The sequence below is a fragment of the Ruegeria sp. CF4 genome, from assembly GCF_056537345.1.
Map to the genome: position 1 here is coordinate 1 of NZ_JBQFRJ010000002.1, position 54,834 is coordinate 54,834.

Here is a 54,834-nt window from a genome sequence, read left to right on the forward strand (position 1 = left end):
CACTCACACACACACACACACACACACACACACACACACACACACACACACACACACACACACACATCCGCAAGGGGTATCGGCTTTGCCGATAGCACGTAGCGGGCGCGGGAGCGCGCCCATCTTCGTAGACCCTAGACCTGGCGAACAGCACCTTTCGCCGCGCTGGTGGTTAGCTTGGCATAGGCCTTCAGCGCCGTAGACACCTTGCGTTTGCGCGGTGCTGCGGGATGCCAGCCTTTTTCATCCTGTTCTTCGCGCCGGGCGGCCAGATCTTCATCGGACACCGCAAGATGGATGCTGCGGTTCGGGATGTCGATTTCGATGGTGTCGCCGGTTTGCACCAGCCCGATTTCACCACCCTCTGCCGCCTCGGGCGAGACATGGCCGATTGATAGACCCGAGGTGCCGCCCGAGAAGCGGCCATCGGTCAGCAAAGCGCAGGCTTTGCCCAGACCTTTGGATTTCAGGTATGAGGTCGGGTAGAGCATCTCTTGCATGCCCGGCCCGCCGCGCGGGCCTTCGTAGCGGATCACGACCACGTCGCCTTCTTTGACCTTTCCGGTCAGGATGTCGTTCACCGCCTGGTCCTGGCTTTCGCAGACATAGGCTGAGCCGGTGAATTTCAGGATGTTCTCGTCAACACCTGCAGTTTTCACAATGCAGCCGTCGCGGGCAATGTTTCCGAACAGTACCGCAAGACCGCCATCCTGGCTAAAGGCATATTCTTTCGAGCGGATCACGCCGCCTTGGCGGTCGGTATCCAGCTCCTTGTACCGGTTCGACTGGCTGAAGGCCTGAGTGGTGCGCACTCCGCCTGGTGCAGCCTTGAACAGTTCCTGCGCTTTGGGATTGTTGGCGATCTTGATGTCCCAATTGGCAATCGCTTCGCCCATCGTAGCCGAATGAACGGTTGCGCAATCTTCGTGCAGCAATCCCGCACGGCTCAGTTCGCCAAGGATTGAGAAGATGCCACCGGCGCGGTGCACGTCTTCCATATGCACATTCTCGGTATTGGGTGCGACCTTACACAAACAAGGCACTTCGCGGCTGAGGTGGTCCATATCGGACATGGTGAAATGCACCTCGCCCTCATGCGCAATGGCCAGCAAGTGCAGTACCGTGTTGGTCGAACCGCCCATAGCGATGTCGAGGCTCATGGCGTTCTCAAAGGCCTCGAACGTAGCGATCTCGCGTGGCAGGAAGCCTTTTTCGTCCAGATCATAGTGCCGCTTGGTGATCTCGACGATCCGGCGACCGGCCTCAAGGAACAGCTCTTTGCGGTCCGCGTGTGTGGCAAGGGTCGAGCCGTTGCCCGGCAGTGCCAGACCCAGCGCCTCGGCCAGACAGTTCATCGAGTTGGCAGTGAACATGCCCGAACACGAGCCGCAGGTGGGGCAGGCGTTTTCCTCGATATGCTGAACCTGTTCGTCGGTGAAGCGGTCGTCAGCAGCGGCTACCATCGCATCCACAAGGTCGATTTTCTTGGCGTCCAGATCGGCGATATCGATCTTGCCCGCTTCCATCGGACCACCCGAGACGAAGATGGCCGGGATGTTCAGGCGCATGGCCGCCATCAACATGCCGGGGGTGATCTTGTCGCAGTTCGAGATACAGACCATCGCGTCGGCGCAATGCGCGTTGACCATGTATTCCACCGAATCCGCGATCACCTCACGCGAGGGCAGCGAATACAGCATCCCGTCATGGCCCATGGCGATGCCATCATCGACCGCGATGGTGTTGAACTCTTTCGCGACACCGCCGGCTGCCTCGACCTCGCGCGCGACCATCTGGCCGAGGTCCTTCAAGTGGACGTGACCGGGCACAAACTGGGTGAACGAGTTTACGATAGCGATGATCGGTTTGCCGAAATCATCGTCGCCCATACCGGTGGCGCGCCACAAACCGCGGGCACCGGCCATGTTGCGGCCATGGGTAGAGGTTCTGGATCGGTACAATGGCATGATGCTGTTTCCCTTTTGCCTCGGGTTGCATGTCTTGGGGTTCGTACGTTATAGCGCACGTATCACATGTGCGCTATAACGTACAAGAGGATTCGGAAGTTGATGATATGGCACCGGACGACATAACGCTGAAATTACGGGACGTGCGGACGGCGTCCGGGCTGAGCCTGTCGAAGGTGGCTGAAATGACCGGGGTCAGCAAAGCCATGCTGGGCCAGATAGAGCGCGGCGAATCCAGCCCCACCATCGCGACCTTGTGGAAAATCGCCAAAGGCTTCCAGCTACCACTCAGCGCGCTGATCGATACGGCGCTGGGCGACCCGTCTGTTTTCCAGACCGTGACCTTCCCCGGGACCATAGAGGTCAAGATCGTCTTTCCCTTCGACCCCGCCCTAGGGGCCGAGACATTTCACGTCAGCTTGCATCCGAACCAAAGCCACGAATCCCCCGCCCATGCCGCTGGTGTGACCGAGGAGGTGTTTGTTCTTTCAGGTACGCTCGAGATTCTACGCGATCGGGAATGGGTATCTTTGCAGGCCGGACAGGGCTTGCGCTTTGCCGCTGATATCCCCCATGGATACCGCGCGGGTGCAGAGGGTGCCGCATTCCTGAACATGCACCACTACGCCCAGCACAACGAGTATTCTGAAAACGGCAAGGCCCATTCATGACTGCAGTTCTCGACAGCCTCACCATCGTCGACGCTATTGGCTCGTTTGGGGCTTTGATCGTGGTCGCGGCCTATTTTGCGACACAGATGCGGATGATGAACTCTGACGATCTCGCGTTTCCGGTGGTGAACCTCTTGGGGTCGGTTCTGATCGTCTATTCGCTGCTCGAGAATTTCAATCTGGCGTCGATGCTGATCGAGGGGTTCTGGATTCTGATCAGCATGATCGGGATCATTCAGCATTTCAGGTTGCGCCGCGCAAAGTAGTGCGCGGCGCGGGATGTTTAGGCTGCGCTGAGAAGACGTGGCGTGAACAGGCCGAGCTTGTTCAGACCCTTCATGGATTTCGCAGCCGCAAGAACGGCAAGATCGGCCAGGGGCTCAATCAGGATAACCATCATGTAAGCTCCGCCAAAGCTGGCCACGGCGGCGATGTTTTCGGCACCGAAACCCTGACCGTAGAACGCCCAGAAGGCCACCCATAGTACGACACCACCCTGATAGGCGGTCGACAGCGCAAGTGCCTGAGAATACTTGAGGTCAACATAGGCCGTATTCGGCGCAATGACGCGGTTTGCCAACGCCTGCAGGGCAAACAGAGGCACCAGCAACGTCGTCATGTTCATTCCGAACTGGGGCAGATCGAAGGGTGCCAAGAAAAACCCTTGAACAAAGAGGCCCAGGATCAGACCAATCGCAGCCGGGGCGGCACCGAACAAAAGAAACAGTGTCGAGCCCAGAATAAAGTGCACCTCTGACACTCCCACCGGGAAATGAGGCAGAACTTCAAAGAATGTGAAAACAAGGCCGGTTGTCAGGGCAGACCGCACTGCAAGGCTTGCAACACCACTGTTTTTGACGCTCTCCCACGCCAGCTTCAGACTATAAAGCCCTGCCCCGGCCGCGGTGGCATAGCTCAGGACAAGTTTGGCGCCGTTAACGACGCCCGGTTCGATATGCATAGTTTGTTCTCCTTACCGTCACACCCGACGGTAGAAACGTGTTGAAATTGGGCGGATGCCCGGTTTGTGCATGGCAGGTCTCCTGACTCGCGGATTAGGATCGATCCCGGCCTTCCCAACCGATCATTTCGGTCAGTGGCCCTGATGGGGCGATACTCCGCTTACAGTTGCGGGGGCAGTTCCGGAATTGACAGGATTTGTCGCACCGGATTCCCTTTTCATCCCTCTGGGGAAACCCCATTGGGAACCATGTCGCACAGATTTCTGCCACAGAATGCTGCCTGTCAAGCACGCCAAGCATGTGGTTGGAAAAAAACGTTCCCCGCGCGGGTTCTGAGCTGCGGCGTGACTTGAACGTTTGGCCGTGCCCATATAGGGAAAATCCAAGCTCGCTCAGGGGAGGCTTTGATGCAGGACGATCCGAAAACTCTCGTATCCACAGACTGGCTGGCCGCGCATCTCAAGGACCCGGATCTGCGGATTTTGGACGGGTCCTGGTATCTGCCCGCGCAGAACCGCGATGCGAAGGCCGAGTATGATGCAGGCCATATCCCCGGTGCGCGGTTCTTTGACATTGATGACATTGCCGATCACCGTTCGGACCTGCCGCATATGGCACCTCCGGTCGAGAAATTCATGTCCCGCCTGCGGGCGATGGGGGTGGGCGACGGCCATCAGGTCGTGGTCTATGACGGGGCTGGGCTGATGTCTGCCGCACGCGTCTGGTGGCTGTTCCGTTTGATGGGTCAGGACAATATTGCCGTTCTGGATGGGGGGCTGCCGAAATGGCAGGCCGAAGGTCGCGAGATCGAGGACCTGCCGCCCGTCGTTCGCGATCGCCATATGACCGTTCGCGTACAAAACCATCTGGTGCGTGACGTGACGCAGGTTTCAGCTGCGGCCAAGCTGAACGATCATGAGATCATCGATGCGCGCTCAACTGACCGCTTTGCCGGAACAGCGCCAGAACCACGCGAAGGTTTGCGCTCGGGTCATATTCCGGGCTCTCACAATGTGCCCTTTGGTACGCTGCTGAATGCAAATGGCACCATGAAGTCGCCCGAAGAGTGCCGCGCCATATTCGAGGCCGCAGGCGTAGATCTGTCGAAACCCGCAATCACATCCTGCGGCTCGGGCGTCACGGCTGCGATCCTCAGCCTTGCGCTTGAGCGCATGGGTAAAAAAGATCATTCGCTTTATGACGGCTCCTGGGCTGAATGGGGTGCCTTCCCAACCCTGCCCGTCGCAACCGGAGAGAACTGATGTTCGAGAACCTCAAGCCACAGCCAGCCGACAAGATTCTGGCGCTGATGCAGATATATCGCGATGACCCGCGCGATCAGAAAATTGACCTGGGGGTTGGCGTTTATAAAAACGCTGAGGGCATCACCCCGGTCATGCGCGCCGTGAAAGCGGCTGAAAAGCGCATTCTGGAAGAGCAGGAGACCAAGGCCTATACCGGTTTGGCCGGTGACCCAGCCTATGCCGATGCCATGATCGGTCTGATTTTGGGTACATCGGTCCCGCGCGCCAACATCGCCGCCGTGGCGACGCCGGGCGGCACCGGTGCTTGCCGTCAGGCGTTTGAGATGATCCGCATGGCCAATCCGTCGGCCCGTGTTTTTGTGTCTAACCCGACTTGGCCGAACCATCTGTCGATCCTGAATTATCTGGGAATCGAGACGGTCCAGTATCGTTATTTCGACGGTGAAACCCGCGGCGTCGATTTCGACGGCATGATCGAGGACCTGAAAACCGCCAATGCGGGCGATGTGGTTCTGCTGCACGGCTGCTGTCACAACCCGACCGGAGCCAACCTGAACATGGTGCAGTGGCAGGAGGTCGTGAACCTGATCAACGAGCGAGGCCTCGTAGCGATGATCGATATCGCCTATCAGGGCTTCGGCGACGGCCTTGAAGAGGATGCGCAGGCGACCCGTCTGGTTGCCTCATCGGTCAAGCGTTGCCTGATCGCGGCGTCCTGCTCGAAGAACTTCGGCGTCTACCGCGAACGGACCGGTCTGCTGATGGCGATCAGCGACGATGCGGCGCAAACGGCTCTGAACCAATCGACACTGGCTTTCCTGAACCGTCAGAACTACTCGTTTCCGCCAGATCATGGTGCGCGCGTGGTAACGACGATCCTGAATGATGACGCGCTGCGCGCCGACTGGGCCGCCGAGCTGGAAGAGGTCCGCTTGTCCATGCTGGGTCTGCGTCAGCAACTGGCTGACGAATTGCAACGTCTCAGCGGGTCGGATCGTTTCGGTTTTGTCGCACAGCACCGCGGCATGTTCTCGCGCCTTGGTGCGGCACCTGAACTGGTCGAGCAACTGCGCAACGATCACGGGATCTACATGGTTGGCGACAGCCGCCTGAACATCGCCGGTCTGAACGCGACCACCGTGCCAATTCTGGCGCAGGCGATTGTAGACGTCGGGGTCTGATTCCAACGAAAATGGTTTGCTGAACGCTGCGCAAACTAGCGCAGCGTTCAGTGAGATTTGTATTGGGTTTTCTCAAAGTCATCTTACCCGCTCGGCTATGACCATATTTCTTTGTTACCAGCGATGGCGGAGACAACTGCCTTTGCACGTTGCTCAACTCCTGGCATATAGGAAAGGCCCATATGCTCAACCTCAATGTATATCAAATAGTTGGCAACATCAGTTTGGGTGCTACCGTTGCGCAGTTGGCCAGCTACTGACATAAGATACGTATCGTACTCATCCGCGAAGGGTTCGGATTGCTCATCTTGCCAGCAATCTCCGGGGGCTAGTAACCCAATAGGATCCCAAAGTGACCATCCTATGTCGCGTAGCCGGGGTAAATTAATTCGAGGATTGCGAGAAGAGTGCATTGCTGTCGCCATTCAATTGTTCCCCCCAGACGGTTTCATAGGGGCACCATTTTGAAAAGCGGCACTTCGACGAAATACAATTCTCGGGGATAAATAAAAAAACCGGGCGCGGACGCCCGGTTTTGATTGTGCTTTGATGGGGAAGTTTAGCCCTTCGAAAACTCCGGATAGGCTTCCATACCCAGTTCCGCCATGTCGAGGCCGTTGATCTCGTCCTCTTCGCTGACGCGGATGCCAAGAGTGGATTTCAGGATCACCCACAGGATCAGCGCGCTGACAAAGGTGAACACACCGTAGGCGACAATGCCGGTCAGCTGAGTGATCAGGCTTGCTTCACCGTAGAAGATCACGGCAATGGTGCCCCAGATACCGGCGAACAAGTGAACCGGGATGGCACCCACGACATCGTCGATCTTGAACTTGTCCAGCATCGGAACTGCGAAGACCACGATGATACCGCCGACGGCACCGATCCAGAGCGAACCGAACAGGGTCGGGGCCAGCGGCTCCGCCGTGATCGAGACCAGACCGGCCAGCGCGCCGTTCAGAACCATGGTGAGGTCGGGCTTTTTGTACATGACCTGTGTCATGATCAAAGCGGCGACGGCGCCAGAGGCTGCGGCCATGTTGGTGTTGGCAAAGATGCGCGACACGTCGGACACGTCCCCAACAGTACCCATTGCCAGCTGTGAGCCTCCGTTGAAGCCGAACCAGCCCAGCCACAGGATGAATGTACCCAAAGTGGCCAGCGCCAGGTTTGAACCGGGCATCGGATGTACCTTGCCATCTTTATACTTGCCGATACGCGGGCCAAGGATGATGGCGCCTGCCAGAGCGGCCCAGCCACCAACCGAGTGTACAACGGTCGAGCCGGCAAAGTCCGAGAAACCGGCTTCGGACAGCCAGCCGCCACCCCACTGCCAGGACCCTGAGATCGGGTACAGAACACCAGTCAGAACGATGACGAAGATCAGGAAGGGCCACAGCTTGATCCGCTCTGCCACCGCACCTGAGACGATCGAGGCGGTTGCAGCCACAAACACCAACTGGAAGAAGAAATCCGAGCCAATCGATGCGTAGTCGAGCGCTGCATCAGCGGGCGCAACGCCAACGGCGTCAAGCTGCGTGGTCGAGAAGAAGGGCCCCAGCCAGCCAGCGATGGTCCAGCCGTCGCCGGGATACATCAGGTTAAAGCCGATCAGCCAGTACATGATCGCTGCAAAGGAAAACAGCGCAACGTTCTTGATCATCTGCATGGCGACGTTTTTCGAACGCACCAGACCGCCTTCCAGCATGGCAAAGCCAGCGGCCATGAAGAAGACCAGAAAGCCCGCCATCAGGAACAGCAGTGTGGTGAAGATATATTGGGTATGCAGCGCAGCCTCGCCTTCGGCAGCCTCTTGCGCCAGCCCCATCTGCGGCAGCACAACAAGTGCGGCGGCAGGAATGATGAATTTCATCAGGTTCATTGTCAGTCCTCGAATGTTTTGGAAGCGGGGCGCTTAAAGCGCGTCCTCGTTGGTTTCCCCGGTCCGCACGCGCAGGGCCTGCTCGACATCGAGGACGAATATCTTGCCGTCACCGATCTTGCCGGTTTTGGCTGTTGTGGTGATGGTCTCGACGATCTGGTCGGCCATGGTGGCGGGCACCACGATCTCGAGTTTGATTTTGGGCACGAAGTTCACAGCATATTCCGCGCCCCGATAAATTTCCGTATGGCCGGATTGCGAGCCAAAGCCCTTGATCTCGGTCACCATCATGCCGCGCACGCCCGCGTTGGTCAGTGCCTCGCGCACCTCCTCGAGCTTGAACGGCTTGATTGTCGCAATGATCAGTTTCACGTCTTTCCCCTCTATCGTCCCGGACAGACCGGTATTTTGCACCTGCAGAAAAAGAGCGTGACATCGCGCGTTAGGAAACGATTCCAGAGGGGTGACGCTGGGAAAAAGAGCGAAAAGTTGCACAATTTTTGCACAAACTGCGTGACGAGATGAAAAAATAGGCAGTTTAGCGAGGGGAAATGCCGGAAATTCACACCTCTACATGGCTGCTTTGCCAAGGTATGGTGACGCAAAAGCATAAACGGGCAGAGTTTGAGCATGACTGAGTCCAAGCGCCGCAAGCCGACATTGGTCGCGGACAAAAGATACCCCTCGAAGGGTCGCAAGCCTGCGGCAACCAAGCGGTCTGCCAAACCGGCGGGCAAGAAAGCGGCTGCGCGCAAAACCGCCACACGCAAGACGGCGCGCCGGAAACCGCGCCGCAGTTCGGGCGGCAAGGGGGGCGGTATCTTCCGCCGTCTGTTCCGTTGGATTTGGCGCCTGTTCTGGGGAATCACGTGGCGGGTGGGTGCCGTCGCGGGCCTGCTGCTGGCGCTGGCGGTCGGCGTCGTCTACTCTTCTTTGCCCGACGTCGATGCCCTGCTGGACGGGCGCGCAAAGGGTTCGGTGACGTTGCTGGACCGCGATGGCAAGGTGTTTGCCTGGCGCGGGGATCAGTTCGGCGGAGTAATCACGGCGGATACGGTCTCGCCTCATCTCAAGAACGCGGTGATCGCGACCGAGGACAAGCGGTTCTATCGCCATTTCGGCGTCAGTCCGCGTGGTGTCGCCAGTGCGGTGCGGATCAACCTCAGCGAAGGGCGCGGGCCGTTATCGGGCCATGGCGGCTCGACCATCACGCAGCAGACGGCGAAGTTGCTGTGTCTGGGCGTTCCATACAATCCAGCTGATTGGGAGTCTGAGGCGGCCTATGAGTCGGATTGTCGGCAGGGGTCGCTGTGGCGCAAGGCGAAAGAGGCCGTTTATGCCATCGCGATGGAGGTGAAATACTCTAAAGACGAAATTCTGACCATCTATCTGAATCGCGCATTCCTTGGGGCGGGCGCACGCGGATTCGAAGCGGCCAGTCAGCGCTATTTCGGTATCTCCGCAGCCGAGGTCAGCCCGGCAGAGGCCGCCATGCTGGCTGGTTTGTTGGTGGCACCCACGCGCTATGCGCCGACGAATAACCTGCAGCGTTCACAGGATCGGGCGCGGTTGGTGGTCGGTCTGATGGAAGATCAGGGCTATCTGAGCCAGGCGCAGGCTAGCGAGGCCCGCAGCCGTCCGGCAGAACTGTCCGAGGCGGCGGCAGCGCGTGCCGGTGGGTATTTTGCGGATTGGGTCATGGCAAGCGGACCAGAATTCTTTACCCGCAACACCACCGAAGATGTTGTGATCCGTACCACGTTGGATCAACGCATTCAGCAGTCGGCGGAAGAGGCGTTGCAATTCATCTTTCAGGAGAAGGTGCGCGAAGGATCAAAGGCACAGGCCGCCATTGTCGTGATGTCGGCGGATGGTGCGGTGCGTGCCATGGTGGGCGGGCGCAAGACCCGCGTGTCAGGGGCGTTCAATCGGGCTACGCAAGCGCTGCGACAGACCGGGTCGTCGTTTAAGCCCTTCGTTTACGCCACCGCGCTGGAACTGGGTTATTCGCCGTTGGATACGGTGATGGACGAGCCCTATTGCGTCGACATCCCCGGGTCGGGTCAGTGGTGCCCCAAGAACTACACCAACAAGTTCTATGGCCGGGTGACGTTGGCAGATGCCCTGAAGAACTCGCTGAACATCCCCGCCGTTAAGGTGGCCGAGATATCGGGGCTGGAAAATGTCCGAACCGTGGCCAGCGGTTTTGGCATCACGAGCGATCTGGCGCAGGGTCCGGCGCTGGCGCTGGGCGCATCAGAAAGCACGTTGATCGAGATGACGGGCGCTTATGCGGGTATCCTGAATGGCGGTTCGTCGGTCGAGCCGTATGGCCTGACCGAGCTGAAGTTGTTAGGCGAAACCGAACCGGTGATGGTAACGACCACCGGGATCGGTGAGCGCGTGATCAATGACAAGGCTGCGAAACAACTGACCTGGATGATGGAGCGCGTCGTTTCGGAAGGCACTGGAGGGCGTGCGAAACTGCCCGGCTGGCAGGTGGCGGGCAAGACCGGCACAACGCAGGCCGCCAGGGATGCGTGGTTTATCGGCTTCACTGCCGACTATGTGGCGGGTGTTTGGATGGGATATGATGACAACACGCCCTTGGCGGGTGTCACAGGCGGTGGGTTACCTGCAGAGATCTGGAAAGAGACCATGGCCCGCGTCACCGAAGGGATGACGCCCACACCATTGCCGATGCTGGCGCCTGATCCGCCCGTGCGTACGGCACAACCCAGACAGCAGCGCCGCAAGAACAATGGTTTTGAAAATGCGATCAACAACCTGCTGAATAACATTTTCGGAAACTGACGAAGCAAAGAAAAAAGGCGGTGCATATGACACCGCCTTTGACGTTTCAGGCGCTCGCGTCCAGCGCAGCGACAATCGCGTCGCCCATTTCCGAGGTCGAAACTGGCTGAACGCCTTCCTCGGCCAGCAGATCTGCAGTGCGGACACCATCGGCCAGAACCTTCTCGATGGCGGCTTCCAGACGATCCGCCTCGGCACCCTGGTCAAAGCTGTAGCGCAGCGCCATGGCAAAGCTCAGGATACAGGCGATCGGGTTGGCTTTGCCTTCACCCGCGATATCCGGCGCTGAACCGTGGACCGGCTCGTACATCGCCTTGGGGCGACCATTCGCCATCGGAGCACCGAGCGATGCAGATGGCAGCATACCCAGTGAGCCGGTCAGCATCGCGGCGCAGTCGGACAGCAGATCGCCAAACAGGTTGTCGGTGACGATGACATCGAATTGCTTCGGTGCCCGCACCAATTGCATGGCACCGTTATCCGCGTACATGTGGGTCACTTCGACTTCGGGATATTCCTCGGCCACGCGGTTCACGACTTCGCGCCACAGGATGCCCGATTCCATGACGTTGGCCTTTTCCATCGAGCACAGCTTTTTGTTCCGACGCATTGCCAGTTCAAAGGCCGAGCGCGCGGCGCGTTCGATTTCGGATTCGGTGTAGCGTTGGGTGTTGATGCCCACACGCTCATTGCCTTCCTCAAAAATGCCGCGCGGTTCGCCGAAATACACACCCGAGGTCAGCTCGCGCACGATCATGATATCCAGACCGGCCACGATGTCCTTCTTCAGCGACGAGAAATCGGCCAGCGCGTCAAAACACTGTGCCGGGCGCAGGTTCGAGAATAGATCCATTTCCTTGCGCAGGCGCAGCAGGCCGCGCTCGGGCTTAACCGAGAAGTCCAGGTCGTCGTATTTCGGGCCACCCACGGCACCCAGCAGCACCGCGTCAACCTCTTGCGCTTTTGCCATGGTCTCATCCGACAAAGGCTTGCCGTGCGCGTCATAGGCCGCGCCGCCCACAAGGTCCTCGCTCACGTCAAAGTGAAGGCCGCGATTGGTGCCGAACCAATCGATGACTTTGCGCACTTCGGCCATGACTTCGGGGCCAATTCCGTCTCCGGGCAGGATGAGGAGCGAGGGGTTGGACATGAAGGATCTCCTTGCGTTTCGTTGCACAGGCCCTAGCGTTTGCGGCGCATCGGGTCAATGAGACGAACCCGCCAAAACACGAGGAACAGACATGCTGACACCCGGAAAACCCGCCCCATCGCTGAAAATCGAAACCGTGAGCCACGGCACCTTTGATCTTGAGCGTGACACAGGTGAAAACGGGACGCTGGTGATTCAGTATCGCGGTCTGCATTGCCCGATCTGTATTCGCCAGATGGGCGAGGTCGAAGCAGCGCTGGATGACTTCGCCGAACTGGGTATCGAGGTGATCATGATCACCACGGATACAGGCGAACGCGCGGCTGAAACGGTCGAGAAAGCCGGGGTCTCAAAACTGCGCGTGGGGTATGGTTTGTCGATGGTCGATGCGCGTGACACCTGGGGGCTGAATATCTCGGTCGCACGCGAAGGCAGCGCTGAGCCTGCGCTGTTTGCTGAGCCGGGGCATTTCTATATCAAACCGGATCAAACCCTGTACTACGTCTGGCAGCAGACGACGCCATTCGCCCGGCCTCCGATGTCGGATATTGTCGGAGGGTTGAAATTCACCCTCGCCAATGACTATCCAGCGCGCGGCACCTATACTGGCGCGCTGTAGGAGGCATCACAATCTGGCCTTCAACCCCTCAGCCAGCAGATTCCAGACCCTGCGGATGCGTGGGGTCTGACGCATGGCTTGCGGGGCGGCCAGCCAGACCGGCAGAACGGGTATCTCGGCTTCGATATCCAGCACCTCAACCGCCGGATCCGCCTGTGCGATGCTGAGTTGGCTGAAGCCGACACCGCAGCCTGCGCGGATCAGCTCCCAATAGGCGGTCTGGTTGTCGCAGCGGGTGGCAAAGCTGTCACGGCTGGCAGGCCAGCCTTTGTTGCGCATGGCGGTGATGATGTCCTGATTAGCGTCGAACCCTACCAGATCATGCTGCATCAATTCCTCGGGGGTCGTTGGACGCCCGGCGCGTTCCAGATAGGATCGCGCAGCACAAAAGCAGAGCGGAAGCTCTCCGATATGTTTGGCCACGATGTCGACCTGCTCGGGGCGATACATGCGCACGGCGATGTCGGCCTCTCGATACAATAGGTTCTCGCTGGCATCCGAGGCGACCAGATCAAGCTGTATGGCCGGCTCCTCCTGGCGGATCGCGGCCAGGATGGGAGGCAGCAGGTGGTGCGAGACAAAGACCGAGGCGGTGATCCGGACCGAACCCTCAAGCTGTTGCGCCTGCCCCGCCGCCGTCAGCCCAAGCGCGTTAACCGCGCCGTGCATCTGCTGAGCCATCGGCAACACCTGTTGCCCAACTTCGCTGAGTGTCAGGCCGCGCGCATGTCGGTCGAACAGGGGCACGCCCAGTTCTTCCTCAAGGGCATGCACTTGCCGCCCCAGTGTCGGTTGACTGCGCCCCAACCGCCGCGCAGCAGCTGAAAGCGAGCCGGTTTCAGCCACGGCCAGAAAGCTTTGGATCAGAGACCAGTCGGAAAGCTGCAGAGGGTTTGCCATTCAAAAACGAATACATGATCTGCGATTATTGGCAATTCATCAATGCATGCGAATGAGTAAATTGAGAGCATCAGGAGGAATACATGCAACAAACAGCACTTATTCTTGGTGCCTCAGGACGTTTTGGCCGCAACGCAGCTGCAGCGTTTTCTCATGCGGGCTGGTCCGTGCGCCGTTTCAACCGTGCCTCGGATGATCTGAAAGCTGCGGCCTGCGATGTGGATGTCATTGTGAATGCGTGGAACCCGCCCTATCCGGACTGGGCGCGTGATGTGCCGAGGTTGCATCGCAGAGTGATCGCGGCTGCTGAAAGCAGCGGGGCCACCGTTTTCTTGCCCGGCAATGTCTATGTCTTTGGCGCGGACGCTCGTGCCCCTTGGTCGTCCGAGACGCCACATTTGGCCACCAATCCGCTCGGTCGTATTCGCATTGAGATGGAGGCTGCCTATTGCGATTCATCCGTGCAGACCATTTTGCTGCGGGCCGGAGACTTCATCGATACCGCTGCATCGGGGAACTGGTTTGATCAGGTGCTGATCAAGCATCTGCGTCGTGGTCGCTTCGTCTATCCGGGTAATCCCGACATCCCGCATGCCTGGGCATATCTGCCTGATCTGACCCGTGCCGCTGTCCGCTTGGCCGAGATGCGCGCCGACCTGCCACGATACAACGATATTCCGTTTGCAGGTTATACGCTATCCGGCAACGACCTTGCGCGGGCGTTGTCGCGGGTGATTGAGCGCGAGGTTGAACTGCGGAAGATGGCTTGGTGGCCGTTGCAATTGGCCCGTCCGTTCTGGCGTATGGCGCCTCATCTGCTTGAAATGCGGTACCTGTGGGACACGCCGCATCGTTTGGATGGTGCGCGGTTTGAAGCGCTGCTGCCTGATTTTGTGCAGACTGATCTTTCTGCAGCGTTGACAGCTGCAGTTCCGGGTTTTGCCGTACAACCGCGCGGACAATCGGGCGGTGCCCCTCTTTGGTCATAACGCGCATTACTGTTCTCTTATGCTGAACGTCGCTTCATGGGAGGTATCCCAAGCGCGTTAGCATCACCGATCACTGATCGAGCAGATCGACCCAGACCAGTCGATGACGGCTGGCAGTCTCGGCGTTGTCACGATCCGGTTGAGGTGGCCAATACGCACCTGCATCCTGTATCTGCCAATCGGCCGAGGGCAGGACATAATCGACCCGCATCTCGCCCACGCCCTTCCAGAGAACCGTCGCGGTGGAACCTTCCGCATTCGTGGGCTTAGGGTCCTGCAGCAAAGGGTGGGCAAGCAGGTCCCGGATGGCGTCCTTGCGACCTTCACCGCGATCCGGGTCGAGATTTGCATCCCCCGCTATTATGAACCGGCTTGATGGAGCAGGGCCAACCTCTTTTTCCATGAGCACTGACCAGAACCTTATCTCATCTCTGTTTCGCAGACCGTTGCGGTCCTCTGGCCCGTCAAACACCGGTGGGCTGGCATGGAAGGTCATCAGCTCAAGGCGACCCCCGGGCGCATCGATCGGAATGACCCAATGGGCCGTTGAAGAGAGCCGTTGAATGGCTTGCGCTTGGGGCGACGGAAATGGGGCATCCTTAGCGACGGGCAGCGTAGCACCCGGAAGATCCTGCCATAGCATCGTGGAGTAGACCTGCACCTGATCTTCCGCGATGGGATATCGCGATAGTACGGCCAAACCGCCTTGCCCTGTGAACCGGCCCCAGCCCTGAGCATCGCCCGGCCCGCCGGTTTTGCCGTCTCCGTCCAGATCTATTGGGGTTTCGAGCCCTGAATTGGGTTGTGCCGAAAAGCTGTGAGGATAAGTCAGACCCGCTTCGTCCAGCTTCGTCTGAAGGGCGGTCAGGGTCAACCCGTCCAGATCCCAGTCGATCCCCTGCAGTGCCACGATGTCGGGACGTGTCTCCGTCAGCACTTCGATCACCGCACTCACTTGTGGATCGCCCCGTCTGATATCCCGCAGCAAGAGCCCCGGCCCCTCGCGGCTGAGTTCGGTGTTATAAGTAGCGACTCGCAATATGTCTGCCTGCGCCGAAAGAGGCAGCAGCAGTACGATAAGGGCTCGGATCATGCGATCTGAGTGGCCTCGGAGGTTGAGTAGGCGCGGCGTTTTTCGACAATCAGTCCCGCGATGCGCAAGGTCGCCATGCCCCGCATGATCATGCTGGCAGGCAGGAAAGCCCAGGCGCACAATGTCCAGATCAGGGTTTGAGGATTGCTGAGGGCAATTGGAGCCGCAAAGGCAGCCATCAGTTTCACCACGGCTGGAATCAGGAATGGCAGCAGCACCCCGATGGCGATGTTCAAACGGCCATCCCGTTGCAGCCGGGTCACCACATCACCACCCTTAGTGGGGTCGAACAAGGGCAGATTGGTCCAGACATTGAAGGCTCCGTTGCCCATGGGCCAGCCCCGCAGCTTGACCGCGTAGGCAAAGCTACCAATCGTGGCCAACGCGGCGACATAAGCGATGCTTGCTGAGATGCGTACCAGTTCAATCAAAGGTTGGCTGGCGTTGTCAGGCAGCATCAGTACAACCAGACGCACGGGCGAATAAGGGAAATCTGCCACATTCGAAACCGCCAGCCCGGTCGCATAGAACAGGCTGGTCATATGCGTCGGCGCATAAACGTTTTTGCAGATCATCGTCAGGAAGATGACCATCGATACAAGCCCGACAAAACGCAGACGGTTCACCGGTGCGGCATCACGAAATTCGATAAAGCTGGGAAAGGCGGAGTTATATTCGGAGAACGTCAACAGGAACGCCAGGATGGCGAGAAAAACAACGATCTCTGTCCCATTAGACGTCGAAGCTGGCAGGTACAACGCGGGAGTGAGCACCATAAGCGCCACCAATATTCCACGTATCGCCGCTCCTGTTGTGCGTGCAATCAAAATCCGAACCCTTTTTTCCAAACCGGAGTGGCCGATTCTATGTCGACTTCACTTCCAACTTGTGCGGACCGTTCGTTTAGTGACGGTTACCTCAGTATCGCCAAGATTGACGATAAGCGGTATTTCGCTCAAGCCGGAGTGCAGAAAACACGCACTTTCGGGCAAAATGATGGCGCAACTGGTGCGGGATTGCATCATTTTCGACGCAAATTCGACGTGTATCTCAATATGATACCTAGATGTAGTGGTTTGCGGACTTTTAGCCCCAAGAATGCGAACGGGGCCGCGCTTGCGACCCCGTAAGGTTGAGTATCAACAGATTCGTCCCCAGAATCATACCCAAGGGCGGGACTGGCTTGCGTGATCCTCGAATTTGTCGATGTGATGGTCTTTTTCCATGGTCAGACCAATGTCATCCAGACCGTTCAGCAGGCAGTGTTTGCGGTGCGGGTCGATGTCGAATTCAATTTCAACACCATCCGATGTGGTGATCTTCTGATCTTCCAGATGCACAGTCATGCGGGCGTTTTCGCCTTTGTGTGCGTCGTCCATCAGAATCGCGTGGTGCTCTTCTTCGACCACGATCGGCAGGATGCCGTTCTTGAAGCAGTTGTTAAAAAAGATGTCGGCGAAGCTGGTCGAGATCACGACCTTGATGCCGAAATCCTTGATCGCCCAAGGCGCATGTTCGCGCGATGAGCCGCAGCCGAAATTGTCGCCAGCAACCAGAATCTCGGTCTGTCGATAGGCGGGTTTGTTCAGAACGAACTCTTCATTCTCCTGCCCGTCATCGTGATAGCGCATCTCGTCAAACAGAACGACGCCCAGACCGGACCGCTTGATGGTTTTCAGATGCACTTTGGGGATGATCATATCGGTGTCGATGTTGATCAGTGGCATTGGGGCGGCCACCCCGTGGACTTTTTCGAACTTTTCCATCTCTACACTCCTGCAGGAGAGGGCCGCGCCCTGTATCCTGCGTTTAAGCCTCTTTGGCTTTTGTTGTTTCGTCCTTGGGTGCGTTCTTGACGAAGAACGCCATGAAGACCAATCCAAACCCGTTGAACAGCATCTCGATGCCCAGCAGGATACCCAGCAAGCTCAGCAGGGCCGCGGGTTCCGCCGCCGCATAAGACCAGATGATACCGGCCAGAACGATCGACAAGATGCCCGAGATCAGCGTGGGCCAGAAAAACTGCGTTCCCTTCATCTGGAACGACAGGATGACCCGCGCGATGCCACCTGCCATGAACAGGATCAGCATCACGGTCGCCAGCGTCAGCGTGCCCTGCAGCGGGTGATCCAGGAAGGACCAGCCCAGAAACAGCATGACCGCACCCATGATGAGCGACAGGATCTTGTTGCCAGCGCCTTCAACGGTGAAGCCGCCGACCAGCTGCAATGCGCCTGCAATCAGCAGCAGCACACCGGTTACGACCGTTACAGCCACGGATGCCACCACCGGTGCGCCCAGCACAAAGACGCCAAACGCGATGGACAGCAGTCCAAGCAAAAGCCATTTGATCCAGTCACTCATGTCTTCAATCCCTCAAATATCTAGATATGAGGGCACCTTACATCAGTTCGCGGACGTCTGTCAGCCGTCCTGTGATTGCCGCTGCGGCAGCCATTGCCGGGCTCAGCAGATGGGTACGTCCACCTCGACCCTGACGACCTTCGAAGTTGCGGTTCGAAGTCGCAGCGCAGCGCTCGCCCGGTTGCAGCTGGTCGGGGTTCATCGCCAGACACATCGAGCATCCGGCCAGACGCCATTCGAATCCGGCCTCTTTGAAGATGTCCGCCAGACCTTCTTCTTCGGCCTGAGCACGCACCAGACCCGAACCGGGCACGACCATGGCGCGCATCCCGTCCTTGATCTTCTTACCTTTCAGGATCTCAGCCGCGGCGCGCAGGTCCTCGATGCGGCCGTTGGTGCATGAGCCGATGAAAACGGTATCGATTTCGACATCGCTCAGCTTCTGACCGGCTTCCAGACCCATGTACTCGATCGAACGGCGGGCCGCGTCGACTTTACCGCCTTCGAAATCTTCGGGGTGCGGTACGGATGCGGTGATCGGCAGTACATCCTCGGGGCTGGTGCCCCATGTGACGACCGGAGCAATGTCTTCGCCGCGCAGGGTGATGACCTTGTCAAAATGCGCACCTTCGTCGGTATAGAGGGTTTTCCACCAGTCCATCGCGGCTTCCCACTGGGCACCTTTCGGGGCATGAGGGCGACCTTTGACATATTCGAACGTGGTCTCGTCTGGTGCAATAAGACCCGCGCGTGCGCCACCTTCGATGGCCATATTGCAGACGGTCATGCGGCCTTCCATCGATAGATCGCGGATCGCTTCGCCGCTATATTCGATGACATAGCCGGTACCGCCCGCGGTGCCGGTTTCCCCGATCACGGCCAGAGTGATGTCCTTGGCGGTCACGCCCGGCTGCAGTTTGCCGGTGATCTCGACCTTCATGTTCTTGGATTTCTTTTGGATCAGGGTCTGCGTGGCCAGTACGTGTTCAACCTCGGACGTGCCGATACCATGCGCCAGCGCGCCGAATGCACCGTGAGTGGCGGTGTGGCTGTCGCCACAGACAACGGTCATGCCGGGCAGGGTCCAGCCTTGCTCGGGGCCGACGATGTGTACGATACCCTGACGAATATCATTCACTGGATAATAGTGGATGCCGAAATCCTTGGCGTTCTTATCCAAAGCTTCGACTTGAATACGCGATTCGGGGTTTTCGATCCCGTTCACCCGATCCGGCGTGGTTGGGACGTTGTGATCCGGCACAGCGATGGTTTTCTCTGGTGCGCGTACTGGTCGACCGGCCATGCGCAGACCTTCAAAGGCCTGCGGACTAGTGACTTCGTGCACCAAGTGGCGATCGATATAAAGCAGGCAGGTGCCATCATCGGCTTCATGCGCGACATGGGCATCCCAGATCTTGTCATAGAGTGTTTTGGGGGACATCGGTCCTCTCCCGTATGTAATGAGAAATAGCTGGCGAGTTGGCTCAGGCCGCCGATAGGCAGGCCAAGACCGTGCGGGCAGCCCCAAAGAACCGTTCACGCAGGCGCGCGCGGTCTTCCAGATTCTGTTCTTGGGCCACATTGAGTCTCATGCGCACCAGATATAACGGGGTTTGTCGTCAATCAAGGTTCAATCCGGCTGTGGGCTTGCATCGCGCATCAACGCTGTCCAAGCTGGGGACATGAATAAGGATTTGCTACCGGAAACGCTGTCCGAGCTTTATGCCAACATGACGGCGGCCTTTTCAGAACAGTTGGAAAACCTGATCGAGCTGATCGTAACGCCGGGCTGGCGGCAATACCAACTGGTTATCATCCTGTTCCTCTGGGGGCTGGCGTTTCTGCTGAAGCTGTTGACCCAGACCCGATGGGAGACTTGGGCCCGTGCCCGCACGGGTTGGCCGAAATGGCGTTTGCGTATTTTGATCCAGCTGATGCGCCGTCTTACTCTGGTCTATTTCGTGGTGCTCTCGTGGGGCCTGTATTGGATCATGCAGCAGGCAACATGGCCCTCGCGCAGCTATATCATTGGCGTTTTTGCGACACTGGCTGCAGCTTGGCTTGCGATTGCGCTGGTCTCGCGGCTGGTGCGCAATCGGACGTTGCAGCAGATATTCAAGTGGTCCATGTGGGTCTATGCAACGCTGATTGCGCTGAACCTGACGGATGACGTCGCAGGGTTTCTCGACGGCGTGGCGCTGTCTATCGGTGATCTGCACATCTCGGCTTTGGGGATCATCAAAGCGGTTCTGCTGATCGGCGTGCTGTTGACGCTTGCTCGGCTCGGAACTCGGGCAGCGGAGCGTGGCCTTAAGAGCAACGATGACATCACGCCGTCGATGCAGGTCCTGCTGGCCAAGGGCATTCAGGTGCTGCTGTATGGCGCGGTTTTCATGGCGGCGATCCGCACGTTGGGCTTCGATCTGACGGGGATAGCTCTGTTATCTGGCGCAATCGGTGTGGGGATCGGTTTCGGATTGCAAAAGGTGGTCTCGAACCTGATTTCGGGCATCATCATCCTGATGGACCGGTCGATCAAACCCGGTGACGTGATCTCGCTCGGCGACACGTTTGGTTGGATCAACGCGCTTGGCGCACGTTATGTTTCGGTGGTGACGCGGGACGGACGGGAGTACCTGATCCCGAATGAAGACCTGATCACCAATCAGGTTGTGAACTGGTCGCATTCCGACAAGTTCGTTCGGCTGGATCTTGAGTTTGGCACCAGCTATGGCGATGACCCGCACAAGGTGCGTGCCACGGCGATCCGGGCCGTGAAAACCGTCGGTCGGGTACTGAGCGGTGGGTCACATGAGCCTGTCTGCCACATCACCGGTTTTGGCGACAGCAGCGTGGACTATGTGCTGCGGTTCTGGATCAGCGATCCGACCAAGGGGCTGACCAATATCCGGGGCAATGTCTATCTTGCGCTGTGGGACGCATTTCAGGCCGAAGAGATCTCGCTGCCTTTCCCGCAGCGCGAAGTGCGCCTGCTGTCCGACGACGCCGAGGCGCAACAGCTCGCCAAAGAGTGAGCGGATGTCACGGACTGAAACAGCGCGTTTATTGAAATGTTGCAATCCCCTTGTTACCTTATTAGTACCCCAGCGCCGGGGATTTGGCGGCGCGTTGCAAAGGAGGACTATGTCCTGTCTCTACATACACAGGCGGGTTTGCCCGCCGAAGATGGGGCCAGCATGATGGCCCGCTCTCAGTCAATCAGCGATAAGCTGCTTGAACGTATCCTTTCCTCACTTTCCGATGACAAGGCCGAAGACGTCGTGCAGATCAACCTGCAAGGTAAGTCTTCTGTTGCGGATCACATGGTGATTGCCTCGGGTCGGTCGACCCGTCAGGTTTCGGCCATGGCGGAAAAGCTGATGGATCGTATCAAGCAGGAGTTCGGTTTCACCTCGAAGGTCGAAGGCAAGGATGCCGGCGACTGGGTGTTGATCGATACGGGCGACGTGATCGTCCATATCTTCCGCCCCGAAGTGCGTGAATTCTATCAGCTGGAAAAGATGTGGCTGCCTCAGGGCGGCAGCGCCTCGGCGAACTGAGGCGCCATCCCGGCCTGTATTGAAGGGCCGGAGGCGAGAGAGATATGCGTATCAGCATAGTTGCGGTTGGGCGATTGCGCGCCGGACCGGAGAAATCCCTGCTTGACGACTACCTGACCCGTTTTGACCGGACCGGCCGTGCGCTGGGCCTTGGTCCCGCACGGGTGATTGAGGTTGAAGACAAGAAAAACGCGGGCATGGGGGCCGAGGCCGCCCTGCTGCGCAAGGCACTACCCAAAGGCGCTGTGATCTGCACACTGGACGAACGCGGGCGGGTGATGTCGTCGCCGGATTTTGCGCAGAAGCTGGGCGGCTGGCGCGATGCCGGGCGGCAGGATCTGGCGCTGATCATCGGTGGAGCGGACGGAATAGATCCTAACCTGCGGGCTGAAGCAGATTTTTCCATCTCATTCGGATCGATGGTCTGGCCTCATATGCTGGTCCGTGTGATGCTGGCCGAGCAACTCTATCGGGCCGCAACCATCTTGTCGGGCGGTCCCTATCACCGGGTTTGACATGGCGCAGCTTCTGATCGTTTACCATTCGCGCACCGGCGGTGCCCGGCAAATGGCCGAAGCCGCAGCCGAAGCGGCACGGGACGAGGCGGAGGTCGTGCTGAAATTCGCCGATCAAGCCGGGCCCAACGACCTGCTGGCCGCTGATGGTTACATCTTTTGCGCACCCGAGAATCTGGCGGCGATTTCGGGCCTCATGAAAGAGTTCTTCGACCGTAGCTACTATCCTGTGCTGGGCAAGATCGAAGGCCGCCCCTATGCCCAGATGATCTGCGCCGGGTCCGACGGGGAAAACGCCGCCCGCCAGATCGCCCGTATTGCCACCGGCTGGCGGCTGAAAGAGGTGCAGCCACCGCTGATCCTCTGCACCCACGCGCAAACGTCTGAGGCCATTCTGGCCGAAAAGACCATTCCACAGGATCAACTGAAGCAATGCCGCGAAATCGGCGCGGCGCTGGGCGCGGGTCTGACGTTGGGCGTGTTTTAGTTAAGGGGAACCACAAAGGTATCTTTTGCCCAACCATCCACATTGGTGCGGGCCTGAACTTGTACCTGAGCAGTACCGACCGGGATAGCGACGCCACTCAATGACCGGGTAAAGGGCTGTTCGTTCTCATGCGGGTGATGCAGTACGCGCATCCCAAGCTCTGTCCCGTCCATATCCAGCACGCGCCAACCGTCGGCATAATCATCCCAGCCGGTTTCAGGATGTGAGACGGTGACGTCGAATCGCCACGTATCGCCGCTTTGCTTGGCGGTGACGTTTTCGATGACAGGATCATCGGCAAGGGCGGGGCTGGCCAGAAGGGCCGCAAGAATCACATATCGCATGGTGTGAATGTACGGAGTTGGTGCCGCAAATGGGATCACGTCTTTGTGTTAGCCGTCTGTTTCATCAGGATGGACCGGGATTGCGACGCAAACTCCCGCCGGTAGAGCACGCCAAAGGTGATTACCGCGCCGACCATCAGGGCCACGGGGCCGAGGATCCACGCCAATGACGCCAGTGCAAAATAAGTCGCCCGCAAAGCACGGTTAAAGCTGCGTGCAGCGGTGACGCAAATCTCGGCTGCTTGCGCTGCGCGTGGATATGCGGCGGAGTCTTCGGGCTCGTTGGGCACCGCGGCCATCAGAATCGCGCAATAGCCAAACAGGCGATGAGCCCAGACATATTTCAGGAAGGCGTTGGCGAGAAAAAGGATCACGATCAGTATCTTGATCTCCCACACAACGGCGGGCGCGCTGCCAATAGCCAAATCATTGGCGACACCGGCCAGACGCTCGGTATTGCCCAGCAGTGCCAGGCCGCCACCAATTGCGATCATCGTGGTCGATGCAAAAAACGTACTGCCCTGCCGCATCGCTGCCACGACCTGTGCGTCGAACATGCGAGGTTGCCGGGTGACCATTTCCCGCATCCAACCGCGACGAAAGTCATCCATCATCATTGCCACGGATTGTTTTTTGGGTGAGGGGTTTTCGATGCGCCAGCCGATGCCCAGCCAAGCACCAAGCAGCAGCGTGATGGCGATGTAGTCCAACGACGAAAACAGAGCGGCGCGATCAATCCAGGTCATGCTGCGACAGTAGGACCGCAGGTGCGAACTTGCCAGATGGATAAATTGGTAATATTATTTTACCAAATGGAGGTCAACCATGGAAATGCCCACGCCAAGCCCCGCGGTCCTCAGCCGCAAATCCCGAGTCGTCGCGCGATTGTCGCAGGTTCTGCCTGAAGATGCGATCATTCACGATCCTGCTGAGACCCGCGCCTATGAATGTGATGCGCTGACGGCTTACCGATGCCCACCGATGCTTGCCGTTCTGCCGTCGAACACGCAGGAGGTTTCGGACATTCTGCGCATTTGCCATGACGAGGGCGTGCCGGTGGTGCCGCGCGGGTCGGGTACCTCGCTGGCCGGAGGTGCTTTGCCCACAGCGGATTGCGTCATTCTGGGTGTGGCGCGGATGAATAATGTGCTGGAGGTCGACTATGACAACCGTTTCATCAGAGTTCAGTCGGGCCGCACCAATTTGAGCGTCACCGGCGCGGTCGAGGAAGAAGATTTCTTTTACGCGCCCGATCCGTCATCTCAATTGGCCTGCGCGATTGCGGGCAATATCGCGATGAACTCCGGTGGTGCGCATTGTCTGAAATACGGTGTGACCACGAATAACCTGATGGGCGTGACCATGGTGATGATGGACGGCACCGTGGTCGAAATCGGAGGCGCGTATCTGGACGCGGGTGGGCTGGACTTGCTGGGCGTTATCTGCGGCTCCGAAGGGCAGCTGGGCGTGGTGACTGAGGCCACGTTGCGCATTCTGCGCAAGCCAGAGGGCGCCCGGCCTGTGTTGATGGGGTTTGATGACAACGAGATCGCTGGTCAATGTGTCTCTGACATTATCAAATCGGGCATCCTACCAGTCGCGATCGAGTTCATGGACCGTTTGTGTATTCAGGCCTGTGAGAATTTCGCCAAGGCTGGATATCCCGATTGCGAAGCGTTGTTGATTGTCGAGGTTGAGGGCTCGGAGGCCGAGATCGACTATCAATTGTCGAAGATTGTTGAGATCGCCAAACGGCACAACCCGGTCGAATTGCGTGAGAGTCAGTCGGCGGAGGAAAGCGCCAAGATCTGGCTGGGTCGAAAATCGGCCTTTGGGGCGATGGGGCAGATGAACGATTATATGTGCCTTGATGGAACAATACCTGTTTCTGCACTGCCTGCCGTGTTGCGCCGGATCGGCGAGTTGAGCGTCGAATACGGCCTGCCCGTCGGCAATGTCTTTCATGCGGGGGATGGGAATATGCACCCTCTGATCCTGTTTGATGCCAACAAGCCTGGCGATCTTGAGAAATGCGAGGCTTTCGGGGCCGAGATCCTAAAGCTCTGCGTTGATGAGGGCGGCTGCCTGACCGGCGAGCATGGCGTGGGGATCGAAAAGCGCGATCTGATGCATCATCAATACGCATCCGCTGATCTTGAGGCGCAGATGGCGGTCAAGGATGTGTTCGATCCAGCGTGGTTGTTGAACCCGGCAAAGGTGTTCCCTCTGGACGCGTCTGAGGGGCGTCGGATGGCAGCAGAATAGCGGGCCAGATCTGTGCCTTACGTGGTGCAAGGCTACTGATTATTTTTGAACAGAAGAAGTGATATGGGACCAGAGACAGAAGCGGAACTGGCCGAGATGGTGGCGGGGCTGAATGGTCCCGTGCGGATTGCCGGTGGCGGAACGCGCGGGGTGACCGGGGCGGAACCTGTGCTGAGCACAGCAGGGTTGAGCGGTATTGCACTTTATGAGCCCGGAGCGTTGACCCTTGTGGTACAGGCGGGGACGCCATTGGCTGAGATTGAAGCGACGCTGGATGCGGAAGGGCAGCAACTGGCTTTTGAGCCGATGGATCATCGCGGGTTGCTGGGGATCGAAGGCACACCGACCATTGGTGGGGTTGTCGCGGCTAATATATCGGGCCCTCGGCGCATTCAGGCGGGGGCTTGTCGGGATTTTCTGTTGGGCGTGCGTTACGTCGATGGTCTTGGCCAAGTGGTTAAGAATGGTGGCCGGGTAATGAAAAACGTCACTGGCTATGATCTGGTCAAGCTGATGGGCGGGTCATGGGGCACTTTGGGTGTGTTGACAGAAGTCTCGCTGAAAGTGTTACCCAAACCGGAACAGGTCGCGACCTTAACGATTGCGGTACCAAATGTCGAAACGGCGGTGCAAGCGCTGTCGGCGGCGTTGAAATCTCCGTTTGAGGTCACCGGCGCGGCGTATGATCCAGGTGCACAAAAAGCCTTTGTTAGGGTCGAAGGTTTTGCAGATTCAGTTGCGTATCGGGTTGATAGACTGACATCGGTGTTAGGGCAGTTAGGTTCTGTGTCAGAAGAGGTTGACCCTGCGTCGATCTGGACGGCCATTCGCGATGTTCATGCGTTTAAGGGCAAGCAAGGGGACGTCTGGCGTTTGTCTGTCAAACCCGGCGATGCATCAGAGATCGTCGCTCGCGCCAAGGCCGACCAGTTGCTGCTTGACTGGGGCGGCGGGTTAATCTGGGTATGCGTCCCGGCTGGAACGAATCTCAGAACCCGGTTGGGTGCATTTGCTGGCCATGCGACTCTGGTGCGTGCGGATCATGAGACCTTCGCAAAACTTGGGAGATTTCAACCAGAGGATGCGGCTATTTCGGCTCTAACGCGAGGAATTCAGGCTAAATTTGACCCACGCGGTATCTTCAATCCGGGGCTAATGGGGTAGGCGATGCAGACGACCTTTAGTGAAAAGCAACTGCAGGACCCGGCGATCCAGCGCTCGAACGAGATTCTGCGGAGCTGTGTGCATTGCGGGTTTTGCACAGCGACTTGCCCCACCTATCAGGTACTGGGCGATGAGTTGGACAGCCCGCGCGGCCGTATCTATCTGATCAAGGACATGCTGGAGAATGAGCGTGTTCCGGATGAGAAAACGGTCAAACATATTGACCGGTGCCTCTCATGCCTGGCGTGCATGACGACCTGTCCTTCGGGCGTGCACTATATGCATCTAGTTGATCACGCACGGGAATATATCGAGGCAAATTACAAGCGGCCTCTGACAGATCGTATGCTGCGCTGGGTTCTGTCGCGGATATTGCCCTATCCGATGCGATTTCGCTGGGCGCTGATCGGGGCCAAGCTGGGTAGGCCGTTCAGGTTCCTGATGCCAGATGCCAGATTACGGGCGATGCTCGACATGGCGCCGAAACATATTCCCCCGGTCAGCCGCAATGACGATCCGCAGAGTTTCACACCCAAAGGCACGCCGATAAAGCGGGTTGCATTGATGACGGGCTGCGCACAGAAGGCACTCAATACGGAAATCAATGACGCCACGATCCGCCTGTTGACGCGTTTGGGATGTGAGGTGGTCGTGGCCGAAGGTGCAGGTTGCTGCGGTGCGTTGACCCATCACATGGGAAAGACTGCCGAAAGTCACCGTGCCGCCGCGGCCAATATTCGTGCCTGGGCGCGTGAGATGGATACGGATGGGCTGGACGCCATCGTCATAAACACATCCGGTTGTGGTACGACGGTGAAAGACTATGGTCATATGTTCCGCAACGATCCGTTGGCGCAGGATGCCGCGCGAGTCTCAGAGATTGCCATGGATATCAGCGAGCTGCTTGTGCAACTCGATCTGCCGGAAATGATGGGTCAGGATTTGGTTGTTGCTTATCACGCGGCATGCTCGCTCCAACATGGCCAGCAGATCAAATCGCATCCGAAAGATCTGTTAAAGCGGGCCGGATTTACCGTGTTAGAGCCTGTTGACAGCCATCTGTGTTGTGGCAGTGCCGGGACGTATAACCTGATGCAGCCCGAGATTTCAGCCAAGCTGAAGCAGCGCAAAGTGCGCACGCTTGAGGCAAAGAAACCGGATGTGATCGCGGCAGGAAATATCGGCTGCATGATGCAGATCGGTTCTGGCACCAAGACGCCCGTGGTGCATACGGTGGAGCTATTGGATTGGGCAACCGGAGGCCCACGTCCGCGCGCCATGTGCGCAGAATCGTCAGAGATTCCAATCCTGCGCTGATCCCATTGGAGCAACACGGCATTGTTGGGAGTCAAAGCCCTGTGGCGGTGCTGCCCTAATTTTGCCGCACCTCGCGCGTACGACTCGGGGCCGGACCCAATGACCGGAGACCCACGTGCGCAACTGGATCACGGCCTTTGCACTCAGCCTGCTCCCCATGGCCACGCAGGCACAGGATACCGGGCTGGAACGCCTTGAGACCTCGCATGCTGGACGCGCGTGGATGGCTGTGGGGCGTCTGGATATCGACGGAACCGGATTTTGCACCGGGGCGTTGATCTCGCCCACGTTGGTGCTGACGGCAGCGCATTGTCTGTTCGACAAGGTTACAAAGCAACCGATTGATCCGGCACGGATCGAGTTTCTGGCTGGCTGGCGGTTGGGTCACGCGTTGGCCTATCGGGCAGCACAGCGCACTGTCGTACATCCCCAGTACGAATATGATGGCGGGTCCTCGGCTACGCGGGTGCGTCACGATATTGCATTGATCGAGCTGCGGCAGCCGATCCGGAATACCGCTGTCATGCCGTTTGAAACGGGAGATCGCCCGTCAAACGGCGAGGACGTAGGTGTAGTATCTTATGCCCATGACCGGGCCGAGGCGCCGTCACTGCAAGAGGTCTGCTCGGTCATGGCGCGTCAGGCCGGTATTCTGGTGATGTCCTGCGATGTCGATTTTGGGTCTTCTGGGGCACCAATCTTCTCATTCGATGGTGAGCGTCCGCGCATTGTTTCTGTCGTGGCCGCCAAGGCCGAGATGCACGGCAAAAGCGTGGCGCTGGGCACAGCATTGGATCAGTCGCTTGAGCTGCTGCAAGCCGAGTTGTCGCAAGGGCGCGGCCTGAACGCATCACGGGTCAACGGTTCCAAGAATCTAGGAGCGAAATTTCTGAAACCATGACCCGATCCTTTCTTATTTTTTCATTGATCTTTTCCGTTCTTTTCACTTCCGCGAACGCTCAGAACAGTGGCAAGCGACGTCTGACTGATCGCGATGACCTGTACGGTTGGGAGGCCGTCGGTCGGCTCGATATCGGCAGCAGTGGCTTCTGCACCGGCACCCTGATTGCGAAGGACATGGTGTTGACGGCTGCGCATTGCGCATTGAACAAAGCAACCGGTAAACCTTATGCCCCCGGAGAGGTGACCTTTCGCGCGGGGTTAAGTGATGGTGAAGCTCTTGCAGAGCGCAAGGTTATCCAGATCGCCGCGCATCCAGATTTCATCGCCAACGCACCGGTTTCCGTGCCTAGAATCCGCGTTGATGTGGCTCTAATGCGCTTGGAAGAACCCATTCCTTATGCCATCGCCGATCCGTTCGCCTTGTTCAGTGGGAGAGTCACCGACAGCGAGATCAGCGTCGCCTCATACGGGCGCGGTCGGGCCGAGGCGATCACGCGTCAGCGATCGTGCCAGATTTTGCAGCGCGGGCAGGGGTTGATCAGTTTTGATTGCGACATCACATTCGGATCGTCCGGTTCCGCGATCCTGGCCAAGAACGGGCCACGCTGGCAGATTCTCTCGGTTGTATCTGCGGGTGCGTCTGACGGCCGTCGCAAGATCGGCTACGGCATGGAGCTTTCAGGCATCGTCTCGGAACTGAAGGCTATGATGCGCCGCGATGCGCCGCGTCCGACTGCGACAATCCGCAGGCTGCAGCCGGGGACTGACAAATCAAGTTCTGGCGCCAAGTTTATCAGCGCAGGCGGGTCTTGAACCGCGCCAATTCTCTTCCCATCTGAGCTGTATCGGGTCGCCTGAACAGGGGCCCGTGCAATCACCGCCCGTCCAAAACGGAGGGCACATTCGCAAATCGCTCAATGAAGAGGATATGACACATGCGTACATTTGATTTTGCACCGCTGCACCGCGCAACCATCGGTTTTGACCGCGTTGCAGATATGATGGACCGGGTTTTGACCAACGACGTGGCTCAGCCCAGCTATCCACCGTACAATATCGAGAAAACCGACGTCGACACCTACCGGATTTCTGTTGCTGTCGCCGGCTTCTCGGAAAACGATCTGTCGGTCGAAGTGAAAGAGAACTCGCTGGTCGTCTCTGGCAAGAAAGCCGCTGAAGACAAAGAGCGCAGCTATCTGCACCGTGGCATCGCCACCCGCGCATTCGAGCGCCGTTTCGCTCTGGCCGACCACGTGCGCGTCACCGGCGCGAGCCACGAAAACGGCATGCTGAACATCGACCTCAAGCGCGAGGTGCCTGAGGCCCTGAAACCGCGCAAGATTGAGATCTCTTCGGCCAAGGCCATCGAAAAGGACGTAGTTGACGCCAAGGCCGTGAACTGAGGCATTTGATCACCTTGCGGTAATCTCTTCCTCTCTGGATTATCGCAACACACGCCCCGCGTTCCTCCAGGCGCGGGGCGAAGTTGTATCCAACGTGACCCCGGACATGGCGGGCAGCACGTTCTCACTAAGATCTGGCAATAGTTTAGGTCGTCAGGCTAGTCTCTTCTGGAACACTTCAATGAACTGAATTTTGTTCACTGCCTTCAGAGGGAGACGAAATAGATGCGAATGAAATCCGTTTTTGCCGCTATAGTCTGTGCCGTTGTTGCATCGACCACACTGACCGCGACACCAACCCGTGCCAACGATACCGGAGCGCTTATCGCTGGGGTCGCGTTGGGTGTGCTGGGAGCGTCGATCGCCAAACACCATCACAAGCACGGATCAAAATACCAGAAGCACCCGCATATTTCGCCCGAGGAGAATGCGATCGGGCTTTGTATGCATCGGACCCACACCGCCATGAGCAATCAAGGCTACTATGCCGTCGATTTTGAGCGGACGCTTTCCTATACGACGAATTCTGATGGCATCGATCTGATTGATTTGGAGGTCGCGCGCTCGAAGGACAGCAATGATGCGCGGAGCCACATAAAAGCCCATTGCGCTATTCAAGATGATTCTGTGGTTAATTTCCGGTATTCGAACTACTGAGCTTGCCCATCGGCAGCTTCAACTTAAGAAAACCAAGCGCTTCTATTTTCCCTTCTGAAAACCAGCAGGCAATGTGTCTCGGCCTTGTCTCTGCGTCTATCTTTTTGGCGTCGAGTTTGTCACAGTCTTGGTGATTTGGAGACCCAAGGGGATGTAAATTGCCATAACATTCTCTATGTCATTGGATGATAAGAAGAATAGGGATAGCAGATGTCGAACCAGCAATTCGAAGCATTGATTCAAGAGACGCAACAGAAAGTCCGCGAAAGCCAATCGCAGATTGAAGGCTTGACCTCACGGATCGAAGCAGCTCGTGCCAAGATCGGAACCGCCGAGGCGGATATCGACATTGAAAATGCCACTTTGGAAGATGTGCACGCCCAAACCGAGGTGATGAACGCCAACATCGCCGAGCTGATCATGGGGCTCGACGACGTGACCAACGCGTTTTCCAAGGATTTCGACGAAATGCGTTCGAAAACCGGGTGGGAGTCGTTCGTCGGCATCTTCGCCAAGGCCAAATCCGAGTCCATGCGGCAGGAACGCATGCGCACCGCCAATATTGATGACAAGCTGCAGGACCTGATCGCCAAGTCCGATGTGATCGTAAAGTTGCTGGAAGGGCAGTTGTCGGTACTGGAGGAACAGCGCGTCAAGGTCGAAGACAACCTAACTGTCACGCTGGATGACCGTGAGGCGACGGTGGCCGAGTTGGAAGCACTGCGCGCCGAGATTCAGGGTATGGACCCGACAATCATCACGCTGGAAAACAAAATCAGCGTCGAACAGGACGCCGCTGCGCGGACCCAGCTGGAAACTGAACTGGCCGAGTTGAACAAGCAGTACAACGCCAAGGTTCAGGAAGAGCAGGTCAAGCTGGCCAAGTCTCAGACGCTGGAGCGCTATATCGAAAAGGGCAAAACCTGGGTCGATTCACTCCAAAATCAGGCGGCGACGCAGATGGTGCTGATCAACAAGCTGCAGACAGACACGCAACAACGCGTGGTGCTGTATGACGCCCTGACCAAATCGCTGAAAACTGCACAGCAGCAGGACGTGGCCCACCGCATCAACGAGATCGGTGTGCAAACCGACCAAGAGGCGCAAACCGCCATGGCCGCTATCGGCACCGCGACCAACCAGAAAATGGCCGACATGCTCGAGGCGCATGAGGACCACATGGTCTTTGCCCGCGACGTGCTGGAGAAAAAGGCCAAGGCGGATGAACGCTTTGCCCGCCGGTTCGCCTCGATTGTCGAGAAGCATGATAAGAATTTGTATGGCGGGTGAGGCGCTTCAGTGACGTTCCGTTCCAAAGGCAAGCCAAAGGGTATACGCGACAGGTTCAGAATAGGGATTCTCTTTGTTGTCTTTGGCGGGTTCCTAACTTTGCTTCTTCTGACAGCTAATTTAATGCCAGACCATTTGGTGACTAAACTTGTGCTGATAGCGGGTGTTCTTTTGGTGACATTCTGCCTCTGCGTTCTGTTCGCCAACGGTCTCATCAAGCTTGAACAGCTTGATGAGAAGTTGTTCGGTCGCCGACAAAGAAAAGAGCGCGTGGATAATGACTGACCCCACCCAAGACCATGTCGGTCTGACCGACACCTTTGCCTCGCGCCGCTATTTCCGCAAATTCGAGGTGATCACCGTCCACCTCCTGCGCGTGGCCGCGACGATGGAGGCCGAAGGCGCGATCTCGAAACAAGAGGTGCGAATCGTATCGCGCTACCTCTCAGGGCTGCTCTACACCTTCCGAGCGCTCAGCATGAAGTACCTGCTGGTCGGGCGCGATACCGGGCGGTTCTTTGGCAGCCTCGCCATGGACAAGCGCGACAGCGGGTTTCCGGTGGCGGCCGAGCTGCTGACGATGGCCAATGATGCGCAACAGGCGCAGGTGCATCTGGCGAATATGCCCTCGGAAGACGACCTGAAAACCGACATGGTGCGGACGATCATTGGCGATCAGGAAATCCCGACCAAACTGCAATTCGCGCTGTCCCAAAGGCTCTATTACGAGGAATTGCTGAAAGGTCAGCTGTTCTGGGCCCGCAACGATCCCGAATGCCACTGGATCGGGAATGAGGGCGAACGGCGCAAGTTCATGATCCATTGGGCGGTCTATGACAGTCAGATCAACCTGCCGGTCATCTATCTGATGCAGCTGGAGGATAGCGGCAAAACCGCCCTTCCCAAAGACCAACGCCGCTGGCCCGAAGTGCAGGCGCATCTGATGGCGCAGTCTCTGGGCGGGTTGAAACTGGTGACCATAGCCAAAGGGTTCGATCAGGATTTCGACGACCTGCACCCCAAACACATGCGCCGCATCCATGTGGGGCCGATGTATTCCTCGGCCTATACCGAGCAATCCGGCCCTCTGCGGCAAGTGCTGGAGGACGCGCAGTCTCCGCAAGGTCAGGACTGGGCACTGGCCTGGACCACTGAAGAACTGGAAAGCGAAGAGGTGATTGAAGAACGCGCCGGGTGGTTCTCGACCGTCGAGCGCGAAGTCTTTGCGCTGGACCCGTTCGGCGGGCAGGGGGCCGAGACCGGGGCCACGCGCACCCAACGCTCGATCATCCTGCCCCAGCGACCGTTTCAGGTGCTGGCCGAACGCAACCCGCCGGGTTTTGTCGACGTACGCAAGTTCGTCGTCAGCAAGGCCGGGCAGGTCTTGAGATATTGAAGACAGTGAAAGCGATTTTGAAATGAGTTTGACGTCAGATCAAATGGAATTGCGCGAAGACGATATTCGCAAGCATTATCCCGCAGCGACCGCCTTGCTGAACGGTTTCGAGCACGCTCCGCGGATTGCAAAGGCAGTTGAGACCGCTGTTGAACGGTCTCCGGGCGTGACCACGGGTCGAAGGTTTCGGTCGACAACGCCGGGGCTGGTAACACGGAGCACCGTGCGGAAGGACGGAGTGCATCTGGTCGAACGGATCGAAGCCTCGGATGATGGCGATACACTGGTGTCTCCGCCGCAGGCGACCACGCAACAGGCCATCCGTCGTGCTATTGCCATCGCACTGGCCGTAGCCGAGGCGTACGCCGAGCAGACCCCCCTGGCTGACCTGAAACGTGCGAACCTAGCGGGCGATTTGCCAGCCGCCCGAAAGACAGAGTTCTCAGAATTGCTGACGGCTGAGGCGCTGATCACTTTACACACCTTCGGCAACGCATTGGCCTATCTGATATCCTCGCATCTTGGCGAAACCACTGTTGATCTTGGCGAAATCGAAGAGGTCTTGACTGACAACGGCCAACTCGCCCTGCACGGCGCGCTTTGGGAGCTGGACCAAGTCCTCGCCAAATACGCGCCCGACGACGCGCACCTGATCGCTGCCACCAGCGCTTATGCCGAACAGCTGATGGAAAAAGCCGCCTTGCGCGCCCAATCCGCAGGCCATCTGGCCCCGTTCCAGAACGCCGCCTGGCATATCGAGGCGGATGATCTGACGATCCGGGGGTTCGAACCGGCCTCCAAAGCCAAATCCACCACTCTGACCATGACGTTCAAGAAGCCGAACGAGGTGGTCGGCAACCACATCGCCAAGTATCAGGCGATGAAGCTGGCCAAGATGGTCATGGCCTATGACTTCGACCGCCGACTGAACCCGTTTGCTGAACTGGGTGGGTTCATCTTTACCTTCATGGGCGATGGCAAACCGGGCACCGGCAAGACCACGCTGATCCAGATGATGGCCGGGCTGATCAATGACTATTGCCAGAACGCGGGCTACCCGTTCCGCTACCAGAACCTGAGCACCGACAATATCGACAGCTATCAGGGCAAATCCGGCCAGAACGCCAAGGCGTTTATCAACACGATCATCGACCCCTCGGTCATCGGCTTCGGCACCATCGACGATATCGACCAGCTTGCAGGCAAACGCGGCGACCGGCAGTCGTCAGCCGGGCAGCTGGAAATCACCGCTGTACTGATGGAGAGCTTTGCGGGCGCCAACACCGTTGTGCGCGGCAATTGCACCTTTGGCATGTTCTCGAACTACCCCGAGAATGTGGATGACGCCCTGCGCCAACGGGCGGGTGCGCGGTTTCTGGTGGACGGCCCGCAGACGCGCGAGGATTACATCGACATCCTGCACCTGCTGATGGGCCGCAACCACGACATCCCGCTGGGCGAACACGAGGCTTATGCCGCGCAGGAAATCAAAAAGGCCGTCGCCGCCAGTTTCGAAAGCCATTCCCACCCGCATGAGGACGCTTTACTGCAAGTCTATGACCGGGTGTCCGGCGAGATCGGCCAGTTGGACACGATCGCCAAGCTGGGCACCTATCTCAAGGCGATCCAAGCCGCGGATGAACGTTTCACCGGCCGCGCGATCAAGAACATCACCGATGCGGTCAAGGTTCGCGCGATGGATTTCGAACTGCCCGACGAATGGATGGAAAACCCCGACCTGTTCCTGTCCCGCGACTATGACACCAAGAAGGCCATGATCGAGGACCTGCGCCAGCCGATCACGGTCGAGATGGTGATGCAAGAGATCAACCGCTACGCCGACAGCGAATTCCGCTATGCCGACAAGAGCGACGAGGTCGCCATCGAGAACGCCGTCCGTGAGATGGGCAGGATGGAAGAAGCCAAGCGGCGTTATCTGGAGGTAAGAGCGGATGACTAACCGCATAGCTCATCCTGTAACTTGGGGTGTCGTTGCTACTTTGGGAATCGTTTCCTTCGGCCTTTGGGTGGGGTCTCTTGAAAGCTGTGGTGTTATGGGAGGTTGTAAAACGAAGTTTGACGCTTTTCTGACTGGCAGCCCCAATGAAATTGGAGATACGTTAGCGGGCTTCGCAGGTGCTCTTGCTTTTATTTGGATCATCGTGACCGTCTGGCTCCAGAGCCAAGAGTTAGCTGAGCAGCGCGAAGAGTTACGTTTGACGCGACTTGAGATGAAAGAGCAACGCGAAGCAACGCAAGATATGGCACGCTCTATGTCGGCGCAGGCAAAAATCTTTGAGGATGAAGCTCGACAGCGAGATGAGACTCGGGCAAGGGAGCTATTTGAGGAGTTGATCAAAGAAATTTGTAAGTATCTATCGGAAAATGATAGCCCGGAGTGGAAGTATCTTCGCGAAAGACAGGACGGCACTAGAACGGCAGGTCGGCAGTCGTTCAATTTTTTCTTCGGCAAAGGATTGAAGCCCGAAAGAAAATTCGAGTTATGGACCGCTCACTGCATCGAAACTGTGGAAGGCATTATCTCTGACTATAACAAGCAGAGAATCGAAGTTTTTCCGTGTCACACAGGGTACGTTGCTGGTCTGCTTCGAATTCTCGGTAGGATGTTAAATGTTAGGGAGCGTCTTTCGGAAGCTCAACAAGTCAGGTTTGATGCGTTGTCGGTAGAGGACGTATTTGAAGCGCTGAACTCAATATTATATGAGCACTATTGGGGCGCAAAGGAATGATCCGCCTCATCGAAAAAGGCCTGTTGTTCGGCAACCTCGTCCACATCTCCAGCCCGGCTCTGGTCGAGCGGTATAACCGCGCGTTGCAGCATCTGGCGGGCAAGACCACGGCGCTGACGGATTTCCATGTCGATATCTCGGGCTACTCGCCGGAGGTGGGGATTGAGCTGGAGGACGAGCTTTACCTCAACCCCAACGGGGTCAACCGGCAGTTCATCCTGCTGACGACCGAGCAGAAACGCGCGCCTTTGCTGAACGTCAAATTCTCGACCTCGCGCGATATCCTGCGCGAATTCATAGAAATGAACGAGGCGCAGCTGTTTGCTCTGACCGCGACCGATGCGGTGGCCGGAGAACTGGTGAACTCGGTCATCGAACTCACCACGCCGGGCGATTTGCTCAATATCAAAAAGATCGAGATTGAGGCCGACACTGCAGGCGGCACCCTGCGCAAGGCTGAGCAACTGGCGGGCATGGTCGAACAGTTTAAAACCGAAGAGGACGCCTGGTTCGATGATGTGCTGATCGCCAAGATGATCGAAACGGCCAAGGAAACCGGCGATGTCACTCGCAACCCCGTCCGCCTGCGCCACATCGTGTTCGAGCAGCGGAATTTCTGGACTGCGCATTTCGGCGGGCTCTATCTGTTTCCTGATCTCGATCACCCGGCGGCGATTTGCATGGGCGAAACGCCGGACGATCTGCCTTTGAAGCATGTGTTTCAAAAGACGCAGCACAATCAGATCGCCAAGTTCCTTGGATTGAATAAACTGGTGGAAACGATCATCGAGGCGCGGGGCGTAAACTCGGCAGCGATCCTTCGGCAAAAGATGGATTTTCTGACCATTTCCGCCGCTGCGGATGCGGATGTCGATTTGACCGGGTTGGATCGCAGCGATATGCGCCGTCTGGCGCGAAACCACGCGGATCGCCTGCCCGAGGCGTATCACGGGCTTGCTCAACTTCTGCGCTGGGCAACCGATGGGGGGCCATGGCCGCGCATCGCCTCGGATCATCCAGCCTATTTCTACACGCTGCGCGCAACCGATACACCGCATCGCGATCTGGTCAACATGCTCCTTTCCGAACTGGCCCCGCTGGATCCTCGGCAGCTGTTCATTTGCCACAAAGAGCTGTTCTACAACACCTACAAATCCTGGCCCGAGAGCAAGAAAGCCTATGTTGCCGACTTCCTCGCGCGCGAGTATCAGGTGGACAAATCAGGCGCCCGCGCCGCACTGTTCGGGCATGAGCCGGACATGAGCGGCAATGATCGTGCCAGTGATGCAGTCATTGCTCGGGTTGGTCCTTGGGGCGCGATAAGGAAGGGTTGAGATGTTCGGAGCGATGCGCCTGATAGTGATCCTGCTGATCCTCCAGACGATAGCTTATGTCGCTTTGTCCTTGTATTCGCGCGGTGTGCGTCGCCGCAAGCTTGAGGACTGGTGGGATGCAAAGGGTAAGACCGGCGACAAGGATGCCTTTGTCGCGCGGGGGCTGCATGTCTATGATAACTCGTTCCGGCGCAAGCTGATCCTGGGCATCTATATCGTGCCTTGGGTGGCGATCGGCGCGCTGATCTATATAGTGAATTACATGTGAGAGGTACGGCATGGCCTATGTGAAATGGGCATTCATTATCATCTTTTGGGTCACCGTTGGCGCGATCCTGCAATACTCGCTGCCGCAGCATGACATCGTGCGGATCGTGAATACCTATGAAGAACGACAGGATCTGAATGATTGGACCCGGATTTTCTGGTCCGAGCCCGAGGATCAATCGACCAGTCTGTCCAATCGCGACGTGCAGTTCATTCAGGCCGTCCGCGCCAATGGCAAACCAATCGTCTATCGCAACGAGGATACCGGCTGGGGTTGGCCGCCCTACTTCAAGTTCGATACCGCGAACCTGTATACTGAGGCGAACGATGCCAAATCCACCAAAGACAATCCGGATTGGGTGGTTGTAACCCACTATGGCTGGCGCAATGAATTCATGTCGATCTTTCCCAACGCTGTATTCATCCGGCATGTTGATGGGCCGGATGTGCGGATCATCCCTTGGTTCAACATTATCTTCCTGACCGTGCTCGCAGCCGTTCTCTGGGCGATCTGGGTCCGGTGGCGCCGGTTTCGGCAGAAACGGATTGATCCTGTATTGGAGAACATGGAAGACGGTATCTATGCCGCAGGCGATGCGATCGGCGAAAAGCGCAGAGGTTTCCGTCGCTGGATTGACAGTTGGAAATCAAAGTAGCGCGTGTGTGACGCGGCCCGAGGCCGCCCGCTCATCTGACGATGAACTCGGCGTGCAGGGCACCTGCGGCTTTGATCGTTTTCAGGACGTCGATCATGTCACGTGGCGAAACCCCCAATGCGTTCAGGCCTGCAACCACCTCGGAGAGTGTGGTTGCCTCGGGGATTTCGGCCAGGCCGGTGCCTTCTTCTTCTTCGATTCCGGCGAAAGTACGGGGGACGACAACCGTTTCACCTCGGGCAAACGGGTTGGGTTGCACTGCAATGGGGGCTTCTTCGACTGTCAGCGTCAGGTTCCCTTGCGACACAGCAACACGCGAAATCCTGACGTCCTGACCCATTACAATAGTCCCTGACCTCTGATCCACGACCACACGCGCTTTGCTCTCGGGTTCGACAAGGATGTTTTCGATCCGGCCAATCGCGTGTGCCGTTGAGACCGCCTGTGTCGCGGTGATGCTCAACTCGACCGTTCCGGAATCCCGCATCAGCGCCACTGCGCGATTGAATTCAGCATTGATGGCGGCTTCGATGCGACCCGCTGTTGTGAAATCCGGTTCCCGCAAGGCCAGTCTGAGCTGCGTTAATTCGGACAGCTCAAAATCAATCTCGCGCTCAACCCGAGCGCCAGAGGGAATGACTCCCGAGGTCGGCACGCCGCGCGTAACGGTGGCCGCTTCACCTTCGGCAACCGCGCCGCCCGCCAGCACAGTGCCCTGTGCTACTGCGTAAATCTGACCATCCGCTGCGTTGAGGGGCGTCATCACCAGCGTTCCGCCCAACAAGCTCTTGGAATCTCCGATGGCGGAGACCGTGATATCAATCTGCCCTCCGACGCGCGCGAAAGGAGGCAGGCTGGCGGTAACCAGTACGGCGGCCACGTTTTTTGGGCGAAAATCCTCACCATTCACGTTGACGCCCAGCCGTTCGAGGATGTTGGACATGATTTCTTCAGTGAAGGGCGAATTGCGCAACCCATCGCCTGTTCCGTTCAATCCGACAACCAGGCCGTAACCCACCAGATCGTTGCCACGCACGCCGTCAAAATCCACCAGGTCCTTGAGGCGGATCGCCCCGGCGGTGACGATGCCGGGCAGCAAACATAGTATCAGGGCAAGAACCTTCATCTCAGGAAATTCACCAGCGACAGGTTTGCGTTGCGGACGGTGACGGAATAGAGGCTTTCCAGCTGAAACTGTACGGTTTGCAGCCGGGCTGCAGTCTCGTAGGGGTCAGCAGAAATCAGGTTGTTTCTTGCACCTTCGGCGCTGGTTGTTGCCGCAGCGTTGCGAATCGCGGCCTGCTCTATGCGCGCCTCGGCCGCACCAACTTCGGCGCGTATCTTGATCGTGGCGTCTTGTGCGTTGGCAAGATCAACGCCCATTTGGGTAAACAATGCTGTACGCAGCGTGGGGGACCAGTTCAATGCATCCTCGGACGCGAGCGCGGCGACTGCGACATCGCGAACTGCGGCCTTCAAAGCGGGATCAGTTGCCGTGATCGGCAGATCAATCCGTTCGTTTTCGGAGATTTGCATTGACGAAAGCGGTGTCGCGCTGCCCCGGTAGATCACCGCATCAAACCCGGCGGGGTCATTGAACCAATCCTCGGCAGCTTGTCGGATATCGCTTGCCGTGGTCAGCCCGCTCAGCTCTGTCTGCAACGCGTTCAACAGCACATCGGCTGATGGCAGGGGCGAAACATCGGTTGAGGTACCGGAAAACAGGCTTCGCCCTCCTGCACGGCTGTTTAGGGCCGACATCATCGTGTCCAACTCGTTTCGTGCCTGAACGGAGGCCTGTTCATGAGTCACCGTCTGATTGGCGGTCCCGAACGACAGCAGCGACGCAGAGACTTCAGACATGGACTCACCGAAGGTTTTCAGGCTCAGTTGCATCGCATCGGTGAACAATCCAGCTTCGGCAGTGGCGACCGAAAAGGCCTGCAACCGTTCGAGGTTGCGTTCCAGAGCCAGCAGATGCGAATAGTCGCCCGCCAGTCGGCCCGAGATATCCTGCACTTTGCCCGATGACATTTCATAAGAAAGGGTTTCGATCTGCGATTTGATCTCAGTGCTGCGGGTTCGCAGGGTCAGGCCGCGTGCCAGATCGCCAATAGAATTCAATGTCATGTTCAGAGCCTCAGCAAGATGTCCATCAGTTCATCGACCACCGACACGATGCGGGCATTCGCGGCGTAGGCCTGTTCGATCTGCATCAGGTTTTGTAACTCGGTGTCGCTGTCGACGCCTTGTTCGGCTACTAGTTGCTCCATTCTTTGCTGAGCGTTTGTGGCAAAGGTGTTGCGTGTATCAGCAGCATGTGCGCTGGCCCCGGCCTGCGAAATGAGGGCTGCAGCTAAATCGGTGGCGCGCATGTTGCCTGTGCCAAGACCTGTCGCTATTGGTCGCGCTTCGGTCAGAATTGTACTGAACGCTTGCAGCTGACGGGCTTCACCCGGTGCGCCCGGTGTAACGGCACCCAGACCAGCGCGCAGCCTCCAGCTGTCGCCTCCCGAGTCGGGATCAACGATCGTGTTCAGCGCAATACGCGAGGCAAGACCTGTCTGCGTGGCAGGATCAAACCGGTTGCCTGCATCGGTAAAAAGGCCGGGATCGGTCGCCGTCGTGGTTGGATCAAGGCCCGCAGTCTCGAACCGTTCGATCAGATCTCGGGCAACAGTATCCAGGTCGGTCTGCGCCTCGATTGCCAGGCTATCGCGGATCTCGAACTGCGCCATCAGCGCCCCGCCCCTTATCTGCGCGAAATCTCCGGTGATGCGAACGGGCTGACCGTTGACTTCAAGCCCAGACAACAACCCGTTGCCGACTGTCATATGAGGCATGGTATCGCCAGTTGTCGAAAACGAGAATGTGGCGGCGGTCCCTTCCAACAGAATCAAACCACCGTCGGCATAGAGAGAGACCTGTTCGTTGTCGCGGGCGACCACATGCACGGGCACCAGTTCATTGATCTGGTCAACCAGCACCTGACGTTGATCCAACAGCGCGCCAATATCTCCGCCAGAATTCCGGATGGCGGGTATGCGCGCGTTCAGTTGTTCGATGTCCTGCAATGTCTGGTTGAGAGTGCCGACCTGTTCGCCAATTGTCCGATCTGCATCGGATCGCATCTTCCGAACCCCTTCAGATGCCTGATTGAGCGCGGTGCTCAACGCGCGCCCGGCGCGGGCCACCTGATCCAGGCGCTGGGTCGAACCGGGGAGGCTGGCAGCCGTGGTCAAGCTGTTTTCGAAATCCGTCAATCTGGCCGCGATCGATATGGCATCGTCGGCAGTGCCTACCAGATTTTCGAAGCCTGAATGGAACGCCGACAGCGGTCTGGTAGAGGCAAGTTCCGCATCGGTCGTGCGGCGGTTGGCCAGCAGAACCGGATCCTGATGCCGTGTAATCCCCGCAACGCGTACACCGTTGCCTGAGATTGCGCTGGTTGTCAGTTCCAGCGACCTTCGGGAATAGCCCGGTGTCAGCGCATTTGCGATGTTTCCCGAGATTACCGCCGCTCCGCGGCTCGCCGCGCTCAGCCCACCAAGGGCGTTGTTCAGTGCTGTCGACATGTTCATCGGACGACTCCCTTTGGTCGGCTAGATGTTGGTTCAGCGTTTGATGTTGGTGGTTTCCTGCAGCATCTCATCCACGGTCTGAATGACCTTCGCGCTTGAGGAATAGGCCCGTTGGGTCTGGATCATCGAGGTCAGCTCGGTTGCGACGTCGGTGGTCGATTCCTCGCGCGCGAAAGACACAAGATCGCCAGTTGGGCCTTCTCCGGCGTTCCACAAGAAGAACGTTCCACTGTCGCGCGAAAGCGCGTAGGTTTGGCTATCCAACGCTGTAAGACCATTCGGATTTGGCACATCAGCCAGTGGGATCTGGAACATGCGGCGGCTGACGCCGGTGTCGTAGAACGCGTAGACATATCCGTTCTCATCGACCTGAACACTGGTCATTGTACCTACGGCCGAACCATCGCGTGTGATGGACACCGGGGCAAACGTATCCGACAACTGGGTAATCCCGTCTGCATCACCGATCTCGCCGATATTGATCTCCATCGGGCCGCCTGCCACGTTGACAACGAAGCTGCCGGTTGCCGGGTCATAAGCCCCGCCAGACACTGCTGTGACACTGGCCAGGGTTCCTCCGGCTGTGCGGCTGTCGGTGAAAGTCAGTGTGTATTCCCCGATCACAGCGCCGCCAGATGCTGAATCACGCAGCGTTAGAGTCCATTCATTGCTGGACCCTGTTGCTGGGACGGTGGGTATCAGTTCGATATCGACGCTTTCGGATTTGCCCAGATTATCGAAATACTCGACCGAAAGGGGTTGCGTATCAGCCGGAGCGCCAGCATCGGTCGCGGTAGCAGGCAAATTCATGCGCAGATTCATCGATGTGGTCGGCGCACCTGACAGCTGATTGACGCTCAATTGGATGGGTTCCAATGCGGCGGGTGTGTCCCGTGGAACGCTGGGAATCGAACCATCCGCCGCGGCACGCCAGCCCAGCATCACAAGGCCGGATTCGGTGACCAGATATCCTTCGTCATTGGTGCGGAATGAACCGGTCGTGGTTAACAACATCTCGTTCGAACCCGACGCGATCTGAGAGCTGGGTCGCACCGGCAACATGCCACGCCCACGCACGGCCAGATCGGTCGAGTTGTTGGTTGTCACCAGCGAACCACGCTGATCGATCATCCGCTGGCTGGTGGTCCGGACGCCACCCGCCGAATAGCTGCCGCCCTGACCCGATGTGACCATGGAATGAAAATCGGTCTCGACCCGCTTGTAACCAAATGTCGAGGAGTTGGCGATGTTGTCCGAGATGGTGGCCAGCCTGTTGGCGTTGGCCTTTAACGCCGCCACACCGGCATTCAGCGAAGAGGAAATGGTCATCGGCACGCCCTTTTGTTGCATCGGTCCGTAATGCAACACGTACCGTACCGGCCCTTAACAGCGCGCTAACAGCTAAAATGCGTACTTTCCTTTCAAGATCGGGGAGAGCGCAGAAAGATGATCTCGATCCTATTGTTGCGCACCGACATCGGGTTTTCGGCCGCCAGATGCCGATCTGCATGACCTGTCACCCGATCCAGGCGCAATGGCCTGACACCCTTGTCCTGCAGTAACTGGCGGGTGATCTGCGCCCTTGCAGTCGAGAGATCCCAGACAGGGTTCTCGGCCAGAACGATGGGTGAGGATCGGACATGCCCCTCGACGGCGATGGGGTTCGTGACCAGATCCGATGAGCGTGCCACCAACAGCGCCAGAGCCCGCATCATTTGTGTCGGCTTGTCCGTGCCTGATTCGAACAGAGGCTGTTCATCAGTCGCGAACAATTCCACCACCAGCCCTTCATCCGTGACGCGGGTCACAATGTGTTTGAGTATCTCGTCCGAAATCAGGCTTTCTCCGCTCCGACCCAGAAGCTGCGCTTCGAGTGACGAGAAATCGTCGAACGCACCCTTACCGCCACCCTTCGCATCAACCCCGGTCGATCCGCGCGCCTGTTTCGACTGGGTCGGGTTGCGATTGCTGGCACCCGAACCGTCCATGACCAGTGTTTTTTCCGAGAACATGTTATCGCCGCCAAAGGCTCCGTCGCCGCCGCCAGAGACTGGATTGACGGGGATCGTCGGCGAAAAGTAATCCGCCAGACCCTTGCGTTGTTTCTCGGTCGTTGCGTTCAGCAGCCACATCAACATGAAGAAGGCCATCATGGCCGTCACGAAGTCCGCATACGCGACCTTCCACGCGCCGCCGTGGTGGCCATCGCCACCCGACACACGTTTCTTCTTGATGATGATTGGCGCCGCATTGGTTTGCGCACCCATCTCCACCACCTTTGTATCACCCGTCTATCGGCGTAGCAGGGCAGGTCTTAAGGCGGGCTTAACACTTAAAACTGTCTCGAAATCCCTAGCGCGGCAGGTTGGTCCCAGCGCGACGCAGGATTAACTGCAGGCGGTCGAAGCTGTTGGAAATGCTGTCAGCCTCAGATTTGCCGAAAAACGCATCAAGCTCTTCATGCACGCGAACGGCCTGATCCAGCAACGGATCAGAGCCTTCGGCATAGAGCCCTGCTTTGATCATGACTTCGGATTGTTCATAGCTGCCGACGAGTTTGCGGGTTTCGGCGATCAACTGATTTTCCCTTTCGCTTGCCGCGCGGGGCAGGCTGCGTGAAACTGAGCGGCTAAGATCAATGGCGGGAAAGCGCCCGCGCTCGGCGATTTCGCGGCTCAGCACGATATGGCCGTCAAGCACGCCGCGCAGGATATCTGCAACCGGCTCATCCATGTCAGAACCTGCGACCAACACGCTGAACACGGCGGTGATGTCGCCTTGGTCGGCGGTGCCAGGGCCAGCGCGTTCACATAGATTGGCGATCATCGGAGTAACCGAAGGCGGGAACCCTCGCAGTGATGCTGCTTCGCCCATGGCGACGGCAATCTCGCGGTGGGCTTCGGCGAAACGTGTAACCGAATCGGCTAGGAACAGGACATTCAGCCCCTCGTCGCGTATAGATTCGGCCACCGCCATTGCCGACCAGGCGCAGCGTCTGCGGGCCACCGCGGACTGGTCCGAAGTTGCTGTCACCACGACCGATCGTTTCATTCCTTCCACGCCCAGCGCGGTTTCGACAAATTCATTCACTTCGCGCCCGCGTTCACCGATCAGTGCGACCACCACCGCATCAGCCTGCATTGAGCGGGCGAGCGTGGCCAGCAGCGTCGATTTGCCGACGCCAGAGCCTGCAAAGAGCCCAACGCGCTGGCCTTGCACGAATGGCAGAAGGGTGTTGAGCATGGCCATCCCCGTCTCCATCCGTTCTCCCAGCGGCTTACGGGCAACGGCGGCTGGCGGGGCGTGCATCAGATCCCGCCCCTGCACGCCGGGCAATAGCGGTTTGCCGTCTAAAGGCACTCCAAACGGATCGACGACCCGGCCCAGCCAATGCCGCCCTGGTGCAAAAATTGGCGTTTTCTCCAGAACCACCGGATCCCCCAGGCAAACACCATCAGAGGCAGCGCCGGGCAGCATGTGGATCAAATCAGATTCCACATGCAGGACTTCTCCGCGCAGGTTCGGTCCGCTGCGACGGCGCAGCGTCAGATGATCTCCGATTCGGGCATGTCTGGCCAAACCGTCAATTTCGATTACTCCGCGCGCAACGCTGGTGACGCGACCCATATGTCGAGTCGCTGACATTCTGTCGAAGACAGCTTTCAGACGTGCCGGATCGAGATCAGCCATCGCAGGCCCTCCAAATTGCTTTCTCGAAAACGGTTTCTAAAGGAATCGGGGTTAAGCCTTGATTGAAATTGATCGAGGGAGAAGCCCCGATGTTCTATGACCTGAACGTCTTTAAAACAGCGTACGCAATGGCAACCCATGCCGGGCAACGGCAGACTGTCATCTCACGCAATATGGCAAATGCGGATACGCCCGGCTATCAGCCCCGCGATATCGAGGCCTTCGGGACAGCGTTTGATAAGACCGGAGGCGAGGTTGCGATGACCACCACCCGCGCCGGTCATCAGAATGGCGATTCGGGTGCTTGGAACTGGGCGGAATATGTGGCCGATCCGTCAGGTGACCCCAACGGCAACGGTGTCTCGCTGGAAGAAGAGATGTTGAAAGCGGTCGACGTCAAACGGCAGCATGACCGGGCGTTGGCGATTTATCGTTCGTCGATCGGCATTCTGCGTACCTCTCTTGGCCGATCGTAAGGGAGAAGCAGCATGAGCGATTTTTCCCATTCTCTGACAGCCTCGGCCAGCGCCCTGCGTGCGCAGGCAGCGCGGCTACGTCATGTGTCCGAGAATATTTCGAACGCGGATACGCCGGGTTATCGGCGTAAGACTGTGCCGTTTGAAACCGTCGAAAAGGGTAGTCAGCAGACGGTGCAGGCTGGGCGCGTCAAACTCGACCGCCGTGATCTGACCCGCATCTATGATCCGGGTCATCCGATGGCGGATGACTCGGGGCATTATCAGGGCTCGAATGTCGATCTGATGATCGAGATTGCGGACGCCCGCGAGGCACAGCGCAGTTACGAGGCCAATCTCAAAATGTTCGATCAGACTCGGCAGATGTCATCGAGTCTGATGGATTTACTTCGAAAATAAAGGAAAGCCAGAATGGATATCCGATCTCTTACCGCCGCGCAGAACTATGCAGGCGCGCGCCCGGCTACACAGGCTGATCCCGATCACCAGGGCATTGGCCAGGGGCTGCAATCCACGTTCCGGGATTTTGCGGCAACACTGAAGAACAGCGAGCAGGTAGCGCAGTCTTCAATGATCGGTCAGGCCGACCCGCATGCGTTGGTTCAGGCGCTGGCGCAGACCGAATTGGCGGTGGAAACAGCCGTGATCGTTCGCAATAAGGTGGTTGAAGCCTATCAGGAAATCCTGCGGATGCCGGTCTGACGCGATGCTCAGCGAGGGCCTCTTCTATGACATCGTACGTCAGGCTTTGTGGGTTGCGGTCATCACCTCGGTCCCGATCCTGGCGGTGGCGCTCGTCTCGGGGCTTGCCGTCGGTCTGTTCCAGGCGCTGACCTCGGTACAAGAGATGACGCTGACCTTCGTTCCCAAGCTGATCGCCATCGTCATCGTGTTCTGGATCTCGATGGGTTTCATGACCCAGACCCTCGTCACTTTTTTCACCGGGACGCTGATCCCGCTTATCGCAGGAGGTCGCTGATGGACACTGCTTATGTCACCCTGTCTCGTCAGTCGGGTCTTATGAACGAAATGCGGCTGGTCGCCAATAACATCGCCAACGCCAACACCACCGGATACCGCCAGCAGGGATTGGTGTTTTCAGAGTTCGTTCGGGACATGCCAGGCGATCCGTCGTTGTCGCTCAGTCGGGCACAGGTGCGTAATACCTCGTTACAGCAAGGCGTGTTGACCGAAACCGGTGGGACGTTTGATTTTGCCATTGAAGGCGACGGTTTTTTCCTGATCGAAACGTCGGCAGGCAATCGTCTGACTCGCGCGGGCAGCTTCTCACCCAGTGCCGAGGGCGATCTGGTCACCATGGAAGGTCATCGCGTTCTGGACGGCAATGGCGCGCCGGTTTTTATCCCACCTGATGCTGCAACGATTGATGTTGGCAGCGATGGTACGTTGAGTGTCAATGGCCAGCTTCTGGGGCAGATTGGTGTCTATTCCGTCGCTGAGCCGGAAAACCTTGTGCGCGAAGGCAGCACCTATTTCCGTCCCGGTGGGCAGATCAATCCGGTGGACGAACCGGTTGTGCTGCACAGGTTCCTCGAAAGTTCGAACGTGAATGCCATTGGACAGGTCACGCGGATGATCGAGATCCAGCGTGCTTATGAGTTGGGCCAGAGTTTTATGGATGCCGAGGATGAACGGGTGCGCGGCGCCCTCAAGGCGCTGATGCGCTGATCTGAGAGAGGAGATACTTACATGCGGGCTTTGAAAATCGCCGCGACCGGTATGACCGCGCAGCAGATGCGGGTCGAGACCATCTCGAACAACCTCGCGAATATGAATACCACAGGCTATAACGCACGCCGGGCTGAGTTTGCCGATCTTCACTATCAGCAAATGGCGCGGGCAGGGGCGGTGAATGCCTCGGACGGAACGGTGCTGCCAACGGGTATCCAATTGGGTCTGGGTGTGCGTCCGGCCGCCGTGACTGTGCAGTTGGAACAGGGCGGATTGTCGGCAACCGGAAGTGACCTGGACGTCGCGATTGAAGGCCACGGTTATCTTGAGGTGACCCTGCCTAACGGACAATCTGCCTTCACGCGAGACGGCAGCCTGAAGCGGTCCGCAGAAGGTCTTATCGTCACTTCGGACGGCTTTGCCGTCGCACCGGAAATCACCATCCCGGACGACGCCAGATCCATCTCGATCAACGCCGCGGGCGAAGTTTATGCCTATTTTGACGATACCGCCGAAGGGCAATTATTAGGGGAGTTCACGCTGGCCAGTTTCTCCAATGCCAAAGGGCTTGAGGCTGTGGGCAGCAACCTGTTCAAAGAGACTGAAGCCTCGGGTGCACCTGTCGTCGGTACTCCGGGCGAGGATGGTCTGGGCACGTTGCGGCAGGGGTATCTTGAGGACAGCTCGGTCGACGCGGTGCGCGAGGTGACCGAGCTGATCGAGGCACAGCGCGGGTATGAGATGAATGCCAAGGTCATCTCGGCAGTGGACCAGATGATGGGTGCCACAACGCAGGTCCGCTGATGCGAATTCTGGTTTGTATCCTAGCGCTGTGCCCTTTCGCGGTTTTCGCAGAAATTGTCGTGCCGACACGAACGATCCGCGCGAAAGAGATTATCGTCGCCTCGGATCTGGAGATCAAAACCATCGAGATCGCCGGTGCGGCCCAACAGATTTCCAGCCTTGTCGGGCAGGAGGCGCGCGTGGCGCTCTACCCCGGCAGGCCGATCAGTTTGTCGGATATCGGCCCGCCCGCGATCGTGGATCGGAACGATCTGGTGACGTTGGTGTTCGATCGTGTCGCGCTTTCGATTACCGCCGAGGGTCGTGCCTTGGGGCGTGGCGCAGTGGGTGAGCGTATCCGGGTGATGAACTTATCATCGCGCACAACGGTAACGGGCGTGATCCGCGCCGATGGTCAAATCGAGGTCAAGTGATGTCAAATCTATCGAAACTCATGCTCTGCACATTGATGGGCATTACGGCCTGTGGACGGCTGGATCATCTGGGTAAACCTCCAAGCCTGACACCCAATACTGAATCGCCCGAACATGTCGCAATGCTGTGGCCTGGTTTGCCATTGCACAGTCAGCCGCAGCGCACAGTCGATCGCGCCTCGCTATGGAGCGGTGGTCAGCATTCGTTGCTCGGGGATCAACGGGCGATGAAGAAGGGTGATATTCTGACAGTCGTGATTGAGCTGGATGAAAAAGCTGAAATTTCGAACGACACAAACCGCTCACGCGCGGGTTCGGAAAGTCTGTCTGTACCCGGCCTCTTCGGGTTGCCGCAACGCGCGGCGGAACGTTTACCTGAAGGAGCCTCTCTGGATGAGGCTGTATCGATCGACTCGGCCTCTGTCAGCAAGGGCAAAGGATCGGTCAAGCGCAAAGAGAAACTGACACTACGTGTGGCCGCAACGGTTGTCGACGTGCTGCCCAATGGTGTGTTGTCGATCACTGGTTCGCAGGAGTTGCGCGTGAATTTCGAACTGCGTGAGTTACTGGTTGCGGGATATGTTCGCCCCGAAGACATCTCACGCCAGAACGAGATCACCTACGACAAGATTGCCTCGGCGCGCGTGTCCTATGGAGGCCGCGGCCAGATCACGGATGTACAACAGCCGCGATATGGGCAACAGGTTCTTGATACGGTTTTGCCGTTCTGAGGTGGTGATGTGATGGGAAAACTGTTGCCAATCATCTGCCTGATGGCGGGCCTCGCAGCGGGTGTCGGGGTTGGCGTTATTCTGGCTCCCGCTGGAAAGGTGGAAAAAGCCGAGGATAAGACCGATGCCAAACCAGTCAAAGCTGACCAAGGGAAACAGAAGAACTCCAAGTCTAGTAAGGAAGATAACGAGAAGACACAGGAATACCTGAAGCTTACCAAGCAATTTGTGGTTCCGGTTGTTGCAGAGGATGAAATTTCTGCGCTGGTCACAATGTCGCTCAGCCTTGAGGTAAGTCCGGGTATCGAGGATGTCTTTTACGAGATCGAACCCAAGCTCAGAGACAGATTCTTGCAGGTGCTATTTGATCACGCCAATAGCGGTGGATTTAATGGGACGTTCACGCGGTCGGATAACCTGGCTGCCCTGCGGAAAGCACTGCTTGAGGTCGCGCAGAAGGATTTGGGGCAGGACGTGTCTCAGGTTTTGATCATGAGCGTCAGCCGGCAGGATACCTGAGCTGGTTTTAATGTTCTTATGCGCGGCGCTTGCCCTGTTGCAGGCGTTGCGCCAGTTCTGTCACGGCCTGTTTGCGGCCGAATGCCTGGCGCAGATCATCCATGGCCGAAAGCTTCTGCGACCTAAGGCGTGCTAGCTCTGTGTTCAGCTCCCGCCGTGCGGCAGATTCCCAGCTGTGCCACAGTAGATCGGTGCCCGTGACACGGTATCCTTCGGTTTGCGTGCACTGCATATTCACCTCTGCCAACTGTTTATCCAGCTGCGACAGCCGACCGAGAATTCTAGCCTCCTGCTGCAACAATGGATGCAGCTTTTGGTGTTCGCGCTGGTAGCCAGCTTCGGTGACTGTCAGCAGGTCCGTCATCCGTCTACGCATCACGTCACTTGCTCTTTTGCGCGTTTGCGCATGGTTTCGGCAAAGCGAATGGCGGCCGCGACCGGACGGTAATAGTCTTCGCTGATCTCATGGCCGATTTCGACCGTGGCGTGCAGTGCGCGCGCGGTGGGCGGATCTGAGTGGATGGGTACTCTGGCCTGATTTGCCGTGGCCCGGATCGTGGCGGCGATTTCGTCTACCCCTTTGGCAATGCAGACCGGGGCGGTTCCGCTGGCGCGCGACCATTTAAGGGCGACGGCGTAATGCGTCGGGTTGACGATCACCACATCGGCCTTGGGCACGTCCGCCATCATCTGATTGGTGGCGATGTCTTGCGCGCGCTGGCGGCGCTGTTGTTTGACATGCGGGTCTCCTTCAGCGTCCTTTGTCTCATCCTGGATTTCCTTGCGCGACATCCGGTTCTTGCGCAGATGCTCGGCGTGCTGCCAGAGGTAGTCGATAATGCCGATTGCCAGAGCAATGGTGAAAACGATGAACATAAAGCGGAATAGCAGGTTCATCATCAACACCACGGAAGATCGTGCGGGTGCCGCGCTGGATGACAGGATTTCTGGCAGGTTTGCGTGCAGAAATAGGGTCAAACAAGTGCCATAGATCAGTAGCTTCACAAAGCTCTTTGCAAACTCAAACAAACCGCCGCGTCCAAATTTGTTTTTCGCATTGGAGACAAGCGAGACGCGCGAGGGCTTGGGTTTCAGTTTCTCAGGTGCAAAGACCAAACCACGCTGTGCAATCAGGCCAAGGATCACCGCGGCAGCGGGCACGGTGAACAAGGCTGCCACCGGCACGAGTGCGGATTGCAGGATCCCAGTTACCGGCGCGGTGGCGGGACCGGTTGTCAGCAATTCGCCCAAGCGTTCAGATTGATCTATCAGAACCATAAACAGGGTTCCGAGGTGTTGCGCCGTGTATTGCCCCGCCAACACAACCGCGATGAGTAGTCCGGCATACGCAGCCACAGCCGACAGATCATTGGATTTGGCGACCTCACCCTTCTTGCGCGCCTTTTCCAGCTTTTGAGGGGTCGCCTCAAATGATTTGTCGCTGTCATCGTCCTGTGCGCTCATCTTGGCCCTCCGAGCGGGTTTTCGAGGAAGGCGAACAGAGCGTCTGACCAGACAGACAGGATCAACGGTGTACCGGCAAACAGCAGAAAGAGACCTGCAAACGTGATCGCGGGGGCACCGACGAAAGCAACCATCAGCTGCGGCATGGCGCGATTGATGACACCGAGGGCCAGGTTGTAGATCAGCGAGGCGATGACGAAGGGCATCGCCAGCGCAAAAGCCAATCTGAAACTGCGTGATATCTGCGTTACGCCCCATTGCGCCAGATCTGGGGCAAGTGGCAGGGTGCCCATGGGGAACAGCATATAGCTGTGGATCATGAATTGCGCGGCCCGGATATGAAGACCCAGCAAGGCCGCCAGCGTCAGTCCCGCCAGCGTCAGCAAATATCCCATCGCGGGCACGGGTTCGGCTGCCGCTCCGCCCAGAAGCTGTGACAGCGATGTGGCTTGTGCTGCGATGGATCCGGCTGTTTGCAATGCCAACACAAACAGGCGAAGGCCAATTCCAAGTGCCAGACCAGTCGCGATTTCTGTCCCGATCAGGCCGATCATGTTACCGAAGCCGGGCGGTGTGTCAGCGCTTGGTACCGCAGGTGCCACAATCAGGGAAAACGCGACGGAGAGTCCCAGCTTGACGCGCACGGGAATACTGCGTTCACCAAAAGCGGGCAGCAGGGACACCATGGTCGAGATGCGCAGCAAGATGGCAAAGAGGTGCCAAAGAGTCTGCCCGAGATACGGCAAAAGCTCGGGTGGCAGAGCGATCACGCAGGCACCGTTCCAACCAGCGCTGGGCGCGCTTCCAGTCCGATTTCCTCGAAGGACAGAACCGGGTTGGCAATGCCGCGGGCATGCATGATCGTACGCAGCAATCGCCGACGCCGGGTCGAGGTGACGACGGCCGGAAACAGCCCGTGATCGGCGGATTTGGCAACACTGTCATGCACCCCATCAGCGAGCTTGTTGAACAGGTTTGGCGGCAGTGCGACATCCAGGCCGGTATTTGGGGCGTCGATCTGATAGCTGGCGAAAGTGTCTTCCCATTCCGGTGCCAGTTGGATCAGCGGGATTGAGCCATCTTCGCGTTTCATGTCGGCCACCAATTGAAAGCCCAGCCGCTGGCGAACCAGTTCGCAAATCCCCTCGGGCTGAGTTGTGGTCATCCGCGCCTCGGCCACGCTTTCCAGAATAAGCGCCATGTTGCGGATCGAGACCCTCTCGTCGAGCAATAGACGCAACACGGCGTGCAGGATATCGATCGGCACCTTGTCGGGGATTAATTCGTCTAGAAGCTTGCGATTGGCTTCGGCGCGCGTGGGATCGCTGAGGCGGGTCATCTCGGACAGCAGGCGGCGCAGGGATTTCAGCGTCAGCAGGCGCGAGAAATTCTGTTTGATGATCTCAAGCAGGTGGGTGGCCAAAATCTCGGGCGGGGTCACGATGGTGGCCCCGTTCATGGCTGCGGCTTCTTGATCTTTGGGCAGGATCCAGCGTGCAGGTGCTCCATAAACCGGTTCAGTCACATCGGTGCCGTCGGGCAGCAGATCCTGGCCTTCCTGCACCAGCGCCAACACCAGTTCCGAGTTCAGGACACCGCGCGCCTGTTCGACGCCTTGTACCTTGATGACATAAGTTCCGGTGGGTAGGTCGGCGCGGTCGGTCAGGCGAATTTCGGGCAAGATCAGGCCGAAGCTTGACGCCACATACGTGCGCATATTGGCAATCCTCGCATCCAGCCCGGTACCGGGATTCAGCACCATGCTGACCAGATCGGGGGCGAATTCCAGATGTACGTCATCCAGGTCCAGCACATCGCCGATGGCTTGTGAGACAGGGGTGTCGGTCTCGGTTGTTGCAACCTCGGCTCGGGTCTCTTCAGCTTTTCGTTTCTTCAGGCCGGAATAGGCGGCATAACCCAGCGCCGCCGCGCCAAGAATGAAGGGAAGGAACGGCAGACCGGGCACCAGCGCAAAAAGAACCATCAGAACCGCAACGGTTGCCAGGGCTGCGGGGTGTCGCCCGAGTTGCGAGAAAATCGCGCTGTCAGTGGCGCCCTGCGTACCGCCGCGTGCCAGCAGCAAGGCCGAAGCAATCGAGATGATCACCGCTGGAATCTGCGACACCAGTCCATCGCCAACAGTCAGGATCGCGTATGTCTCAAACGCCGAGGAAACTGGCATCCCATGTACGATCACGCCCATGACCAGACCCATCACGAGGTTCAGCAAAGTGATCAGCAGCCCAGCGATGGCATCACCTTTGACGAACTTCGATGCACCGTCGAGCGAGCCGAAAAAAGTGGTCTCCTGTTGCTCGCGTTCACGCCGTTCTTTAGCCTGTTGGTGGTCAATGGCACCGGCGGACATATCGCTGTCGATGGCCAGCTGCTTGCCGGGCATGCCGTCTAATGCAAAGCGCGCCCCGACCTCGGCCATGCGGGCAGCGCCTTTGGTGATGACCATGAAGTTCACGATCAGCAGGACACCGAACACAACGAGGCCCAGAAAGATGCTGCCGCTCATGACGAATTGCGCGAACCCCTCGATCACATCGCCAGCGGCGTTTGTACCGGTATGCCCCTGTCCAATGATCAGTTTGGTCGATGACACGTTCAGCGACAGCCGCAGCATCAGCGAGGCCAGTAGGATGGTCGGGAAGGAAGAGAAATCCAATGGCCGTTCAATGAACAGGGTCAGGGTAAAGATCAGGATCGCCAGCGCGAATGAAGCTGCAAGGCCAACGTCCAGCACCCAAGCGGGCATCGGCAGGATCATCATCACAATGACGGTCATCAGCGCCAGCGCCAGCAGGACGGTCGGAGAGAACAGGGTGCGGATATCGATCCGGGGCACAGGGACCTCTTAGTTGAAAGGGATGAACGCCGTCGCGCCGGTGGATTGAGGCACGAGGGACCCCAATGTAGTGCGTGCGACAGGTGAGGATGGGCGTGAGATCAACGGGGATGCCGATGCGGTGAACGGGTCGCCGTCCACGCGGGCACCTTCCAGCTGTGCGAGAATCGTCTGAAAGCGGTTGGAATAGGATGCAGCGAGATGTTCAGTGCGCGAATGATAGGCCCCGGCAGCAGCGGGCCATGAGCCGAGCTCAGCATATAGCTCGTTCAGGAAGCGTGCGGCATAGGTGGCGTTCTCGTCCGGGTCGAACATCGCCTCGATCGAGCGGAAGGCGCTGCCATGCCAGCGATAGTTGATCTGGAAACAGCCGACGTCAAAGCTGCGGGCGCCGGATTTGAAGATGTTGAAGACATAGGATTTCGCTTCGGTTGCGGAGGCGAAC

Annotated in this window: 60 protein-coding genes and 1 riboswitch (1 of these 61 only partly in view); of the genes, 35 read left to right on the plus strand and 25 right to left on the minus strand. The window is 57.9% G+C overall.

Features of this window, described 5'->3' with window-relative positions:
- Positions 1-134: 134 nt before the first annotated feature.
- Positions 135-1,967: a dihydroxy-acid dehydratase gene (gene ilvD, locus ACR0NF_RS06635; protein WP_480471176.1), complete on the minus strand. Its 1,833-nt coding sequence runs from the start codon at positions 1,965-1,967 to the stop codon at positions 135-137.
- Positions 1,968-2,074: 107 nt separating this feature from the next.
- Here ilvD and ACR0NF_RS06640 point away from each other — a divergent pair, with 107 nt between their 5' ends.
- Entirely contained in the window at positions 2,075-2,638 is a 564-nt protein-coding gene (locus ACR0NF_RS06640; RefSeq protein ID WP_480471175.1) for a helix-turn-helix domain-containing protein, read from the plus strand.
- A complete protein-coding gene (locus tag ACR0NF_RS06645) occupies positions 2,635-2,904 on the plus strand; it encodes a CBU_0592 family membrane protein (RefSeq protein WP_480471174.1) in 270 nt (89 codons plus the stop codon). The genes ACR0NF_RS06640 and ACR0NF_RS06645 overlap by 4 nt, the downstream gene beginning before the upstream one ends.
- A 17-nt stretch (positions 2,905-2,921) precedes the next feature.
- On the opposite strand, the gene ACR0NF_RS06650 is transcribed toward ACR0NF_RS06645, so the two are convergent.
- A complete protein-coding gene (locus ACR0NF_RS06650) occupies positions 2,922-3,599 on the minus strand; it encodes an energy-coupling factor ABC transporter permease (protein ID WP_480471173.1) in 678 nt (225 codons plus the stop codon).
- A gap of 55 nt (positions 3,600-3,654) precedes the next feature.
- Positions 3,655-3,866, minus strand: a riboswitch (cobalamin riboswitch).
- Between the two features lie 141 nt (positions 3,867-4,007).
- Between ACR0NF_RS06650 and sseA the strand changes: the two genes are divergently transcribed.
- Complete coding sequence (gene sseA, locus ACR0NF_RS06655; RefSeq protein ID WP_480667164.1) at positions 4,008-4,862, plus strand: 3-mercaptopyruvate sulfurtransferase; 855 nt, start codon at positions 4,008-4,010, stop codon at positions 4,860-4,862.
- Entirely contained in the window at positions 4,862-6,046 is a 1,185-nt protein-coding gene (locus ACR0NF_RS06660) for an amino acid aminotransferase (RefSeq protein WP_480777972.1), read from the plus strand. Before sseA ends, ACR0NF_RS06660 begins: the two co-directional genes overlap by 1 nt.
- A gap of 559 nt (positions 6,047-6,605) precedes the next feature.
- On the opposite strand, the gene ACR0NF_RS06665 is transcribed toward ACR0NF_RS06660, so the two are convergent.
- Complete coding sequence (locus ACR0NF_RS06665; RefSeq protein WP_480667166.1) at positions 6,606-7,928, minus strand: ammonium transporter; 1,323 nt, start codon at positions 7,926-7,928, stop codon at positions 6,606-6,608.
- A 33-nt stretch (positions 7,929-7,961) separates the two neighbouring features.
- Entirely contained in the window at positions 7,962-8,300 is a 339-nt protein-coding gene (locus ACR0NF_RS06670) for a P-II family nitrogen regulator (RefSeq protein WP_170675441.1), read from the minus strand.
- 258 nt (positions 8,301-8,558) lie between these two features.
- Between ACR0NF_RS06670 and ACR0NF_RS06675 the strand changes: the two genes are divergently transcribed.
- Positions 8,559-10,742, plus strand: a complete 2,184-nt coding sequence (locus ACR0NF_RS06675; RefSeq protein ID WP_480777973.1) for a transglycosylase domain-containing protein — start codon at positions 8,559-8,561, stop codon at positions 10,740-10,742.
- A gap of 46 nt (positions 10,743-10,788) precedes the next feature.
- On the opposite strand, the gene leuB is transcribed toward ACR0NF_RS06675, so the two are convergent.
- Positions 10,789-11,892: a 3-isopropylmalate dehydrogenase gene (gene leuB, locus ACR0NF_RS06680; RefSeq protein WP_480471167.1), complete on the minus strand. Its 1,104-nt coding sequence runs from the start codon at positions 11,890-11,892 to the stop codon at positions 10,789-10,791.
- Positions 11,893-11,983: 91 nt separating this feature from the next.
- Between leuB and ACR0NF_RS06685 the strand changes: the two genes are divergently transcribed.
- Positions 11,984-12,511 (plus strand): redoxin domain-containing protein, encoded by a 528-nt coding sequence (locus ACR0NF_RS06685; protein WP_480471166.1) that lies wholly within the window; start codon positions 11,984-11,986, stop codon positions 12,509-12,511.
- A gap of 6 nt (positions 12,512-12,517) precedes the next feature.
- Here the strand turns inward: ACR0NF_RS06685 and ACR0NF_RS06690 are convergent, their stop codons facing one another.
- Entirely contained in the window at positions 12,518-13,411 is an 894-nt protein-coding gene (locus tag ACR0NF_RS06690) for a LysR family transcriptional regulator (protein ID WP_480471165.1), read from the minus strand.
- A gap of 83 nt (positions 13,412-13,494) precedes the next feature.
- Here ACR0NF_RS06690 and ACR0NF_RS06695 point away from each other — a divergent pair, with 83 nt between their 5' ends.
- A complete protein-coding gene (locus ACR0NF_RS06695; RefSeq protein ID WP_480777974.1) occupies positions 13,495-14,400 on the plus strand; it encodes a Rossmann-fold NAD(P)-binding domain-containing protein in 906 nt (301 codons plus the stop codon).
- 70 nt (positions 14,401-14,470) lie between these two features.
- Here the strand turns inward: ACR0NF_RS06695 and ACR0NF_RS06700 are convergent, their stop codons facing one another.
- The 6 genes from ACR0NF_RS06700 to ACR0NF_RS06725 form a co-directional block, all read right to left on the minus strand.
- Complete coding sequence (locus tag ACR0NF_RS06700; RefSeq protein WP_480777975.1) at positions 14,471-15,493, minus strand: endonuclease/exonuclease/phosphatase family protein; 1,023 nt, start codon at positions 15,491-15,493, stop codon at positions 14,471-14,473.
- Positions 15,490-16,320, minus strand: coding sequence for a hypothetical protein (locus tag ACR0NF_RS06705; RefSeq protein WP_480471162.1), 831 nt, complete (start codon positions 16,318-16,320; stop codon positions 15,490-15,492). Before ACR0NF_RS06705 ends, ACR0NF_RS06700 begins: the two co-directional genes overlap by 4 nt.
- 333 nt (positions 16,321-16,653) lie before the next feature.
- A complete protein-coding gene (gene leuD, locus ACR0NF_RS06710; RefSeq protein WP_480485038.1) occupies positions 16,654-17,259 on the minus strand; it encodes a 3-isopropylmalate dehydratase small subunit in 606 nt (201 codons plus the stop codon).
- A gap of 43 nt (positions 17,260-17,302) precedes the next feature.
- Positions 17,303-17,857, minus strand: coding sequence for an HdeD family acid-resistance protein (locus tag ACR0NF_RS06715; RefSeq protein WP_480471160.1), 555 nt, complete (start codon positions 17,855-17,857; stop codon positions 17,303-17,305).
- Between the two features lie 37 nt (positions 17,858-17,894).
- A complete protein-coding gene (gene leuC / locus ACR0NF_RS06720) occupies positions 17,895-19,298 on the minus strand; it encodes a 3-isopropylmalate dehydratase large subunit (RefSeq protein ID WP_480471159.1) in 1,404 nt (467 codons plus the stop codon).
- Between the two features lie 43 nt (positions 19,299-19,341).
- A complete protein-coding gene (locus ACR0NF_RS06725; RefSeq protein ID WP_480471158.1) occupies positions 19,342-19,437 on the minus strand; it encodes an isopropylmalate isomerase in 96 nt (31 codons plus the stop codon).
- A 102-nt stretch (positions 19,438-19,539) separates the two neighbouring features.
- Here ACR0NF_RS06725 and ACR0NF_RS06730 point away from each other — a divergent pair, with 102 nt between their 5' ends.
- The 4 genes from ACR0NF_RS06730 to ACR0NF_RS06745 all read left to right on the plus strand — a co-directional run bounded on the left by ACR0NF_RS06730 (position 19,540) and on the right by ACR0NF_RS06745 (position 22,419).
- The gene (locus ACR0NF_RS06730) at positions 19,540-20,892 is read left to right on the plus strand and encodes a mechanosensitive ion channel family protein (protein ID WP_480777976.1); all 1,353 of its coding nucleotides are present in this window, start codon (positions 19,540-19,542) and stop codon (positions 20,890-20,892) included.
- Between the two features lie 162 nt (positions 20,893-21,054).
- The gene (rsfS, locus tag ACR0NF_RS06735) at positions 21,055-21,417 is read left to right on the plus strand and encodes a ribosome silencing factor (protein ID WP_480471156.1); all 363 of its coding nucleotides are present in this window, start codon (positions 21,055-21,057) and stop codon (positions 21,415-21,417) included.
- Positions 21,418-21,461: 44 nt separating this feature from the next.
- Positions 21,462-21,932: a 23S rRNA (pseudouridine(1915)-N(3))-methyltransferase RlmH gene (gene rlmH, locus ACR0NF_RS06740; RefSeq protein WP_480471155.1), complete on the plus strand. Its 471-nt coding sequence runs from the start codon at positions 21,462-21,464 to the stop codon at positions 21,930-21,932.
- Between the two features lies 1 nt (position 21,933).
- The gene (locus ACR0NF_RS06745) at positions 21,934-22,419 is read left to right on the plus strand and encodes a flavodoxin family protein (RefSeq protein WP_480777977.1); all 486 of its coding nucleotides are present in this window, start codon (positions 21,934-21,936) and stop codon (positions 22,417-22,419) included.
- Here the strand turns inward: ACR0NF_RS06745 and ACR0NF_RS06750 are convergent.
- Positions 22,416-22,763: a hypothetical protein gene (locus ACR0NF_RS06750; protein ID WP_480660044.1), complete on the minus strand. Its 348-nt coding sequence runs from the start codon at positions 22,761-22,763 to the stop codon at positions 22,416-22,418. The two genes, ACR0NF_RS06745 and ACR0NF_RS06750, sit on opposite strands and share 4 nt — an antisense overlap.
- Before the next feature lie 35 nt (positions 22,764-22,798).
- Positions 22,799-23,509, minus strand: coding sequence for a DUF599 domain-containing protein (locus ACR0NF_RS06755; RefSeq protein WP_480777978.1), 711 nt, complete (start codon positions 23,507-23,509; stop codon positions 22,799-22,801).
- Between the two features lie 79 nt (positions 23,510-23,588).
- On the opposite strand from ACR0NF_RS06755, the gene ACR0NF_RS06760 reads away from it, so the two are divergent.
- The 15 genes from ACR0NF_RS06760 to ACR0NF_RS06830 all read left to right on the plus strand — a co-directional run bounded on the left by ACR0NF_RS06760 (position 23,589) and on the right by ACR0NF_RS06830 (position 38,165).
- A complete protein-coding gene (locus tag ACR0NF_RS06760; protein WP_480777979.1) occupies positions 23,589-25,028 on the plus strand; it encodes an FAD-linked oxidase C-terminal domain-containing protein in 1,440 nt (479 codons plus the stop codon).
- Between the two features lie 63 nt (positions 25,029-25,091).
- Positions 25,092-26,192: an FAD-binding protein gene (locus ACR0NF_RS06765; protein WP_480667173.1), complete on the plus strand. Its 1,101-nt coding sequence runs from the start codon at positions 25,092-25,094 to the stop codon at positions 26,190-26,192.
- Positions 26,193-26,195: 3 nt separating this feature from the next.
- Positions 26,196-27,509: a glycolate oxidase subunit GlcF gene (glcF, locus tag ACR0NF_RS06770; RefSeq protein ID WP_480777980.1), complete on the plus strand. Its 1,314-nt coding sequence runs from the start codon at positions 26,196-26,198 to the stop codon at positions 27,507-27,509.
- A gap of 115 nt (positions 27,510-27,624) precedes the next feature.
- Positions 27,625-28,410 (plus strand): trypsin-like serine peptidase, encoded by a 786-nt coding sequence (locus ACR0NF_RS06775; RefSeq protein WP_480667175.1) that lies wholly within the window; start codon positions 27,625-27,627, stop codon positions 28,408-28,410.
- Positions 28,411-28,433: 23 nt separating this feature from the next.
- Positions 28,434-29,225, plus strand: a complete 792-nt coding sequence (locus tag ACR0NF_RS06780; RefSeq protein ID WP_480667176.1) for a trypsin-like serine peptidase — start codon at positions 28,434-28,436, stop codon at positions 29,223-29,225.
- A 122-nt stretch (positions 29,226-29,347) separates the two neighbouring features.
- On the plus strand, positions 29,348-29,815 hold the full coding sequence (locus ACR0NF_RS06785) for an Hsp20 family protein (protein ID WP_480471146.1): 468 nt from the start codon (positions 29,348-29,350) through the stop codon (positions 29,813-29,815).
- A 225-nt stretch (positions 29,816-30,040) separates the two neighbouring features.
- Complete coding sequence (locus ACR0NF_RS06790; protein ID WP_480471145.1) at positions 30,041-30,472, plus strand: hypothetical protein; 432 nt, start codon at positions 30,041-30,043, stop codon at positions 30,470-30,472.
- Positions 30,473-30,682: 210 nt separating this feature from the next.
- The gene (locus ACR0NF_RS06795) at positions 30,683-31,762 is read left to right on the plus strand and encodes a hypothetical protein (protein ID WP_480777981.1); all 1,080 of its coding nucleotides are present in this window, start codon (positions 30,683-30,685) and stop codon (positions 31,760-31,762) included.
- A gap of 9 nt (positions 31,763-31,771) precedes the next feature.
- A complete protein-coding gene (locus ACR0NF_RS06800) occupies positions 31,772-32,047 on the plus strand; it encodes a hypothetical protein (protein WP_480471144.1) in 276 nt (91 codons plus the stop codon).
- Positions 32,040-33,158 (plus strand): hypothetical protein, encoded by a 1,119-nt coding sequence (locus ACR0NF_RS06805; RefSeq protein WP_480471143.1) that lies wholly within the window; start codon positions 32,040-32,042, stop codon positions 33,156-33,158. The genes ACR0NF_RS06800 and ACR0NF_RS06805 overlap by 8 nt, the downstream gene beginning before the upstream one ends.
- Positions 33,159-33,180: 22 nt before the next feature.
- The gene (locus ACR0NF_RS06810; protein WP_480777982.1) at positions 33,181-35,118 is read left to right on the plus strand and encodes an AAA family ATPase; all 1,938 of its coding nucleotides are present in this window, start codon (positions 33,181-33,183) and stop codon (positions 35,116-35,118) included.
- Positions 35,111-35,908, plus strand: a complete 798-nt coding sequence (locus ACR0NF_RS06815) for a hypothetical protein (protein ID WP_480777983.1) — start codon at positions 35,111-35,113, stop codon at positions 35,906-35,908. Before ACR0NF_RS06810 ends, ACR0NF_RS06815 begins: the two co-directional genes overlap by 8 nt.
- Positions 35,905-37,242, plus strand: a complete 1,338-nt coding sequence (locus ACR0NF_RS06820) for a DUF6638 family protein (RefSeq protein ID WP_480777984.1) — start codon at positions 35,905-35,907, stop codon at positions 37,240-37,242. The genes ACR0NF_RS06815 and ACR0NF_RS06820 overlap by 4 nt, the downstream gene beginning before the upstream one ends.
- A 1-nt stretch (position 37,243) precedes the next feature.
- Positions 37,244-37,510: a hypothetical protein gene (locus ACR0NF_RS06825; protein ID WP_480471139.1), complete on the plus strand. Its 267-nt coding sequence runs from the start codon at positions 37,244-37,246 to the stop codon at positions 37,508-37,510.
- A 10-nt stretch (positions 37,511-37,520) separates the two neighbouring features.
- Positions 37,521-38,165 carry a DUF1523 family protein gene (locus ACR0NF_RS06830; protein ID WP_480471138.1) on the plus strand — a complete coding sequence of 215 codons (645 nt, stop codon included), beginning with the start codon at positions 37,521-37,523 and terminating at the stop codon, positions 38,163-38,165.
- A 31-nt stretch (positions 38,166-38,196) separates the two neighbouring features.
- Here ACR0NF_RS06830 and ACR0NF_RS06835 read toward each other — a convergent pair whose 3' ends face one another.
- The 6 genes from ACR0NF_RS06835 to ACR0NF_RS06860 all read right to left on the minus strand — a co-directional run bounded on the left by ACR0NF_RS06835 (position 38,197) and on the right by ACR0NF_RS06860 (position 45,436).
- Positions 38,197-39,291: a flagellar basal body P-ring protein FlgI gene (locus ACR0NF_RS06835; protein ID WP_480471137.1), complete on the minus strand. Its 1,095-nt coding sequence runs from the start codon at positions 39,289-39,291 to the stop codon at positions 38,197-38,199.
- Positions 39,288-40,295 (minus strand): flagellin, encoded by a 1,008-nt coding sequence (locus ACR0NF_RS06840; RefSeq protein ID WP_480471136.1) that lies wholly within the window; start codon positions 40,293-40,295, stop codon positions 39,288-39,290. Before ACR0NF_RS06840 ends, ACR0NF_RS06835 begins: the two co-directional genes overlap by 4 nt.
- Positions 40,296-40,297: 2 nt before the next feature.
- Complete coding sequence (gene flgK / locus ACR0NF_RS06845; protein WP_480471135.1) at positions 40,298-41,746, minus strand: flagellar hook-associated protein FlgK; 1,449 nt, start codon at positions 41,744-41,746, stop codon at positions 40,298-40,300.
- A 33-nt stretch (positions 41,747-41,779) separates the two neighbouring features.
- Positions 41,780-43,075: a flagellar hook protein FlgE gene (locus ACR0NF_RS06850; RefSeq protein WP_480777985.1), complete on the minus strand. Its 1,296-nt coding sequence runs from the start codon at positions 43,073-43,075 to the stop codon at positions 41,780-41,782.
- A 92-nt stretch (positions 43,076-43,167) separates the two neighbouring features.
- A complete protein-coding gene (locus ACR0NF_RS06855; protein ID WP_480667182.1) occupies positions 43,168-44,013 on the minus strand; it encodes a flagellar motor protein MotB in 846 nt (281 codons plus the stop codon).
- Between the two features lie 85 nt (positions 44,014-44,098).
- Positions 44,099-45,436, minus strand: coding sequence for a FliI/YscN family ATPase (locus ACR0NF_RS06860; protein ID WP_480667183.1), 1,338 nt, complete (start codon positions 45,434-45,436; stop codon positions 44,099-44,101).
- Positions 45,437-45,525: 89 nt separating this feature from the next.
- Here ACR0NF_RS06860 and ACR0NF_RS06865 point away from each other — a divergent pair, with 89 nt between their 5' ends.
- From ACR0NF_RS06865 to ACR0NF_RS06905, 9 genes are read left to right on the plus strand one after another with little or no spacing between them, the layout of a single operon-like run.
- Positions 45,526-45,912 carry a FlgB family protein gene (locus ACR0NF_RS06865; protein WP_480471131.1) on the plus strand — a complete coding sequence of 129 codons (387 nt, stop codon included), beginning with the start codon at positions 45,526-45,528 and terminating at the stop codon, positions 45,910-45,912.
- A 12-nt stretch (positions 45,913-45,924) separates the two neighbouring features.
- The gene (gene flgC, locus ACR0NF_RS06870) at positions 45,925-46,311 is read left to right on the plus strand and encodes a flagellar basal body rod protein FlgC (RefSeq protein ID WP_480660062.1); all 387 of its coding nucleotides are present in this window, start codon (positions 45,925-45,927) and stop codon (positions 46,309-46,311) included.
- A gap of 12 nt (positions 46,312-46,323) precedes the next feature.
- Complete coding sequence (fliE, locus tag ACR0NF_RS06875; protein ID WP_480471129.1) at positions 46,324-46,614, plus strand: flagellar hook-basal body complex protein FliE; 291 nt, start codon at positions 46,324-46,326, stop codon at positions 46,612-46,614.
- A gap of 4 nt (positions 46,615-46,618) precedes the next feature.
- Positions 46,619-46,891 carry a flagellar biosynthetic protein FliQ gene (locus tag ACR0NF_RS06880; RefSeq protein WP_480471128.1) on the plus strand — a complete coding sequence of 91 codons (273 nt, stop codon included), beginning with the start codon at positions 46,619-46,621 and terminating at the stop codon, positions 46,889-46,891.
- Entirely contained in the window at positions 46,891-47,601 is a 711-nt protein-coding gene (locus tag ACR0NF_RS06885) for a flagellar hook-basal body complex protein (protein WP_480471127.1), read from the plus strand. The genes ACR0NF_RS06880 and ACR0NF_RS06885 overlap by 1 nt, the downstream gene beginning before the upstream one ends.
- Before the next feature lie 21 nt (positions 47,602-47,622).
- Positions 47,623-48,408, plus strand: coding sequence for a flagellar basal-body rod protein FlgG (gene flgG / locus ACR0NF_RS06890; RefSeq protein WP_480471126.1), 786 nt, complete (start codon positions 47,623-47,625; stop codon positions 48,406-48,408).
- Complete coding sequence (flgA, locus tag ACR0NF_RS06895; protein WP_480667184.1) at positions 48,408-48,821, plus strand: flagellar basal body P-ring formation chaperone FlgA; 414 nt, start codon at positions 48,408-48,410, stop codon at positions 48,819-48,821. The genes flgG and flgA overlap by 1 nt, the downstream gene beginning before the upstream one ends.
- Positions 48,821-49,552, plus strand: coding sequence for a flagellar basal body L-ring protein FlgH (flgH, locus tag ACR0NF_RS06900; RefSeq protein ID WP_480777986.1), 732 nt, complete (start codon positions 48,821-48,823; stop codon positions 49,550-49,552). Before flgA ends, flgH begins: the two co-directional genes overlap by 1 nt.
- A 12-nt stretch (positions 49,553-49,564) precedes the next feature.
- The gene (locus ACR0NF_RS06905) at positions 49,565-50,071 is read left to right on the plus strand and encodes a flagellar basal body-associated FliL family protein (protein ID WP_480471123.1); all 507 of its coding nucleotides are present in this window, start codon (positions 49,565-49,567) and stop codon (positions 50,069-50,071) included.
- A gap of 16 nt (positions 50,072-50,087) precedes the next feature.
- Here the strand turns inward: ACR0NF_RS06905 and ACR0NF_RS06910 are convergent, their stop codons facing one another.
- The 5 genes from ACR0NF_RS06910 to ACR0NF_RS06930 form a co-directional block, all read right to left on the minus strand.
- On the minus strand, positions 50,088-50,447 hold the full coding sequence (locus ACR0NF_RS06910; protein WP_480667185.1) for a hypothetical protein: 360 nt from the start codon (positions 50,445-50,447) through the stop codon (positions 50,088-50,090).
- Positions 50,447-51,535 (minus strand): flagellar type III secretion system protein FlhB, encoded by a 1,089-nt coding sequence (flhB, locus tag ACR0NF_RS06915; RefSeq protein ID WP_480777987.1) that lies wholly within the window; start codon positions 51,533-51,535, stop codon positions 50,447-50,449. Before flhB ends, ACR0NF_RS06910 begins: the two co-directional genes overlap by 1 nt.
- Positions 51,532-52,305, minus strand: coding sequence for a flagellar biosynthetic protein FliR (locus ACR0NF_RS06920; RefSeq protein ID WP_480777988.1), 774 nt, complete (start codon positions 52,303-52,305; stop codon positions 51,532-51,534). Before ACR0NF_RS06920 ends, flhB begins: the two co-directional genes overlap by 4 nt.
- A complete protein-coding gene (flhA, locus tag ACR0NF_RS06925; RefSeq protein ID WP_480667315.1) occupies positions 52,302-54,329 on the minus strand; it encodes a flagellar biosynthesis protein FlhA in 2,028 nt (675 codons plus the stop codon). Before flhA ends, ACR0NF_RS06920 begins: the two co-directional genes overlap by 4 nt.
- Before the next feature lie 69 nt (positions 54,330-54,398).
- Positions 54,399-54,834: the 3' portion of a transglycosylase SLT domain-containing protein gene (locus tag ACR0NF_RS06930; protein WP_480471119.1), read on the minus strand. 245 nt of this gene lie beyond the right edge of the window; only the last 436 of its 681 coding nucleotides appear in the window; the start codon falls outside the window, past its right edge; it ends in the stop codon at positions 54,399-54,401.

Bases quoted from the DNA above. Each gene is read 5' to 3' on its own strand.
- ACR0NF_RS06790 (WP_480471145.1), top strand. From the start codon at position 30,041: ATGCGAATGAAATCCGTTTTTGCCGCTATAGTCTGTGCCGTTGTTGCA.
- ACR0NF_RS06880 (WP_480471128.1), top strand. From the start codon at position 46,619: ATGCTCAGCGAGGGCCTCTTCTATGACATCGTACGTCAGGCTTTGTGG.
- ACR0NF_RS06865 (WP_480471131.1), top strand. From the start codon at position 45,526: ATGTTCTATGACCTGAACGTCTTTAAAACAGCGTACGCAATGGCAACC.
- ACR0NF_RS06905 (WP_480471123.1), top strand. From the start codon at position 49,565: ATGGGAAAACTGTTGCCAATCATCTGCCTGATGGCGGGCCTCGCAGCG.
- flgG (WP_480471126.1), top strand. From the start codon at position 47,623: ATGCGGGCTTTGAAAATCGCCGCGACCGGTATGACCGCGCAGCAGATG.
- ACR0NF_RS06850 (WP_480777985.1), bottom strand. From the start codon at position 43,075: ATGACCATTTCCTCTTCGCTGAATGCCGGTGTGGCGGCGTTAAAGGCC.
- ACR0NF_RS06840 (WP_480471136.1), bottom strand. From the start codon at position 40,295: ATGACATTGAATTCTATTGGCGATCTGGCACGCGGCCTGACCCTGCGA.
- flhB (WP_480777987.1), bottom strand. From the start codon at position 51,535: ATGAGCGCACAGGACGATGACAGCGACAAATCATTTGAGGCGACCCCT.
- glcF (WP_480777980.1), top strand. From the start codon at position 26,196: ATGCAGACGACCTTTAGTGAAAAGCAACTGCAGGACCCGGCGATCCAG.
- ACR0NF_RS06795 (WP_480777981.1), top strand. From the start codon at position 30,683: ATGTCGAACCAGCAATTCGAAGCATTGATTCAAGAGACGCAACAGAAA.
- ACR0NF_RS06830 (WP_480471138.1), top strand. From the start codon at position 37,521: ATGGCCTATGTGAAATGGGCATTCATTATCATCTTTTGGGTCACCGTT.
- leuC (WP_480471159.1), bottom strand. From the start codon at position 19,298: ATGTCCCCCAAAACACTCTATGACAAGATCTGGGATGCCCATGTCGCG.
- ACR0NF_RS06645 (WP_480471174.1), top strand. From the start codon at position 2,635: ATGACTGCAGTTCTCGACAGCCTCACCATCGTCGACGCTATTGGCTCG.
- ACR0NF_RS06820 (WP_480777984.1), top strand. From the start codon at position 35,905: ATGATCCGCCTCATCGAAAAAGGCCTGTTGTTCGGCAACCTCGTCCAC.
- ACR0NF_RS06765 (WP_480667173.1), top strand. From the start codon at position 25,092: ATGGGACCAGAGACAGAAGCGGAACTGGCCGAGATGGTGGCGGGGCTG.
- ACR0NF_RS06760 (WP_480777979.1), top strand. From the start codon at position 23,589: ATGGAAATGCCCACGCCAAGCCCCGCGGTCCTCAGCCGCAAATCCCGA.
- ilvD (WP_480471176.1), bottom strand. From the start codon at position 1,967: ATGCCATTGTACCGATCCAGAACCTCTACCCATGGCCGCAACATGGCC.
- fliE (WP_480471129.1), top strand. From the start codon at position 46,324: ATGGATATCCGATCTCTTACCGCCGCGCAGAACTATGCAGGCGCGCGC.
- ACR0NF_RS06815 (WP_480777983.1), top strand. From the start codon at position 35,111: ATGACTAACCGCATAGCTCATCCTGTAACTTGGGGTGTCGTTGCTACT.
- ACR0NF_RS06755 (WP_480777978.1), bottom strand. From the start codon at position 23,509: ATGACCTGGATTGATCGCGCCGCTCTGTTTTCGTCGTTGGACTACATC.
- flgH (WP_480777986.1), top strand. From the start codon at position 48,821: ATGTCAAATCTATCGAAACTCATGCTCTGCACATTGATGGGCATTACG.
- ACR0NF_RS06675 (WP_480777973.1), top strand. From the start codon at position 8,559: ATGACTGAGTCCAAGCGCCGCAAGCCGACATTGGTCGCGGACAAAAGA.
- rlmH (WP_480471155.1), top strand. From the start codon at position 21,462: ATGCGTATCAGCATAGTTGCGGTTGGGCGATTGCGCGCCGGACCGGAG.
- ACR0NF_RS06750 (WP_480660044.1), bottom strand. From the start codon at position 22,763: ATGCGATATGTGATTCTTGCGGCCCTTCTGGCCAGCCCCGCCCTTGCC.
- flgA (WP_480667184.1), top strand. From the start codon at position 48,408: ATGCGAATTCTGGTTTGTATCCTAGCGCTGTGCCCTTTCGCGGTTTTC.
- ACR0NF_RS06785 (WP_480471146.1), top strand. From the start codon at position 29,348: ATGCGTACATTTGATTTTGCACCGCTGCACCGCGCAACCATCGGTTTT.
- ACR0NF_RS06700 (WP_480777975.1), bottom strand. From the start codon at position 15,493: ATGATCCGAGCCCTTATCGTACTGCTGCTGCCTCTTTCGGCGCAGGCA.
- ACR0NF_RS06685 (WP_480471166.1), top strand. From the start codon at position 11,984: ATGCTGACACCCGGAAAACCCGCCCCATCGCTGAAAATCGAAACCGTG.
- ACR0NF_RS06650 (WP_480471173.1), bottom strand. From the start codon at position 3,599: ATGCATATCGAACCGGGCGTCGTTAACGGCGCCAAACTTGTCCTGAGC.
- ACR0NF_RS06665 (WP_480667166.1), bottom strand. From the start codon at position 7,928: ATGAACCTGATGAAATTCATCATTCCTGCCGCCGCACTTGTTGTGCTG.
- ACR0NF_RS06855 (WP_480667182.1), bottom strand. From the start codon at position 44,013: ATGGGTGCGCAAACCAATGCGGCGCCAATCATCATCAAGAAGAAACGT.
- ACR0NF_RS06640 (WP_480471175.1), top strand. From the start codon at position 2,075: ATGGCACCGGACGACATAACGCTGAAATTACGGGACGTGCGGACGGCG.
- rsfS (WP_480471156.1), top strand. From the start codon at position 21,055: ATGATGGCCCGCTCTCAGTCAATCAGCGATAAGCTGCTTGAACGTATC.
- ACR0NF_RS06695 (WP_480777974.1), top strand. From the start codon at position 13,495: ATGCAACAAACAGCACTTATTCTTGGTGCCTCAGGACGTTTTGGCCGC.
- ACR0NF_RS06660 (WP_480777972.1), top strand. From the start codon at position 4,862: ATGTTCGAGAACCTCAAGCCACAGCCAGCCGACAAGATTCTGGCGCTG.
- ACR0NF_RS06860 (WP_480667183.1), bottom strand. From the start codon at position 45,436: ATGGCTGATCTCGATCCGGCACGTCTGAAAGCTGTCTTCGACAGAATG.
- flgC (WP_480660062.1), top strand. From the start codon at position 45,925: ATGAGCGATTTTTCCCATTCTCTGACAGCCTCGGCCAGCGCCCTGCGT.
- flgK (WP_480471135.1), bottom strand. From the start codon at position 41,746: ATGAACATGTCGACAGCACTGAACAACGCCCTTGGTGGGCTGAGCGCG.
- ACR0NF_RS06745 (WP_480777977.1), top strand. From the start codon at position 21,934: ATGGCGCAGCTTCTGATCGTTTACCATTCGCGCACCGGCGGTGCCCGG.
- leuD (WP_480485038.1), bottom strand. From the start codon at position 17,259: ATGGAAAAGTTCGAAAAAGTCCACGGGGTGGCCGCCCCAATGCCACTG.
- ACR0NF_RS06910 (WP_480667185.1), bottom strand. From the start codon at position 50,447: ATGCGTAGACGGATGACGGACCTGCTGACAGTCACCGAAGCTGGCTAC.
- flhA (WP_480667315.1), bottom strand. From the start codon at position 54,329: ATGACCGTCATTGTGATGATGATCCTGCCGATGCCCGCTTGGGTGCTG.
- sseA (WP_480667164.1), top strand. From the start codon at position 4,008: ATGCAGGACGATCCGAAAACTCTCGTATCCACAGACTGGCTGGCCGCG.
- ACR0NF_RS06810 (WP_480777982.1), top strand. From the start codon at position 33,181: ATGAGTTTGACGTCAGATCAAATGGAATTGCGCGAAGACGATATTCGC.
- ACR0NF_RS06730 (WP_480777976.1), top strand. From the start codon at position 19,540: ATGAATAAGGATTTGCTACCGGAAACGCTGTCCGAGCTTTATGCCAAC.
- ACR0NF_RS06805 (WP_480471143.1), top strand. From the start codon at position 32,040: ATGACTGACCCCACCCAAGACCATGTCGGTCTGACCGACACCTTTGCC.
- ACR0NF_RS06715 (WP_480471160.1), bottom strand. From the start codon at position 17,857: ATGAGTGACTGGATCAAATGGCTTTTGCTTGGACTGCTGTCCATCGCG.
- ACR0NF_RS06690 (WP_480471165.1), bottom strand. From the start codon at position 13,411: ATGGCAAACCCTCTGCAGCTTTCCGACTGGTCTCTGATCCAAAGCTTT.
- ACR0NF_RS06885 (WP_480471127.1), top strand. From the start codon at position 46,891: ATGGACACTGCTTATGTCACCCTGTCTCGTCAGTCGGGTCTTATGAAC.
- ACR0NF_RS06835 (WP_480471137.1), bottom strand. From the start codon at position 39,291: ATGAAGGTTCTTGCCCTGATACTATGTTTGCTGCCCGGCATCGTCACC.
- ACR0NF_RS06825 (WP_480471139.1), top strand. From the start codon at position 37,244: ATGTTCGGAGCGATGCGCCTGATAGTGATCCTGCTGATCCTCCAGACG.
- leuB (WP_480471167.1), bottom strand. From the start codon at position 11,892: ATGTCCAACCCCTCGCTCCTCATCCTGCCCGGAGACGGAATTGGCCCC.